Raw genomic sequence first — 57,094 nt, 5'->3', positions numbered from 1 at the left:
TGTTGCAACGACATACACGCAAGCCGTGATCGCCCACGCCGATTCCGCGAGCCCAACGAGCCGGTTAACAAGCACGACAACGAGCGCACCGCACGCCGCCTGCAAACCCATCGCCGTCGCGGGCGATATCGCGTGCCCGCCGTACGCAGGCTCCGACGCCAGCGCAGGCAACACGGCCGGATGCTCCGCAGGCCCGCTCAACACACGCGGGACGATGGCCGCGAGCATCCCGATCGGAAGCGCAATCAGAATTGCCCATGAATCGCCGGGCGTGAGATCCATTCCATAAGCGAGAAGCTGTCCGATATAAAGCTGCGAGCCAATGCCCGCCCCGGTCAGCCCGAAACGCTTCAGATAACCGGCGAAGAACGCGCCCGTCACGAGTAAGAGCTCGGCGCCGCCGCGTCCCATTTCACGAAAAACCGGCGCGAACAAAGTGAACGTGAGCGCGCCGAAGGCCGCGGCAATGCAAAGAATGGCGAGATCGCGGCTCGACTCATAACGTGTCGTACGCGCCTCCGACACGCTCGCCCACAGCGCAAATCCGCCCGCGAGCGCGCCGACGGACACCCCCACCGGTACGCGCTGCGTCACGTCCTGCAACGCACCGAGCGCCGCCGCGAGCCCGTACGCGGTGACGAGCCGCAAACCCTTGATGCGCCGATGCGTGCCCGGATCGACACGATCGATCCACGCAAGCGCCGCCTGCACGCGATCCGCGCCCGAGCGCGCGAGCGTCGCCGCCGAATCCGCGAGACGCGCTTTCGCGTCGCCGATATGCTGCTCGTCATCCATCGATATCACCGTAGGAAACGTGCCTGCACGCATTCTAGGCGATGCCGCGCCTGGCTTTCAGCGGCCGTGCACGCGGCCGCGCCGCCTCGACGATGCAGTCCGCGAGCCGCGTCGCCGCATCCGGCTCGTCCGCGCGCATGCGCCGCGCACGCTCGACGAGACCGATCTCGCGATGAAACGTATCGTCGCCGAGAGGGAGCGCCACCGCGCCGCGCGGCCACGCGCCGATGCCATCGGACACCGGCACAAGCGCCACGCCCAGACCACGCGCGACGAGTTGCGCGATGCCCGGCAGCTCGTCGACTTCGAGCGAATCGCGTACCGCGATGCGGCGCTCACGCAGGAACATGTCGACCTGCCTGCCGCCGAACGAGCGCCGGTCGTAGCGGATGAACGGCTCCGACTCGATCAGCTCGCGCCAGTGCGCGCCCTTCTTCGCGGCGAGCGCAAGCAGCACGAAAGGCTCCGCAACGAGCGTGCGCCATTGCAGCTCCGCCGGCAACGAGAACGGCGGACGGATGAGCACGGCCATGTCCATCTCGCCCGCATCGACGCTCGCGAGCAGATTGAGCGACACGCCCGGCACGAGCCGGATGCGCCAGGCGGGCAGCACTCGCCTGAACGCGCCGATGGCATCGGGCAAAAGCGCCGCATGTGCCGACGCGATCGCGCCGACCGAAAGCGAGCCGCCGCGCCCGTCCCCAACACCCGGCTCCGACAGACGCGCGTAGAGCGCGAGCAGTTCGTCGGCGAGTTCGAGCGTGCGCCTTCCGGCCTGGTTGAGTGTCGCAGAGCGGCCCGTGCGGTCGAACAGCTCGACGCCGAGATGCGCTTCGAGGCGCTGCATCTGCGCGCTGACGGCGGATTGCGTGAGGCCGATCCGCGCGCCCGCGCCCGCGAACGTGCCGTGGCGCGCCACCGCGATGAAAGTCTGAAGTTCTCGCAGCATGTCGATTCATCGAAAATAATGGGGCTGACTCCCGCAATATATCGTTTTTCAACACGAATATTTATCAATACACTGTGGTCTTCGTCTCTCCACATGCCGATCAAGGACTTCACGCCATGAGCACGACTCAGCACGCCATGCCGCCGTTTCACCTCGCGTTCCCCGTTCACAGCCTCGCCGCCGCGCGTGAGTTCTATGGCGAGCTGCTCGGCTGCCCGGAAGGCCGCAGCTCAGACGCATGGGTCGATTTCAATTTCTACGGGCATCAGATCGTCGCGCATCTCGCGCCGGAGGAAGTCGGGCATCGCTCGACGAGCGCCGTCGATGGCGACGCCGTGCCGGTGCGCCACTTCGGCGCGGTGTTGTCGATTCCGCAATGGGAAGAACTCGCCGACAAACTGCGCGCCGCCGGCACGCGCTTCATCATCGAGCCGCATGTGCGCTTCAAGGGCGAAGTCGGCGAGCAGGCGACGATGTTCTTCCTCGATCCGTCGGGCAACGCCGTCGAGATCAAGGCCTTCGCCGATATGTCGTCGCTGTTCGCGAAGTAACGCGCCCACACCAACGTCTCCTTTCGTTCGCGCCACGCACGCCTGACGGATCGTTTCCCCTATAGAATCCGTCGAGCGCGCCATGCGCAAAAACGGGGAGACGGGAATGAGACCTTCTGAGGGACGCCGCCGCTTTCTGGGCGCGGCGCTGTGCAGCACGATCGCCGCATGCGGCGGCGGTTCGGATTCCGACGATGCCAATGCATCGACTTCATCCGGCGGTTCGCAAACCGGCCCCGTGCCCGACGCGAACGTCAACGCCGCCCTCTCCCAGCTCGACGCCCTCGCCAACAATCTCCTGAGCAGCACCGGCGTGCCCGGCATGGCCGTCGCGGTCGTGCGCGGCACGCAGACCGTCTATGCGAAGGGCTTCGGCACGCGGCTCGTCGGCTCCGGCCAGAAGGTCGATGCCGATACCGTGTTTCAGCTCGCGTCGGTATCGAAGTCGGTGGGTGCGTCGGTGGTCGCGCATCAGGTCGGCGCGGGCGGCATCGCGTGGAATACGCCGGTGCGCGCGCATCTGCCGTGGTTCACCTTGTCCGATGAAGAGGTGAGCGCGGCTGTCACCATCGGCGATCTTTACTCGCATCAGTCCGGCCTGCCCGATCATGCGGGCGATACGCTCGAAGACATGGGCTACGGACAAACGGAAGTCTTGCAGCGCCTGCGCTATCTGCCGCTTCATCCGTTCCGTCATTCGTACTTCTACACGAATTTCGGACTGACGGCGGCGGCGGAATCGGTGGCGACGGCGGCCGGCATCGACTGGGCCACGCTTTCCGACAACGTGCTCTATACGCCGCTCGGCATGACGAGCACGAGCTCGCGCTATGCCGATTTCGCCGCACGGCCGAATCGCGCGCTCGGGCACGTCAAGCGCGGCGGTCAGTGGGTGCAGGGCCAGGGCACGATGCCCGATGCGCAATCGCCCGCGGGCGGCGTGAGTTCATCGGTCAACGACATGGCGAAGTGGCTCGCGATGATGCTCGGCGCGGGCGTGTCCGACGGCCGCCGCATCGTCGATGGGAGCGCCCTCGCCGCCACGACGACCGCGCAGGTGCAAAGCTCGCCGCCCGGCGACGGCAGGCCCGCGGGTTTCTACGGCTACGGCTTCAACGTGGGACAAACGGAAACGGGGCGCCCGTCGTACAGCCATTCGGGCGCGTTCGGCGTGGGCGCGGCGACGAACTTCCTGGTGGTGCCATCGACGAATCTCGCGATCGTCGCGCTGACGAACGGCTATCCGATCGGCGTGCCCGAAGCGCTCAACCAGCAGTTCTTCGATATCGTGCAATTCGGCTCCGTCCAGCACGACTGGTTTCAGCGCTACAACGAAGCGCTGTTGCCGCTGTCGAAGCCGTCGGGCTCGCTCGTCGGCGCGACGCCGCCCGCATCGCCGCTGCCCGCGCGGGCGCTGTCGACTTACATCGGCACGTATAAGAACGATTACTTCGGGCCGATTCAGGTCGTCGATCAGGGTGGCACGCTCGCCGTCGTGATCGGTCCGCGTCCGATGACGCTGCCGCTCTCGCACTGGGATGGCGATGTCTTCACGTTCACGTTCGTCAACGAGAACGCCAATCCCGGCACGATATCGAAGGCATCGTTCCTGAGCGATCGCGTGACGCTCGAGTATTACGACGAAGACGGACTCGGCACTTTCGTGCGCTGAATCAAAGCGAACGGGACGAAGTCTCCGATGAACGTCTTCAGGTCTTGAACACCGCGACCGCCTGCTTCAGCTCTTCCGCCTGCACCGCGAGCGCGGAAGCGGCGGCCGTCGCCTGTTCGACGAGCGCGGCGTTCTGCTGCGTGACGGCGTCCATCTGCGTGATCGCGACGCCGACCTGCTCGATGCCCTGCGTCTGCTGCGACGACGCCGACGAAATCTCGTTCATGATGTCGGCGACGCGCGTGACGGACGTGAGGATCTGCTGCATCGTGTCGCCGGATTGCTGCGCGAGGTCTTGCCCTGCCGTGACGTTCGTCACCGATTCGTCGATGAGCGTCTTCACGTCCTTCGCGGCGGCGGCGCAGCGCTGCGCGAGCGCGCGCACTTCCGATGCGACCACTGCGAAGCCGCGGCCATGCTCGCCCGCGCGCGCCGCTTCGACGGCTGCGTTCAACGCGAGGATGTTGGTCTGAAACGCGATGCCTTCGATCACGCCGATGATGTCGACGATCTTCTCCGAGCTGCCCGCGATCTTGTCCATCGTCGCGACGACGCCGAGCACGACGCCGCTGCCGCTTTCCACCGTCGACGATGCGCTCGCCGCGAGCTGGGTCGCCTGACCCGCGTTATCGGAATTGAGGCGCACGGTCGACGTGAGTTCTTCCATGCTCGACGCCGTTTCCGCGAGCGAAGCCGCCTGCTCTTCCGTGCGCGACGACAAATCGTGATGACCGTCCGCGATCTCGCGTGAAGCCGCCGTGATGCCGTCCGCGACGAGCTTGATCTGCGCGATCGTCTGCGTGAGACGCGACTGCATCGTGTGCATCGAATGCATGAGGCTCGAATCGTCGCCGTGCTTCACTTGCACGGGTTGCGCGAGGTCGCCCGCCGCGATGCGCTGGCAGACGATCGCCACATCCTGCGGATCGCCGCCGATGCTCTTCAGCACGCCGCGGATGATGAACGTCATCGCGAGCGTCAGCGCCGCGCCAATCGCGCCGATAAGCAAGAGCGACTTCAGCACGGTCGCGCGAAAAGCCGCGTCGATATCGTCGACATAAGCGCCCGAGTAGACATGCCAGTCCCATTCGCGCACGTAGTCGCCGTACGTGATCTTCGGCAGCGGCTCCTGTTCGCCGGGCTTCGGATAGAAGTACGTCGTGATGTGCGAGCCGTCGAGACCGTGCTTGACGATCTCGCCGGTGAAGTGCTTGCCGGTGCTGTCGACGAAATCGTTGATCTTGTTTTCCGTGTCGGGGCGCACGGGGTTCAGGATCTGGAACATCTTCGAATCGAGGATGCCGATATAACCGCTCGTGCCGTAGCGGATCGCGCGCACGCTGGCGACGGCGAGCTTCTTCGCTTCATCCTCGGGCAACGCGCCGCTTTGCGCCTGCTTCACATAGAACCTGACGACACTCGTCGCCGACTGAACCTGCTCGGCGAGTCCGTCCTGACGGTTTTGCATCAGCGATTGTTTCGTGGAGATCGCGTTGAGCGTGCACAGAAGAATCAGGCTGAGCCATACGAAGCCCACGATGCTCATGAGCTTGGTTTTGAAAGAAAGTTTTTTCACGATCGGGTCGAATTGCCAATGGAAGCGCCGGGCGGCGCTCGTCGTGCGGCTTTCGATCGTGAGGCGTTTTACGTTTGCGCGCGGGAATGCGACGCGGCCACGATTTCGAAAGCAGCGTGCAATTTAACGGCAAGGGGTGCGGGATCTTTAGGCGCGGCGCCGCCGGTCATCGCCATGCTCAGAAACGCGCCATCAACTGGAAGCCGAACGTGACGCGCGCGGTCGTCAACCCGGAAGGCTTGTAGATGGGCGTACCGGCGAAGAGGTCGTAGCTGAATCCGGCGAATTTCGACGGCACGCCGCCGCGCAAACCGATGACCGCGCCCGCGAGCTGCGTGCCCGCGAGAAACGCCGTATTCGGTCCGTACACGCGGCCATAGTCGATGCCCGCGTAGAGCGACTGCCCCGTCTGTCCGAGCGGCGCCTGCAACTCGTTGCGCCAGTAAAAGCCCTTTTCGGCCGCGAGCATCTGTTCGCCGTCGAAGCCGCGCACCGTGTAGCGGCTGCCGATGGTCAGATCGTCGACATAGAAGAGCGTGTCGTTCGTGTACTGACCGTGCATCGTGCCCACGTAGCGGAAATTCTGCTTGCCGATCGCGAACGGCACCGACAGGTTCAGATCGAGCACTGCCATGCGGAAGCGATAGGTCGGATCGTAGGGCTTGGTCGGCTCAGTCGGCGCAATGTTCGGATTCGGTTCGAACACGGGGCCCGGCTGCGCGCCGAATGCGCCGATGCCTTGCCGGTACGCCAGTGTGCCGTCGAACTGCGCGCCGCCGAAGTAGTGACGATCGGTCAGCCCCAATTCGAGGAACGTGTTGTTGCGGTGCTGGACTTCGATTTCCGTATCGTCGATGAAGCTCGCGCCGAAGCGCTTCGACAATTGCAAGTAGCTTGCGAGCACGTCGCTCTGCCCGCGCGACAGGACGCGCTGCAGCTTGAATCCCGCCGACTGCGAATTCCCGCTCGACACGAAAGTCTGATTCGCACCCGCGATCGACTGATAGTAGGTGTTCGTATAGCCGAAGAGCGAGGCGGTCCAGTAACCCCAGGGAATCGAGTAGGAACCGTTGAAGCCGTGAGAGCCGAACTGCTTGTCGCGCAGATACAGATCCTGATTCACGCCCGCGCTGAAGACGTCGTTGAGGCCGAACAGATTGTCGATGCCCACGCTCAGGTTGCCCTGCAGCTTGCCGGTCGAGCGGCTGCCCGAGTTATCGACGGATGCGACCACGCTCCAGGGTTTCGCACGCTTCACGCTGATGACGACATCGCTTTCGCCCGGCGTGTTCGTCGGCTCGATTTTCATGTCGGCGTCCTGGCTCGCGACGCGCTTCATCTGCTCGAGGCCCTGTTCGAGATCGCGCACGTTCAGCACATCGCCGGAACGGGCGGGGAACGCGGATTTCCAACTGCCGGTCGTGTCGGGATCGGCGAAACGCAACTCGTGGATCAAGCCGGGAATGAGCGCGAATGCGAGCGTGCCTTTGGACAGGTCCTGCTCCGGCAAGAGCACGCGCGTGGTCACCATGCCCCGGCTGAGGATGAGTTGTTGCAGTCCCTTCGCGAGCAGATTCACGCCGTCCTTGCCGACACATTGCCCACGGTAGTGCTCCAGCCATTCGCGCGCGAACGCGAAGCGATCGAGCGGCAGCGACGATGCGCCTTGCTGGCGAGCGGCATCGGGCAGGGTCGGCGGGACGTCGAGTGCGAAGCCGGAGATGCGGAAACACGGGCTTTCCGTCGGGAGGGACGGGAAGCCTTTGGCATCGGGGATGTCGGAGCGGACCGCAGGCGCTTCGACCGCGGATTCGCGTTGCTGCGCGTCGCGCTGCTGCTGGACTTGCTGGTCCTGGAGCGCGTTGGCCCGGGCGGCTGCGGCTGCGACTGCGTCGTTGGGCGTGAGGGATTGCTGCGCGTCGACGGAGTAAACGGAAAACGACAACAGAGCGGCAAACGACAAGGTCGCGCCGCGTCGAATCAACTTCTTCTGCACTTTTTATTCGTTTCTGGATGGGCCGCGAGGTACTGCGCGCCGGATGGATCGGCGGTGGGCCATGAGGCTGCCGAGAGAGGCAGGAATATGTCAGATTCGACTGACTATCGACATGAGTAAATTCTCAATGTCTTGAGACGTTGGGTTTTAAACCAGAGAAAAAAGCGCCCCGCATGACCGTAGTCATGCGGGGCGTTCGACCACTAGCGAACCCGTCGAATCAATGCCCGACCGGCTCCGTCGATTTCAGGTCGCTCGTCAGGGCCGTCTGCGGATGCGCGGCCTGCTTGATCAGCAACGCGACCGCCGCAATGATTCCCGCGACCGCGATCGTCGCGAAGATGGCACCGAAGCTGAAGTGCTGGCGCGTCAGTTCGGCGACGAGGAACGACCCCGCGATGCCGCCGAAGCGTCCGATGCCCAGCATCCACGCGACGCCCGTGCCGCGCCCTTGCGTCGGATAGAACGCTGCGGCGAGCGCGGGCATCGACGATTGCGCGGTATTCATCAGCACGCCCGCGAGGAACACGACGAGCACCAGCATGCCCACGTTGCCCGCCGCCTGGCCGATCAGATACACGCTCACGGCGGTGAGCGCATAGCACGCCGCGATGATGCGGTTCGCGTTGAACTTGTCCATCAGCACGCCGCACAGCACCGCGCCGACGCCGCCCAACGGGAACAGCGCGGAAATCAGCGTCGCCTTTTGCGGCGGCAGACCCGATTCCCTGAGCAGGATCGGCATCCAGTTGATCGACGCATAGAAGATCACGAGGCCCATGAAATACGTGAGCCACAGCATGACCGAGCCGACGATGTACGAGCGCGACAGCACCACGCCCATGCCGCTCTGCCCGGCCGCTGCGGGCGCGGCTTCGGTCATGAAGAACGAGCCGGCCTGCATCGCGTCGGAGGAAATGCGCGCGAGCGTCGCACGAATCTTCTCGACGGGCTTCGCCTTCGCCACCATGTAGCGCACCGATTCCGGCAGCGTCGCGATCAGCAGCACCGACAGCACCAGCGGCGCGATGCCGCCCAGCATCAGCACGCTGCGCCAGCCGAAATGCGGAATCATCCAGGCCGCGAGAAAGCCGCCGAATGCAGCGCCCAGCGGAAAGCCGCAGAACATCAGATTGATGAGCGTCGCGCGGCGGTTGTCGGGGCAGAACTCGCTCATCATCGTGACGGCGTTCGGCATCGCAGCGCCGAGGCCGATGCCCGTGACGAAGCGCAGCGCCGTCAGTTGCGTGATGTCGGCCGAAAACGCCGACGCGAGACACGCGACGCCGAAGATCAACACCGACGAAAGCAGCATCGCGCGGCGGCCGAGCCGGTCCGACAGCGGCCCGGACAGCAGCGCGCCCGCGGCGAGGCCGAAGAGCGCCGCACTCAAAACGGGCGCGAGCGCCGGACGGCTGATGCCCCATTCGGTCACGAGCGATGGCGCGATGAAGCCGATCGCGGCGGTGTCGAAACCATCCAGCAGGACGATGACGAAGCACATCCCGAAGATGAGCCACTGAAACGGCGAGAACGGATGCTCGTTGATGAACGTCTGTACGTTCACGGCAGGACTTCTACTCACTTCATTCCCTTTTCGATGATGGGCGCGCAACCGGCGAAACGCGCACCCCGGACCCAAAATGTTCGCTGGACGAACAGCGATTCACATAGCGAACTCGCGCTGAGGGTACTGAAGAAGCTTGCGCTTCGTCAACGCGGGCTTACCCGCGTATGACAAAGCGCCGGGAATGAAGCGCGAGGGTAAGGTAATGAGTCAGGCCACGCGGCGTCCGGCGCGCCAGGTTTCACGCGGCACCTGCACGTTGTCGATCGCCGCCACACGCACGAAATCCGCACGCAGGCCGGTCGCGACGGCGCCGCGGTCCGCGAGGCCCGCCGCATGCGCCGGCGCCCACGAAACCGTGGCGACCGCGCGCGGCAGCGACCAGCCCGCCTTGGCGACGAGATCGAACACCGCGATCAGCAGGCTCGAAGGCACATAGTCCGACGACAATATATCGAGCAGCCCTTCGTTCGCCAGCTCCAGCGCCGACACGTTGCCCGAATGCGAGCCGCCGCGCACGACGTTGGGCGCGCCCATGATCGTCGCGATGCCGTGATCGCGCGCGGCTCGGGCGGCTTCGAGCGTCGTCGGGAATTCGGCCAGCGCGATACCGTCGCGCGCCGCTTCTTCGACGTGCTCGACGAGCGTGTCGTCGTGACTGGCGAGCGAGATGTTCAAACCCTTGCAACGCGCGACGATATCCGCGCGATGCTTCGCCGCATAGCGCTGCTGATGCTCGGCGAGCTCGGCGAGAATCTTGTTCGCGTGCTCGTCGCTCCACTTGCCGTGTCGCTCCTGATACTTGCGCCACTTCTCGTGATCCTGCCATTGACGCTGTCCCGGCGTGTGATCCATCACCGAAGCGAGCTTGAAAAGCGGGTGAGTCGACAACGAATCGAACACTTCGACGACATCCGTCGTGCCCACTTCGCAACGCAGATGCAGGAAGTGATCCGCGCGCAGCAGATCGCGTTCGACGAACTTGCCGATCGACCTGGCGCAGGAAATCTGCAACTCGCGGCCACGCACGCCGTCTTCGGGACGCGAACCGACGCCCAGTGCATCGAACACGGTCGTGATGCCCGCGGCCGCCACTTGCGCGTCGTGAACGATGATCGCCGCTTCGTGATTCCACAGCACGCCCGGACGCGGCGCGAGATGCTTTTCGATGTTGTCCGTATGCAGTTCGACGAAGCCCGGCAACAGATAATCGCCGTCCCAGTCTTCGGCCTCGCGCACGGCGGTATGGCCCGGCGCGATCTCCGCGATGCGTCCGTCCTCGACACGCACGGTGCCCACGAAGTCCTCGTCGCGCGTCACGATGCGCGCATTCTTGATCAGCATGTCTGCAACACTCCGGAATCGGTTTGAACGGCGTCCTGTACTGCGGCGCTGGCGAGCCGCACGATGCGCGTCGCGACGCGCGCGCGCGTGTCTTCGTCGTGAAAGATGCCGACGATCGCCGCGCCCTTCTCGCGCGCTTCGACGATCAGATCGGCGACCACGTCGCGGTTCTCGGCATCGAGCGATGCGGTGGGTTCATCGAGCAATAAAAGCGGATGCGCCGCGATCAGCCCGCGCGCGATGTTCACGCGCTGCTGCTCGCCGCCCGAGAACGTCGCGGGCGCGAGCGTCCACAAGCGGCGCGGCACGTTGAGGCGTTCGAGCAAGGCGCTTGCGCGTTCATGCGCTTCGTCTTCGTTCACGCCGCGCGACACGAGCGGCTCGGCGACGAGATCGAGCGACGACACACGCGGAATCGCGCGCAGAAACTGGCTCACGTAGCCCATCGTCGTGTTGCGCAGGCGGATGATGTCGTGCGGCGCGGCTTCGGTCAGCACGGTATGACGTGACGCCTTGCTATCGTCGCGAATGGCGATACTGCCGCGCGTCGCGAGATAGTTGCCGTACATGCAGCGCAAAAACGTGCTCTTGCCCGCGCCCGATGCGCCCGCGAGCACGACGCATTCGCCGCGCTCCACATCGAGCGATACGCCCGACAGCGCCGCGATGCGCGTCCCGCCCTGCTGATGCAGCGTGAAGGTTTTTTCGATATCGCGCGCGCTCAGCATCAGCGCATCATTCGCGACGAATTGATTACCGAATGTCATCATCACCTCAAACCGGCAGCACGGACGCAACGAGCGTCTGCGTATAAGGATGTTGCGGATCGTCGAGCACCTGGTCCGTGAGTCCGCTTTCGACGACGCGCCCGTCCCTCATCACCATCAGCCGATGCGCAAGCAGCCGCGCCACGCCGATATCGTGCGTGACGATCACCGCGGCGAGATGCAGCTTGCTCGTGAGCGTGCGCAGAAGATCGAGCAGACGCGCCTGCACGGAAACATCGAGGCCGGCGGTGGGCTCGTCCATGAACACGAGGCGCGGACCCGTGACCAGATTACGCGCGATCTGCAGGCGTTGCTGCATGCCGCCCGAAAACGCCGAAGGCAGTTCGTCGATGCGCGCGGCATCGAGTTCGACGCGGTTCATCCAGTCGGCGGCGGTCTCGCGCAGACGGCCATAGTGACGTGCCCCGATCGCCATCAGCGGCTCGCCGATGTTCGCGCCAGCCGATACGTTACGCCGCAATCCATCGCGCGCGTTCTGATGCACGAAGCCCCATTCGGTACGCGACAAGAGACGTTTGCGCGGTTCCGCAAGTGTCAGAAGATCGAGCGCTTCGCCTTCGCGCGTCGTGTACGTGAGCGCGCCGCCATTGATCTCGCTGCGCAACGCGAGCGCATTCAGCAAGGTCGATTTGCCCGATCCCGATTCACCGACGATGCACAGCACTTCGCCCGGATAGACATCGAGATCGATATCGACGCAGCCGCCGCGTCCGTCATAACGCTTCGTGAGGCCTGTCGCCTTGAGCAGTGCGTTCATCGTGTCACCTCGTCGTCATCGCGGCGGCTGTGGCAGTAGTCGCTGTCGGAACAGACGAACATGCGCTTGCCCTGATCGTCGACGATCATCTCGTCGAGAAAGCTATCGCGCGAGCCGCACAGCGCGCACGCGTGCTCCCACTTCTGCACGCTGAACGGATGATCCTCGAAGTCCAGGCTCTTCACTTTCGTATAAGGCGGTATGGCATAGATGCGCCGTTCGCGTCCCGCTCCGAACAACTGCAATGCGGGGTTCATGTGCATCTTCGGATTATCGAATTTCGGTATCGGCGATGGCGATGTGAGATAGCGCTCGTTCACCATCACCGGATAATCGTAGGTCGTCGCGATGCTGCCGTGCTGCACGATATCCTCATAGTATTTCACGTTGATGAGGCCGTAATCCGCGAGCGCGTGGAGCTTCCTGCACTCCGTCACGCGCGGCTCGAGACGAAACAAAGGCTCGGGCATCGGCACCTGATAGACGATGATCTGTTTATCCGTCAATGGCGTCTCGGGAATGCGGTGACGCGTCTGCACGATGGTCGCATCGGCGGTGCGCGTAGTGGTCGCCACACCCGCGGTGCGCGCGAAGAAGCGGCGAATGTTCACCGCGTTCGTGGTTTCATCGGAGCCCTGATCGATGACCTTCAGCGTATCGCGCTCGCCGATGATCGCCGACGTCACCTGCAAGCCGCCCGTGCCCCATCCATACGGCAGCGGCATTTCGCGCGACGCGAACGGCACCTGATAGCCCGGCACCGCCACGGCCTTGAGCAGTGCGCGGCGGATCATGCGCTTCGTCTGTTCGTCGAGATACGCGAAGTTATAGCCTTCGGTGAGTGCGTTCATGCCGCGTTCTCCTCGTTGCTGTCCGCACCATGCGCCGCGCGCAAACGGCGCAGCAATTCCAGTTCCGATTGGAAGTCCACGTAATGCGGCAGCTTCAGATGCTGCACGAAACCGGACGCTTCCACGTTATCGCTGTGATACAGCACGAACTCCGGGTCCTGCGTGGGCGAGCCAACGGTTTCACCCAACTCTTCCGCACGTAATGCGCGATCGACCAGCGCCATCGCCATTGCCTTGCGTTCCGAATGACCGAAGGCGAGGCCATAACCTTGCGTGAACGTCGGCGGCACGTCACCGCTACCCGCGAACTGATTGATCATCTGACATTCGGTGATGTCGATTTCGCCGATCTCGACCGCAAAGCCCAGTTCATCGATATGCATTTCCACCGCCACTTCTCCGTGACGAATCTCGCCGGCAAACGGATGGCTATGCGCATAGCCGCGCTGCGTCGCATAACCGACCGCGAGCAGAAAGCCTTCGTCGCCGCGCGCGAGATTCTGCAAACGCGTCGATCGATCGACGGGAAACGACAGCGGCTCGCGCGACAAATCGCCCGGTTCCGGCGCGTTTTCATGCGTGCGTTCCTGTTCGATCAGGCCTTCTCTGTCGAGCATGGAGAGCACGCGCGGCATCGCGTCCGCTTCCGCCTTCTTCGCTTCTATAGCCGCATCGTCAGCGTGTCCGCCTTCTGCGAGCAGCGTGAAATCCAGCAGACGTTGCGTGTAGTCGTACGTACCCCCCAGCATCTGTCCGCCGGGAATGTCCTTGAACGCCGCCGAAATACGACGCTCGACGCACATCGCTTCGGTATCGATCGGCAGTGTGTAGCCGAAGCGCGGCAACGTCGTGCGATAGGCACGCAATAGAAAAATCGCTTCGACGAGATCGCCCGCGGCCTGCTTGATCGCGAGCGCGGCGAGGTCTTCGTCGTAGACGGAGCCTTCGGTCATCACCCGCGCGACGGCGAGGCGCATCTGCTCGCGAATCTGCGCGACGGACAACTCGGGCACCGAAACATCGCCGCGGCGCTTTTTCGCGAGCACGTCCCATGAACGTTCGATGGCGCGTTCGCCACCCTTGACCGCGACGTACATCAGTTCACCTCCACATGCGTCGTGCGCGGCAGGCCGACGAGCGCGCCGCCCGCGACGAAGTAGCAATCGATGCCGCACGGAAAGAGCGCCGTGAGCGCCGCGCGCTGCTGCCAGAATTCACGCGTCAATCCCGCGATAGCCACCGTGCGCGATCCGGCGATGCCGGGGCCGCGCCACACGAGCGGCTCGCCTTCGGTCAGCGACGGCACGCGGATGAACAGCGTCGCCGCATCTTCGGGCGACTCCGGCTCGCCATGCGAGAACGCATCGAACGCAGGCATGGTGCGCGCATCGTCGATATAGGCGAACGCGGCCTCGTGGCGATCGCTCGTCAACGGCGCGCTCGCATGAAAGCGCAGCGCATCGCCGAGCACCTTGTCTTCACGTTCGATATGCACGGGCGTCGAATAATCCGTGATCGCCAGCAGCGACGCGAACGCAGCGAGCGGCACGCGGCCCGCGAGCGCGTCGCGCATTGCGTGGTTGTCGGGCAACGCGGCATCGATCGCGACGATGCCACCGGGGCGCGACAGCGCATCGAGCAGCGCACGGAACACACGCTGCGCGTCGTGCACCGTGTCGTTGAAGCCGGGCACGAGCGTGGTCATGTCGATCTGCATCATTCGCCTCTCACCATCGTGAAGAATTCGACCTTCGTTGCGGCCGCTTCGGCTTGCTTGCGCTGCCGTTCATCGGCGATGCACGCGGCAAGCGGTTCGATCAATCGCGTCTGCAACTTGTCCGCGTAACGCGGCATCTGCAACAGCGCATCGGCGAGCGCGGCGAGCGTCGCGCGCTCCTTGTCGCGGCCCATGTGCACCGCAACGCCGACCGGCGCGCTGCCGTCGTCGGTACGCAATCGCAGCGTGGCGCGCGTGACGGTCGTTTCGCCGAGATTGAACGCATCGCCCGTGCCACCGATGCGGGCGCGCACCATCGCAAGCCCGATATCCGGCGCGCGCAGCCATTCGTAGGCGGGCAAGCGCTCGCCGTCGAGCGCGGAATCCAGCGCCTGTTGCAGCGCATCGCGCGGCGTGCGGGCGAGCACCGCCATCCATTCGCGGCGACCCTGCGCTTGCGGCTCCATCGAAGTACTCATCGCTTTCCCTATGTCTGGAAGATACCGGTCATCGCTATGCTACTCGTTGTCTCATCTAGTCGTCTAGACGTTTGGTCATGTGATGGATCTTTCACATTTCCATCACGAGTTGCGCACTACAATCCGGGAGAACGATATTCAAACCGACAGGAATGACAGCGCAATGACATCGAACGAAAATGCGGCGCCTCATGCGGTCGAGCGCGGCGCAGGGGTCGCGGTCTGGCGGCAGATCGAGCAGATTCTCGCCGCCGAGATCGCCGCGAAGAGCTTCGGCGAGGAAGGACGCCTGCCGAGCGAGGCGGAGCTCGCCAAACGTTTCGACGTGAATCGCCATACCGTGCGCCGCGCGATGCTGCGGCTCGCGGCGACCGGCCTCGTGAGCGTCGAGCAGGGGCGCGGCACCTTCGTGCAACCGGGCGCGATCGACTATCAGATCGGCCGTCGCACGCGCTTCACCGAGAACCTGCGCCGGCAAAAACATGCGTCGGCGGGTGTTGTGCTGACGTCCGAGCGCGTGAAGGCCGATCCGACCGTCGCGAAGGCGCTCGGCGTGCGCGCCGGCACGCTCGTCTATCAGATCGAAACGCGCCACGATTCCGACGGCGTTCCGATGACCTATGCACGCAACTGGTATCCGGCCGCGCGCTTCAACGAACTGCCCGCGGCCATCGAAGCGGCGGGCGGCGTGAGTGCCGCGCTCGAAACCTTCGGCGTGAAGGATTACACGCGCAAGTGGAGCCGTATCGGCAGCGTGCTGCCCTCGTCGGATGTGGCGCGGCGCTTGCAGATCAATCGCCAGCAGCCGGTGCTGTGGGTCGAGAACGTCGATGTCGATGAGACCGGCGTGCCGATCAAATACGGCATCACGCATTTCGCGGCAGACCGCGTGCAATTGATGGTCGAGCACGATCTATGAAAGCGACGCATACGAAGACCGATAACCCGCGGGTCGCGCTCTACTACGCGCCGCCCGCCGCCTCCGCATGGTGGCGCGAAGGCTGCGAATGGCTCGGCCGCGATCCCGAGAGCGGGCTCGAAACCGCGACTCCCGCATATGCACTTACCCACGCGCCGCGCCGCTACGGCTGGCATGCGACGCTCATCGCGCCGTTTCATTTGGAGGCGGGCATCGAACTCGAAGATGTGCTCGCCTGCGCGCGCATCTGGGCGAGCTCGGTGCCCCGCTTCGAGATGCCCGTGCAAGCGGCGGAACTAGGCCGTTTCGTCGCGCTGCGTCCCGAGCATTCCTACGACGAAGAGTGGATGCGCACGCTCGCGGGCAGCGCATTGCAGTCGCTTTGCTCGCTGCGTGCGGCGCCATCGTGGGAAAGCGTCGAAAAGCGCATCGCCGATGGCTTGAGCGCACGGCAGACCGCGCTCGTGCGTGAATGGGGCTATCCGTATGTCCTCGACGAATATCGCTTCCACATGACACTCTCCGATTCGCTCGACGACGCCAACGCGCGGGCATCGATCGTGTCGGAATGGACGCGCCGCATCGATACGCTCGGCCCGTTGCCGATGCATGGCGCGGCGCTCTTCATCGAGCCCGAGCCGGGCGCGCCTTTCACGCTATGGCAGCGCCTTCCGTTCAACAACGCACAGGATGTCGTGGCATGACCCGAGTCGACAGCGCCAGGCTGATCTACGTGATGGGACCCTCGGGCGCGGGCAAGGACTCGCTGCTCGGCTTTGCGCGCGAACGGGTGGGCGCGCGCGTGATGTTCGCGCACCGCTACATCACGCGTGCGGTCGCGGACGGCGAGAACCACATCGCGCTCTCGCATGACGAATTCGCATCGCGGCTGTCGTATGGCCTCTTCGCGATGCATTGGGAAAGCCTCGGACTGCGCTACGGCATCGGCATCGAGCTGGACGCGTGGCTCGCGCGCGGCATGCCCGTCGTCGTGAATGGCTCGCGACAGCATGCGGAACTGGCGCTCGAGCGTTATCCGGACGCGCGCTTCGTGCATATCGATGCGGCGCCTTCAGTGCTGGCCGCACGTCTCGCGCGACGCGGACGCGAGAACGCCCGCCAGATCGAAGCCCGTCTCGCACGCCGCCCGGCGTTCGAACTGCCCTCGCATGCGCGTGTCGTGAAGATCGACAACTCCGGCATGCTTGCCGACGCCGGCACGCAATTCCTCGACTTGCTCGCGTTCGCGAGCCGCGTCTAAGGCTCTTCTGCCTCCGCGCCGCTTCTAGTCCCTGTGGATAAACCTCGATTCCAGGCCGGGGCAGATAACCATTACCGCCGGCGAGACTTTCGGCTCCCCCGCCACGGCCCGCCCACAGGCGAGCAGCAGCGCCGTACCACATCTACTCAGACGTGTACGGGGTGAAGTCCATCAAACGGATCGACGGACTAACGTTTCGCCGGCATTGCGCATTTTAAGAGAATTCCCATTCTTAACATTGCTTGCCATCACGTAAATCGACGTTTGATTTATCGCTACCTCTCGAAATGGTTGTGTGATAGGTTTCCCGCGCCTAAATGAAGAGTCTCGACTTTGTTTGTGCGCGCGTCTGTTTGAATATCGTTGTCTGATTCACGCCAATTAGCAAACCTATCAATCTACAACCTGTTTAGGATGATTAAGTTGAAAGCAAGAGACGCCTTTCTCGCTGCGAGAGAGAAGGAATTCATTGGACAGCACCAGCTCTATTATCTGGACGTGCTCGATGCACCGAGTTCGGCAACGGCCGACGTTTTCGAGTTCGAAGGGACTGAGGCCATTGGCGATGTAACGCGCTATACAATCCGCTGGACTCACTCTTCGCATGAACTTTCGCCGCGTGAATACATCGGCAAGATGGGTTCATTCCTGATTCAACCGCCAACTCTAAAATGGGGGAAGCCGGAGTCTCCGCGGCGCAAGTACGGCGTGGTAACGGCATTCGCGAAGCTCTCCACATCAAAGGATCAGAGCACTTACGAAGCAGTTTTAGAGAGCCGCCTCTCAATTCTGAGAAATGCGAAGAAAGTTCGCTTCTTCCATCACATGAGTGAGCCGGAAGTGATCCGTCAGATTCTCAAGGAACACAATTTCAATCAGATTTGGGCGCGCTTCGAAATTTCGCTCTATCGCTCTTATTCGAAGCGCGACATTATCACGCAGTGGGAAGAAGACGATTTCGCGTTTGTTCAACGCTTGTGCCGAAGGACGGGGATTTGGTTCGTCAGCGAAGAAGGCGAGCATTGTGAGGTGGTACGCTTCGGCGACGATCTGACCCACTATCGACGCGACGCCAGCCACGAAAACCACCAGTTCCCGATCCTATTTCAGCCTGAAGCGGGCATGAACACCCGCGGCATCGAGTCCGTCAAGTCGCTGGAGATGCGCGCCCGGAGCATTCCGTCGTCCTATCACGTCCGCAGCTACAACTATCGTCAAGCGCCGTACCCCATCGAAGCGACGGAAGAGTTTCATCCGAAGTCTGGTGACTCTACGATGTACGGCGAACAATATATCTTTGGCCTACCAGTTCAGAACAAGGAAGATGCCGGACGTCAGGCGCTTTTGCGACAGGAAGAAGCGCTCGCACAGCAGATTGAGTATCAAGGCAAAAGCGATGCGCTGGACATGGCGCCGGGCCGCGTATATCAGTTCAGCAATCATCGTCTGACAGATGCCAAATATGGTCTGCTCATCACGAAAACGATATGCAGTGCGTCGCGAGCGAAGGGATACGAAGTTCGTTTTACCGCGATCCCGTGCGATCGGCTTTATCGCATGCCGCTGCAAGAATATTCTTGGCCGAAAATCGGCGGAACAATAACGGGAACAATCGCCTCGACGGAAGGTTATAGCGGCCCGTTCCTCGATCAGCACGGCGAATACGTTGTCGAATTCCACGCCAATCGAGACCCACGCCTAGCGGGTTTGAATAGTTGCTTGCTGAGGCTCGCCAAGCCTTTCGCGGGGAAGTATCAAACTGGCTTTCACTTCGGGTTGCTACCGGGGTCTGAGGTGGCGGTTGCCTTCTTCATGGGCAATCCCGACTTGCCTTATATCCTGCACGCCCTGCATAACTCTAAAGATACGGACGCCGTCAACTCAGAGCATAAATGGCGAACGCGCAATGTCATTCATACGGAGCGAAACAACACGCTCCAGTTCGAGGATCGTATCAATCAGGAGCATGTCAAGCTCTCGACGGAATACGGCAAGTCCCAACTCAATCTTGGTCATGTCGTAGACAGTAAGGGCGAGCCACGCGGATTCGGATATGAGCTCCGAAGCGACATGAAAGGCGTCGTCCGCGCCGGAGACGGGCTGCTGTTGACCGCAGAGGCGCAAGTGAAGGCAACCGGCAAGACGATCGACATGACCCGCGCTGAGCAGGTTCTGAACGTCACCGAGCAGCAAGCCCAAGGCTTGGCGCAAGCCGCTTCGCTCGCAAAAGCGGACTCCCCCGACCTGCGCGCTGAAATCGAATGGCTCAAGAGCGAGCTCGCGGGACTGAAAAAGCCTGTCGTCGCGGTCTCCGCGCCGGCCGGTGTCGCCATTGCCACACCCGACCGCGTAATGATCGCGGCCAACAAGGACATCACCAACACAGCATCCGGGCGCTTCAGCGTCAACGCGATGAAAGGCATTGCTCTGGCGGCAAGTGAGGCGGTGTCGATCTTCGCTCATAAGCTTGGCGTCAAGCTGTTTGCCGCTCGCGGACCAGTGCGGATTCAGGCGCAATCCGACGTCATGGAGTTGGTTGCAGAAAAGAACATGCAGCTATGCAGCGTCAACGGCACGCTGACTGCGAATGCGTCGAACGGCGTGGTACTGAGTGGCGGCGGATCAGCCTACATCAAGATTCAGGGCGACAACGTTGAGATAGGTGGCACGGGTCGTTTGATCCTGAAGATCATCGACATCAAGAAGGACGGTCCCGGCGCGCTGACGCTGCCTAAACCCCACTTCGATCAGATCGACATCAGCAACGATGAACGCTACGTCCTGAGCGATCAATTGACGGGCCGTCCGCTCAGTCAGAAGCCCTACAAGATCACGCTCGCCAACGGCGAAGTGGTTGAAGGCATGACCAACGCAGCCGGCGAGACGTCCGTTACGAAGGAACAAGCCGCGCAAGGCATCAGGATGGTACTTAAGAGGGCGAGGAAGCAATGACAACGCAAAACAACGAAGCCAATCAGGCGACGCAAGCGACGACCGACGCACGAACCGAGAACGCAGAACCGCAACGCTATGAGCATCCGTTCGCGACACGCGTCGTGCCGCGCCAATACGATCATCTCGGACGCCCGTTTTGGGAGTCTTATCTGTCGCCTACAAGCTATGAGGTACGCGCCGAGGCTCAAGTCATGCCGCACCTACCGGGCGTCATTATCTTTGTGCATGGAGTGAATTCGGAGGGGGAATGGTATGACAGGGCTGAAAAATCTATATGTGAAGGTCTGAATGAACGGCTAAATCTTTCCGAAGAAATGTCGCTCACAACGAACACGTACGATGACCGCGATTCAAACGACAAGCCCCGAACTCGCTATATAAAAAAGGCCGGGCGCTCACCCGTCATCCGCTTCTACTGGGGCTATCGAGCCAAAGATGGCCAGGAAAAGAAATGGCGCGTTGCGCTGCGAAATGACGCAGGCGTTGATGTCTGGAAGTCCCACCCGAAGCAAGACAAAGGACCATGGTACTGGGGCGGCGGTCCGTTCCAGAACGGCACGAATAACCTTCAGCAACTATGGAGCGGTGAAGGTTTCAAACGCTGTGTCTTCGGCGTCGATCTTCAAAAGCTGAATACCGAGGCCGATCGATACCTACAAGACGCACCGCCGCGCGACTACTACTCGCACGCCGCTAAGCGCCTCGCCGATCTGATCGATGACATCCGAATAAACTCACCGCGCGACACCATCACGCTCATGTCTCACAGTCAGGGGACGATGATCGCCTTGGCAGCGACTACGCTTTGCAAGACACGCGCGCCCGATGCGCTGTTTGTCATGAACTCGCCTTTTGCCCTTGATGACAAGCTGACCGATGCTTTGACTTGTAGCACGGAACGCCCGACGCACGAGGCGCGCTTGAATACCTTCCGCATGATTGCGGGACGCATCAAACAAGACAAGTTCACCTTCGACGATAACCTGATGGAAAAACTTCATGTCGGTGCAACGCCCGACATGAATTTCTGGCGGCCGAATGTGCGTGTGCGCGACCGTCCCGAACGCGACAACCACGGGCGGCTGTACGTGTACTTCACGCCTCACGATCGCGTAATGGGGACCGCTCCGCTTCGGAGCATCGGTTGGCAAGGCATTCCTACCGAGCTACTCGATGAACTGAACGATACCGTCAAGCAACGAATGCTCGCGCGCGTTACTCCTGTAGGCGACGAGCCGAGCACGAAATCGTTCGGCAAACTGCCGCCAATTCAGGACCCGGTTAAGGGTGTCTTGCCGTACGAGTTTTGGAACGGCAATCGAGGCTTTCCGTTGAAGCTTTGGGCTATACCGCCGCTCGATCAGACCGTCAAGATCAACGCCGAAGCCGTGCCGAATCCTCTGACTGCTGAGGACATGCGCCTCTTCGAGAAATCAAGGAACGTCGAACCTAAAATGGGCGACACAGACTCAGAAGGTCGTCTCCTCGATCCCTCCAATCCATATCTCGCGTCGACGCAAGACCCGCACCGGACTGTTGAAGTCGACAATGATCCATATACGACAGGACGGAGCTTTAGGCGCGAAACAACGGAAGAGATGAATGAGTTTCTGAATAACTACCGACCTGAGCCAACAAACCACAGTACGGTTCCGGGCGATACCGAATTCATGAAGCGCGTCGTTGCTTATGACTTGCCCGTGGGCTTCTGTGACGCCTATGAGGATGTCGAGTTCTGGACCAGACTGATGAAGCGTGCTGACTGGACACAGGGCTACGACGCCTATTTCGAAACGGGCCTGTTCGAATCGGTTGACAAGCCCTCGTTGATCGACTGGAAGACAGTCAATGAGGAAGTCAGTGCAGCGGATGCGCGAGAATGGCAAGCGAAGCAGTATTCGAGGCCGTAAAGCAACGGACGGCATAGCAGAGGAAAATACAAAACGATTAACAAGGCAAGAAAAGAATGAAGAAAACAGCAATTTATGGCGCGCTACTACTCGCTCTGCCAGGTTGTGCCGGACAGCAGGCTCAACCTGCCCCCTTTGTCTATGCAGACTTCGTTTCGGCAAAGGAGTTGCCCTATGATTCACCGCCTCAGGTTATCTATCGAATCGATGACCACCGCTTCATCTCGCTTGAACGTTATAGAGACTGCCAACACGGCGAGACCTTCTATAACGACACCTTGCAAGGCATCAGAAAGAGCTTTGGTAGAGGCTTCCGGGAGAACTATCAAGGTAGGTTGATTATCGCGGATTCAACTGGGAAGAACTTGGCATTTCCCGCGTCGCTACCCCCACATACAGCCTGCAATGATCGTGGATGCACTATGTATATTGCGGTGTCCACAGACGGCGGAAGGACGGTCCAAAGCATCCGGTATATGAGAAGCTTTGATCCATTTTCAGACTCTAAGGACTTCACCATTATCGTTAGCGAGGATGCTCTGTATGTCGGGGAGAAGATCAGTGACACCACTGGAAAGATGTCAGTGGACAAACACCCACTGATTCCGGGGTATCGCTATGGTGAAGGCGGGCCGTTGCCGGAAGGGCGCAAGATTGAGCGGGGCGTTGCTCTTCCTGTTGGCCTGCGCACCCCTTCTGGTCAAGACCGCTATTCATGTGACGCCTCGATCCGCCCGACCAACCCCGACGCACCGCTCAAGTAGAAGGCGAACATGACCAAACTTGTATGCTTGGATGATCCCACGTCGCACGGCGGAAACGTCATCACAGCCTCGTCCACGTTCGATCTTGACGGCCGAAGAGTCGCACTGCTGCGCGACATCGTTTCGTGTCCAGAGCACGGCGATAACCCGATCATCGAATCGGGGGAAGGTTACGACGAAGGCGGCCGGAAGTGGATCGTTGACGGTTGCCGCTCGCAATGTGGCAGTGTCGTAAGAGCAACCTCAACGGGGATGGACGTCGCATGAATCCCGGCTGGATCGTCCCGGACGTCCCTAAACATGAATATGGCGAGGCTCCGCCACTCTGGATTCCCATTGCTGCGTTCGTCCTTATGCTCGCGGCGGGAATCATCATTACGGTTCTCAACTGGAAACAAGGTGAGTCTATTGCCTCGGCGAAATTCTTTTTCCGGGCGCTCGGCGTACCTTCGCTGCTATGGTGCGCCGTGTGTGGATTGATTTACAACGGCCAGGAGGAGTGGATAAAGCGCGTTGACTGGTGGAACTACCTGTGTGATCGCGAACACGCGGAGTGGCGCTACTGGACTCAAGCGCACTGGGGCGTTGTCGACAGTGTGGCTGTGACGCCCGAGAGCGATCTGGCGCAGCGCCTACTCGGTCTGAAAGGGAGCGCACCGAACAACGCGAACCAGACTAAACCGTTGCCGCAAGACGAAGCCGCGCGCGGCCAGTCACGCAGCGAGCAAGTCATCGAACGGTTGGTCACGCCCTTCGCGGGCTATCTGACACGTTTTGCCGGCTCGCGGGACTTCAGCATTGTCTTGGTGTCGGAGGTCGAAGGCCAATTGACAGAGCTTCGCGCGGCGCTTAAGGCGCTCAACATTCGCAACATGGACTTGGTGAAGGTGTCGCGCATCGAGCCGTCCAAGGAGGCGGCGCTAGGCGAGGTACTGTCGAAGGCTTCGACGGTTCCTGATTTCTGCCTGATGCTCGGATGGCAGTTGCACACCGAAGACAGCGAACCGCTATGGTCCGAAGCGGGAGCGGCCTTGTTGCTCGCGTCGCCTTCTTCGCTGATCCGCAACAAGATCAAGCCACAGGCGCGCATGTTCCGCTCGATCCACGCCGCGTCCGATGCAGTCTATGACGCGTTGAAGACGCTGTTAGCGGCAGCCCCGACACCGATCGAGCGCATCAAGCACCTATGGCTAAGCGGCATGCCTGCGCACGACCGTAACGCCACGCTCGCAGCGGTGAAGGACGTCAAGTTGGATGTCGGAATCCACGACGTGGATCACGCGATAGGAAAGCCGGGGCCGATCAACTCGCTCCTGCTGCAAGCGCTGGCCGCCGAAATGGTGCAGCACGGACAAGGCGCGCAACTGATCGCCGCGCCCGCTCAGCAAGGCGTGGCGCTCAATCTGGTCGGCGCGCAGCCCGCGCCCGTAGCGTCCGCATTTCCCCCATCGATTTCGCCTCTTGCAGCGTCAACGACATTCGGAACGCTCGGCCCGATCATTCTGATGCTTGTCTTTATCGAATCGGAAAAAATCGGCAACGCCTGGTTTTGGGGCGTCGTCGTGTTCTATCTGCTGACCTTGGGGATCCAAGTTATAGGCGGCTACGGGATACGCGACGGCGTGACAGATGATTTTAGGGCGCAGCTACGGCAGTTAGGGAGAGCGTAGCGGAGGAAACAGGCGGGATTGCAGTGTCGAGCCGTGCGAGCGCGCGGGCAGCGCCACGTCGCCGTGCCCGCCCACGTCGCTCACATCGATCTCGTTGTCGCGGATCACCACCAACGTACAGACGCGTTCAACCGATCGATGCAACGCCTGGCGGCGCGGTTTCGGCTTCTTCTCCGCGTATACCCCCGGTTGCAAGTGGAATTTCATTCGTCGACACTTCGCAAATAGATTTGCGTTAAATTGAAATATGCAAATCTGTTTGCAATCACTTCGACAAGGGGTCGATCATGAAACTCGCCGCAAAATTCGCCGTGGCCGCCGTCGCCGCGCTTTCCCTCGTCAGCGGCGCGGCGCGCGCAGAGACGCTGCTCGTCGCGTGCGACACCGCGTTCGTGCCGTTCGAGTTCAAGCAGGGCAACGAATACGTCGGTTTCGACATCGATCTGTGGAAGGAGATCGCGAAGGATCTGAAGATCGACTACAAGCTGCAACCGATGGACTTCAGCGGCATCCTGCCTGCGCTGCAGACGCATAACGTCGATGTCGCGCTGGCGGGCATCACGATCAAGGAAGAGCGCAAGAAAGTGATCGATTTCTCCGACGGCTACTACGACAGCGGCTTCACGCTGATGGTGCCGGTCGACAGCACGATCAAGGGACCGGACGACCTGAAGGGCAAGTCGCTCGCGATCAAGACCGGCACGTCGTCCGCCGATTACGCGAAGGCGAACTTCAAGAACACGGATCTGCGCGCGTTCCCGAACATCGACAACGCGTATCTCGAACTCGCGACCGGCCGCGTCGATGCCGCGATGCACGACACGCCGAACGTCCTCTACTACATCCACACCGCGGGCAAGTCGCGCGTGAAGGCCGTCGGCCCGCAGATGATGGCGCAGCAATACGGCATCGCGTTTCCGAAGGGCAGCCCGCTCGTCGCGAAGGTCAACGCCGAGCTCGTGAAGATCAAGGCCGATGGCCGCTATGCGGCGATCTACAAGAAGTGGTTCGGCGTCGAACCGGCGAAGTCCTGATCGCACGATACGGAGAATAACGATGCAGTTCGATCTCTCGGTCATCGTCGACGCCGTGCCCGCGCTCATGCACGGCGCGCGTCTCACGGTGCTGATCACCATCGCAGGGCTCGCAGGCGGCATGGCCGTCGGCTTGTTGTTCGGCCTGATGCGCGCCTACGGCAACACGCTGTGCCAGAAGATCGCGTTCACGTATATCGAGTTCGTGCGCGGCACGCCGATCGTCGTGCAGGTCATGTTTATCTACTTCGCGCTGCCCTTGCTGCTGCATGTGCGCGTCGATGCGATGAGCGCGGCCATCGTGTCGATCATCATCAACTCGGGCGCGTATATCGCTGAAATCGTGCGCGGCGCGTTTCTCTCGGTGCCGCGCGGTCTCAAGGAAGCCGGCCTCGCGCTCGGCATGCCGGGCTGGCGCGTGCTCGCGTTCGTGGTCGGCCCGGTCGCGTTGCGGCGCATGACGCCCGCGCTCGGCAATCAGTTCATCGTGAGCCTGAAGGACACGTCGCTGTTCATCGTGATCGGCGTGGGCGAGCTCACACGTCAGGGTCAGGAGATCATGGCGTCGAACTTTCGCGCGGTGGAAATCTGGACGGCCGTCGCGCTCATCTATCTCTGCATGATCGGCGCGCTGACCTTCGGCCTGCGCACGATGGAACGTCGGATGCGCATCCTATGACTACGATGAACCACCAGGATCACATGAACGGCCACATGGTGCAGTTCAAGGGCGTGACCAAGCGCTTCGGCAAGACGGTCGTGCTCGATGAAGTCGATCTGAACATCGGCGCGGGCGAAGTCGTCGTGCTGATCGGACCGTCCGGCTCGGGCAAGTCGACGCTTCTGCGCTGCATCAACGCGCTGGAACAAATCGATGGCGGCGATCTCGTCGTCGATGGCATCAGCGTGCTCGGCGGCGCTAAGAAGGTACGCGAGATCCGTCAGGAAGCGGGCATGGTGTTTCAGCAGTTCAACCTGTTCCCGCAGATGACGGCGCTCGAGAACGTCGCGTTTGGGCCGCGCCAGGTGCGCGGCATGAGCAAGCCCGATGCCGAGTCGCTCGCGCGCGATCTGCTGACGAAGGTCGGGCTCGGCGAGCGCGTCGGGCACTATGCGAGCGAGTTGTCGGGCGGACAGCAGCAGCGCGTCGCGATTGCGCGGGCGCTCGCGGTGAAACCCAAGCTCATGCTCTTCGACGAGCCCACGTCCGCGCTCGATCCCGAGTTGCGTCAGGAAGTGCTGCGCGTGATGCAGGCGCTCGCGGAAGAAGGCATGACGATGGTCGTGGTCACGCACGAGATGGCGTTCGCACGCAAGGTCGGCACGCGGCTGATCTTCATGGAACACGGCCACATCACCGTCGACGGGCCGCCCGCCGAATTGATCGATAATCCGCCTAATCAGCGTTTGCGCGATTTCCTGCAACACGTCGAATAACTTTAGCGAATCACTTCGAATCTATGGCAGCACTCGGCTTTATCGAAATTTCCGGTTCACCGCGCGATGCGGGCGAAGCGCTCGGCCGCTTCGGCGCGGATGCGGTTCACGCGCATTTGCTGAACACGCGCGCATGGCAGACGGTCATGCAATGGCGCGGCAGCGAGACATCGCGCGCGATGGCCGCGCTCGTGCGCGAACGCTTTCCGCGCGTGTGGGACGAGCTTCAGGGCCTGGCGGCCGGTCTCGCCGTGCCCTTCGAAGATATCTTTCTCTGGAACTGCCGCGGCGATGTCTGGGCGATGTCGCCCGATGGCTGCACCACCGTGCAGCTTCCCGGCGCGGATACGCGGCGCATCAGCCACAACGAGGACGGCATGCCCGGCTTCGACGGACATTGCGCGATTGCGGAATGTCGCATCGAAGGCGCCGCGGGATTCGCGTCGTTCGTCTATCCCGGCTCGCTGCCGGGGCATACGTTCGCCGTGACGAACGACGGCATCGCGATGACCGTGAACAACCTGCGTCAGCGCGAAGTCGTCGCGGGCGTGCCGCGCATGGTAATAACGCGCGCGATGCTCGATGCGCGCACGCTCGATGAGGCCGTGTCCATCGTGCGTGACAATCCGCGCGCGGGCGGCTTTCATCTGACGCTCGGCGCTTCTGCGAATCCCGCGCTGCTGAGCGTCGAATTCAGCGCGCATGACTGCTCGGTCGTCGAAGTGACTGCGCCTTCGCTGCACGCGAATCACGCGATCCATCCGTCGATGCACGGCTTCTCGCAGATCATCACGGATTCGTCGCGTCATCGGCAGGCACGCGGCGATGCGCTGATCTCATCGGCACACACGATCGATCCGCTTGTGATTCTCGCCGACCGCGAAGATGCCGCGTTGCCGATTCATCGCACGCATCCCGACGATCCCGACGATGAGAACACCCTCGCCACCGCCGACATTGCCATTCGTGCGTCTCACATAGAATGGGAGGTTCACGAACATCCCGGGCAACCGGCCCGGTATCGGATGATCAATGGACACAGGCAAACAGAAGGGACGTCGCGCGAGCGAGGCTGAAGCGAGCGCGCAGACGCCGCCACGCAGCGTGGACGGGCTGCGCGAGCTCGTGATACGCATTGGCCGCGACGAGGCGAATCTCTCGCTCGGCGGCAAGGCGCATACCGTCCTCGCGAAGCTGCTGGAACGTCCCGAGGAAGTGGCGGTGCGCACGATCACCGATCTGGCGGCATCGCTCGATGTCAATGCGTCCACGCTCACGCGTCTTTCGACGAAGCTCGGCTATGCGGGTTTCGCCGATTTCCAGAGCGTGTTCCGCGACAGCCTCGCGGAGCGGCATCGGCACTTCTATAGCCAGCAGGCGGAGCGGCTCGTTGCGAGCAGCAAGACGCATGCACACGATGCCGCGCCCGAAGTCGACATGGTCGTGAAGCTCGCGCGCGAATCGATCGGCAATGTGGAAGGTTTCATCGCGCAACTCTCGCCCGCGGACTTGCGCGGCGCCGCGCGCCTTCTTGCCGATGCGAAGCGTGTGCGCGTTCACGGCCTGCGCCAGTTCAGCGCGCTCGCGAGTTTCGTGTGCTATGGCCTCGGCATGATCCGCACGGATGTCGCGCTGCTCGATGCGCAAGGGCTCGGCGTCGCGGAAGGGCTCGCGCAGTTGCAGCCCGGCGATGTCGTGATCGTCACGAGCGTGGCGCCCTATACGCGCAGCGTCGCCGATGCAGCGATCGCCGCGAAAGATGCGGGGCTCGATGTCATCGCGATCACGGATACGCTCGCTTCGCCGCTCGTGCCGCCCGCGTGTCACGCGTTCCTCATTCCGCACGAGAGCAGCTTCTTCAGCAACAGCATGGGCGCCTATCTCGTGTTCTGCGAAGGCCTGCTGAATCTCGTCGCGGCGCAACTCGGCGAGCGTGCGCTGCACGCGCTCGAGCGACGCGAAAAGCTCATCACGTCGCTCGATATCGAAATGTCATGACGTGCCTCATGAAGCCGTTCAGATCACGCGCTCGCGCACCCAGCCCGATGCGAGATCGATCAGCGACACGATCACGATGACGATGATCATCACCGCCGCCGTCTGTGCATAGTTGAACGAGCGGATCGCCTCGTACAGCACGACGCCGATGCCGCCCGCGCCCACCATGCCGACGACCATCGCCGAGCGCACGTTCGATTCGAAGCGATACAGCGCGAACGAAATCCACAGCGGCAAGACCTGCGGCAGCACGCCATAGACGATCTCATCGAGACTGCTCGCGCCGGTCGCGCGCACGCCTTCGGCGGGACGGGCATCGACGGCTTCGACCGCTTCGGCGAAGAGCTTCGCGAGCACGCCCGTGGTATGGACCCACAACGCCAGCACGCCCGCGAACGGACCGAGCCCGACTGCGACGATGAAGAGCATCGCGAAGACCATCTCGTTGATCGCACGGCACGCGTCCATCAGGCGGCGCACGGGCTGTGCGATCCACACCGGCGCGATGTTCTGCGCCGACAGCAAACCGCACGGCACCGCGCAGATCAGCGCGAGCGCCGTGCCCCACACCGCGACCGCGAACGTCACGATCATTTCGTGCACATACGTGCGCCATTCCGCGAAGTCGGGCGGAAAGAAGTCGCGCGCGAACTGGCTCATGTTGCCCGATGCGCCGAGCAGGTCGAGCGGGCGCATGTCCGCGCTCTTCCACGAAAGGCCGAGCACTGCGATCAACACGATCCAGCCGATGGTCGATGTCCAGCTTCGCTTCGGCGCACTCACTTGCGCGGGCCGCACGATGCCCGCTTCGAACGTGCTTACGTTCAGCGGCTTCATTTACTTCGCCGCCGTGTCGAGCGCGGCGATCTTTTGATCGAGCGCGGCGATCTGCGCTTTCTTGTCGGCGTCCTCGATATGCGCGTCGTTCTGGATCTGCTGCTTCTTCTGGAAGAGCGCCATCTGACGAATCGGCACGAGTTGCGCATTCGACGAATCCGCGAAGCCCGAATAGCCGGAGATTCCGTTCATCACGGACTGCTCGCGCGCATCCTTTTCGGCGTAGTGATCGAAGAAATTGCGCAGCTTGTCCTTGGTCGCCTGCGGCAGATCGCGGCGCCAGACGAGCGGGTCCGATGGAATCAGCGGCGACTTCCACAGCACCCGCACCTTCGGATACAGCTCGGGATGCTTCGCCTTGAGCGTATCGAGCATGTCGGTGTTGTTGGTGGCGATATCGACCTTGTCGTTCACCACGGCGAGCATGTTCGCTTCGTGGCTCGACGGCAGCACGGTCTTGAACGCGGTCTTCACGTTGATGCCGTTCTTCGCGAAGAGATAGTACGAAGGCACGAGCGTGCCCGAGGTCGAGTTCGGATCGCCGTAGCCGAGATTGATTTGCTTCGTGTTCTTCAGCACCTGATCGAGCGATTTCCACTCGCTGTTCGTGTTCGTGATGAGCAGCGAGTAATAGCCCGCTTCGCCGTTCTTGTACTTCACCTTCGCGAAGACTTCGCCATTCGAGCGGTCCACGGCCTCGATCGCCGATGCGTTGCCGAAGAAGCCGATCTGCACCTTGTTGAAGCGCATCGCTTCGATGATCCCCGCGTAGTCGGTCGCGAAATACGCCTTCACGTCGAGACCGGTCTGCTTGTTCAGATCGTCGATGAGCGGTTGCCAGCGCTGTTTGAGCGCGGCGGACGAATCCGTCGAGATGATGCCGAAGCTGAGCGTTTCGGCCGAAACGGTCTGCGTCAGCAGGCACGACGCGAGCGTTGCGCCAGCCAGGAAGAAACGGGCTGCTTTCATGTTGCTATCCAGGGTTGAAGGTGGGTTTTATGACGTTGCGAACGACGGCGACGCTTGAGCGCGGACCGGGATTTCACCACGCTCCTGCTCGCCGTGATGCGTGAGCAATTCATCCGCCGACGAGCCGTACAGCTCGCGCAGCACGGCGGGCGTGAGGCGCTCGGACGCGCCATCGAATACGACGCGGCCATCGCGCAATGCGACCGTGCGCGCGCAGTACTTCATCGCGACATCGATCTGATGCAGCGATACGACGACCGTCAGCCTGTGCTCGCGATTGAGCGATTGCATCAGCTCCATCACGCGCCGCGCGGACTCGGGGTCGAGCGATGCGATCGGTTCATCGGCGAGCACGATGCGCGCGCGCTGCACGAGTGCGCGAGCCAGTGCGGCGCGCTGCTGCTGACCGCCCGACAAATTGCTCGCGCGTTCGAATGCGTGTTCGCCGATGCCCATCGCGCTGAGCGAATCCATCGCGAGCGCTTTTTCGCCGCGCGGAAAACGTCCCGCGAGACGACGCCATAGCGACACCCGCGACAGTGCGCCGATCAGCACATTGGTCAGCACCGATAGCCGGCCGACGAGATTGAACTGCTGAAACACGAAGGCCACGTCGCGGCGAATCGAGCGCACTTCGCGCACGATCCTGCCGTTCTGCTGAATCGGGCGGCCGAGCAGCGTCACGTGCGACGGCGCGGGGTCGGAAGCCGTAAAGCCCGCGATATGCCGCAATAACGTCGATTTTCCCGATCCCGACGCGCCGATGAGCGCGACCATTTCGCCCTCCTCCACGCGCAGATCGACGGAGTCGAGCGCCTTGCGGCCGTTCCTGAACGTCTTGGTGAGACGCTCGATGCGAATTGCGTCCATAGCTTCCCTCGATGGGCGCGCTCAAAGCGGCGCGCTGAAACGTTCGGGAGATTCTAGGAAGCGAACATGACGAGACAGTGACGCGGATGAGACGTCTAGATGAATATATGACTTGGGTGCGCGCTCGTTTGAGACGATCGAGCAGATTTTCGATCCGCACGAGCATTCACGTTTTGGGCCTCGGGCCGCATGATGGACCGCAAATGCAACAACCATTCGGGACACCATCATGAACATCATCCATACGGACGTCGCCATCATCGGCGCGGGCAGTGCGGGACTTTCGGCGTATCGCGCGGCGAAGGCGGCAGGCGCTTCGGCAATTCTGATCGAAGGCGGCGCGCACGGAACGACCTGTGCGCGCGTCGGCTGTATGCCGTCGAAGCTTTTGATCGCGGCAGCCGAGGCCGCGCATCACGCGACGCATGCAAGTGCTTTCGGCGTGCATATCGACGGCAACGTGCGTATCGATGGACGCGAGGTCATGGCGCGCGTGAAGCGCGAGCGCGATCGCTTCGTGGGCTTCGTCGTCGCGGGTGTCGATGCGATGCCCGCGGAGGACAAGCTCACCGGTTACGCGCGTTTCATCGACGATAACCTGCTGCAAGTGGGCGAGGATACGAAGGTGCATGCGAAGAGCGTCGTGATCGCGACGGGATCGAGTCCGGTCATGCCGGCGATGTATCGCGCGCTAGGGGATCGCGCGATCATCAACGACGATGTGTTCGCGTGGGACGATCTGCCGAAGCGCGTCGCGGTGATCGGCGCGGGTGTCATCGGGCTGGAACTCGGACAGGCGCTGGCGCGGCTCGGCGTGCGCGTGTCGGTGCTGGGTGCGCGCGGTCGCGTCGGACCGTTGAGCGATCCGGAGATTCGCGGCTATGCGCAGCGTGTGTTCAGCGAAGCTCTTCACTTCGAGCCGCGCGCGCAAGTCGAATCCGCCGTGCGCGATGGCGATGCGGTGCGCTTGCGCTATCTGTCCAGCGCGGGCGAGTCCGTCGAAGACACGTTCGACTATGTGCTGGTCGCGGCCGGGCGCAAGCCCAATGTCGCGTCGCTCGGTTTGCAGAACACGTCACTCGCGCTCGATGACAATGGCTTGCCCATCTACGATGCGCTGACGTTGCAAGCGGGCGCGCATCCGTTGTTCATCGCGGGCGATGCGAATGGCGTGCTGCCCTTATTGCACGAAGCCGCCGATGAAGGACGCGCGGCGGGCACGAATGCGGCGCGCTATCCGCATGTCGTGCCGGTCGAGCGTCGTGCGCCGATCGCGATTGCGTTCACCGATCCGGGCATTGCGATGGTCGGTGCGCGTCACGCGGATCTCGCGCCCGAATCGTTCGTGACGGGCGAAGTGAGCTTCGAGGATCAGGGACGCAGCCGCGTGATGCTCAGGAATCGCGGACTCATGCATGTGTATGTCGACAAGACGAGCCGCCGCTTCGTGGGCGCGGAATGGATCGGACCGGATGCGGAGCATATCGCGCATCTGCTCGCGTGGGCCTTGCAGATGAAACTCACGGTCGATGAAATGCTGCGGATGCCGTTTTATCATCCGGTCGTCGAAGAAGGATTGCGGACTGCGTTGCGGGATGCTGCGGTCAAGCTTGCATGACCGACGTGATCGTTCATCAATCGGGAATGTCGGGCTCCACCAGTCTTGCCAGCTGGACCAGCGACTCCTGCCAGCCGAGATAGCACATCTCAACGGGGATAACTTCGGGCACGCCCTCCTGCACGATGTTGAGCTCCGTTCCACACGATACCTGACGCAAGGTAACGGTGACGTGCATCTCGCCCGGCAGGTTCGCATCGTCGAAACGGTCCGTGTAGCGGATCTTTTCGAACGGCACGAGTTCGAGATACTCGCCGCCAAACGAGTGGCTATGGCCGGTACTGAAGTTGCGGAACGACATCTTGTGCGCGCCGCCCTCACGCGCATCCATGTGGTGGACCTGACAGGTAAATCCGTAGGGCGGCAGCCACTTCGACATGGCATCGGGTTCGAGGAAGGCGCGATAGACGCGTTCGGGCGTCGCGCGCAAGACACGGTGAAGACGGACGGTTCCGGTAGTCATGGTGTGTTCACCTTTCAGAGAGATTGGACACATCTCTACGACGATGCATGGACGCCCTGATCGACATCGTCGAGATCAGGGAAATCCCCGAGCAAAGCCGCACACATAAACCAATGTAATGATGCGCGGAAAAGAAATAACATTGACGGTGCTTTTATGCCCTCGAATACTAGGGCCTCCTCGGGGCGCCGCCCGCATCTTCTTGTCCTCATCGATCGGACGATTAGCCGGTACTCCTTCTTCGGGCCACAAAGAGAACAGGGAACGCGACATGAAGAATGCCTTACTCGCACGTTTCGTCATGAAGGCCGCAGTAGCAGTCTCAGCCGTCACGTTCACGATGCACGCGCAGTCCGCCGAGCCGATCAAGATCACGCTGGCCAATTGGGCCGACACACAAGCCGTGGTGTACACCGCCAAGTACGTTCTCGAAACGAAGCTACAGCAACCCGTAACCCTCGTGAATGCGGATCTCGGCATCCAGTTTCAGGGCATTTCTCGCGGAGACGTCGATCTGATGCTGGGCGCGTGGCTTCCGGTGACGCACGCGGCCTACCTTGCCCGCTACAAGAACGACATGGTGGACATGGGCATCATCTACACAGGGGCGAAGATCGGTTGGGCGGTTCCTGACTATGTGCCGGAAAGCGAGGTCTCTTCGATTGCCGATCTCAACAAACCCGATGTCAAAACCAAGCTGAACAGCACGATTCAAGGCATCGAGCCGGGTGCTGGCGAAATGGTCGCATCCGAAAAGGCGTTGAAGGACTATGACCTTGCGGGTTACAACCTGATCCGTGCGAGCGAGGCCGGCATGCTGACCGCGGTGTCGCGTGCCTATCAGTCGAAACAGTGGATCGTCGCAACCGTATGGAGCCCGCACTGGTTGTGGCAGAAATGGAAGATGCGCTATCTGAAAGATCCCAAGGCCACGCTGGGCGGCGACGAGCAGATTCACGGATTCGCGTCGAAGCAATTTGCGGGCAAATATCCTCGCGCGGATGTCTTCATTCGCCACTTCAAGCTGACCTTGGCCGATGTCGAGGAAATCGAACTCACCGGCAATACGACGAACGACTGGAATGCCGCCGCGAAGAAGTTCGTCGACGCGCATCCCGACAAGGTTCAGGCATGGCTGCAACAGTAATCGCTGATTCGCGCTGAAAGATCGCGCCGCCTGAACTGTCGATAGTCAGGCGGCGCACGACATCCGTTCGTCAGAACGACGCCAGAGGCGCTCCGAAGACGCCTTCTTCAGGAACGATGCCAAGGCCCGGGCCCTTCGGCGGCCTGACATGACCACCCTCGACGCGAACACCATTCTTCGAGTCGAAGTGCGCTTCGATCATCGGCGCGGCGATCCAGACACCATCGAGCAATGCGGGCGGCGCCGTCGCGCCGATATGCGCGCATGCTGCCGCGATGAGGTCGCCGCCCCACGCGTCATCGCATGTATGGGGCAAATTGCGTGCGACGCAGAGATCGCGAAAGCCGCGCATCGGATGCAGGCCACCGAGCCGCGTAACCTTCATGCCGAATCCATCGACGAGCCCCGTGCCTGCTGCCGTGATAGCCGTGCTCAGGCTCGTACAACTTTCGTCCATATACAAGCCATGATTGATCCGGTTGCGGATCGCTTGCAGGTCTTCGATCGTATTGCACGGCTGTTCGAGGATGAAAGGTATATGCGCGCACTGCTGGCTGAGACGGATCGCGTCGCGCGTAGTCAGGCTACGGTTTCCATCGACGGCCAGACGTATGCCCGAACCTCGAATCGCTTCCCACACCTTGATCACCGATTCGACGTCTTCCTCGATCGCTCTGCCGCCGACTTTCAACTGAAGACGCGGATAACCTTCGGCGCGCTTTTCTGCCGCCACGCGCGCCACTTCGTCAGGCGCGCCAATGGTGACAGCGTAATAAGACGGCAAGCGGTCGGCCAATGCGCCGCCGAGAAGATCGGACACGCTCACGCCGTAGTGCTTGCCCAACAAGTCATGCATGGCGATATCGACGGCAGCCTTGGCGTACGTGTGACCGTTGAGCAAGCCGTCCATCCGATCGTGCAGGGGCACCGGCAATGCCTCGACGCCGATGATGCCGGGCGCCATCTGGGACAGTGCGGCAAGCGCGCCGGCAGGATGCGACTCGGCGTACGTCGGACCGACGGGGCAGGTTTCGCCCCAGCCATCGAGACCATTGTCCGCGACGAGCTTGACCAAGGTCGTCGTCAGTGAATAGACGTCTGCCCGAGCCATTCTGTATGGGCCACCGACTACGGGAAGCTCGCACTGATAGAGATGAACCTGTTTGATCTTCATGCCTTTACCTCTGGAATGGTCAGCACGAGCTTGCCGAGATGCCCCTTGCTCAAGAACTCCTCTTGAGCCTCGCGGATGTTCTCCAACGGGAAAATCTTGGCCACGAGCGGCTTGATCTCGCCCTTCTCGATGTACGAGATGAGGTTTGAGAAAACCTCTTCCTCCTGAAACGTGCAACCCATCAGCGTCAAATCCTTGAGATACAGCGTGCGCAAATCGATCTTCGCTATCGGCCCGGCAATCGCCCCCGCGATCGCATAGCGGCCGCCCAGACGCAGGACTTTGAGCAGATCGGGCCACTGCTCGCCACCGACGACATCGATGACGACATCGACGGAGTTTTCGCCGAGAACCGAAATGAGATCCGCGTTCCGATCGATGACCCGGTCAGCGCCGAGATCGCGAAGCGCCGACGCCTTGCTCGCAGAACTCTGCGCGATGACAGTCGCGCCGCGACGCTTCGCCAGTTGGACCGCGGCCGATCCCACGCCGCCCGACGCGCCGGTTATCAACACGACTTCGGCACCGAGCTTTACTCGATGCAGCAAGTTCTCGGCCGTGGAATAAGAGCAAGGAATCGACGCGAGTTCCGCGTCCGACCAATCGCACACCACTTTGTACGTTTCTCTGGACGGTGCCACCGCGAACTGCCCGAAGCCACCGTCGCATTCGCTCCCGAAGGTCCAGCACTCGAACGGTCGATAGTCGACATAGGTGCGAAGCATATTGCCGACCAGCACACGCTCGCCGATGCGCGAGGGCGAAACGCCGTCACCCACCGCGACGATATAGCCGCAGCAATCGGCGCCCTGAATTCGCGGAAAATCCAGCGATGCGCCTGACCACGATGCATCGGCCCCATTCACCTGTTCGAATCCTTGCGCGCCACCCGATCCGGTATCGCTGTCGATGGATTTCGAATACCAGCCGATGCGCGTGTTGATATCGGTGTTATTGACCGCGGACGCGCGTACCTGAACGAGCACCTCGCCCTCTTTCGGCTGAGGCACGGGTACATCGGTGCGGTATTCGAGCTTATCGAAGCCGCCCAATCCGGTGAGCCGAACGGCGTGCATCGTGGCAGGCAGTGCTTGTGACATCATCTTTTCTCGCTCCGATACGTAGAGAACGTTGCTGGCCAATCTGAAGCAACGCGATACTGATGAAGATGAGCACGATCGCGACGACTTCGAGAATGCCGAATCGCTCGCCGACAGCCCATCCGATCAGCAGCGCAACAGCGGGTGCAAGATAGTTGGAACTCGACGATGCAACGGCGCCGAGCTTGTCGAGCAAATAGTAGTAAATCAGGAATGCCGCGCCCGTTCCGAGAATGCCGAGCCCGATGACGACGCCGGCCGTCGCGTGCCAGTCTTCGAGCAAGCGGTTCATCCCGGAGAAATCGGTGACTGCTCCGAGCATGAGCAAGGCGAGGCCCATTTGCCACGTTGCCAGGGCAAGCGGCGGAAGATTTGCCGGTGTCAGGAATCGCCGCACGTAGATGTAGGAGAGCCCGAGCGTCATCGAGCTCGCCAGCAACCAGCAGACGCCTGTCAGATCGATGTCGCTGTCCGCGCCTTCCCACGGTCGTGCAATGAGCACGATCCCGGCAAACCCGAGCACGACACCGACGCCCATCATCCAGTTGAACTTCTCGCTGCGCAGGAACAGCAGCGAGAACACGGCGGTGAACAGCGCGATGGCGCCCGCCAGAACGCCGGCAATGCCCGATGGCAGCAGGGCCGTTCCTCTGATGATCGCGACATAGTAGAACGCAGTGGCAGCCCCCGCCATGACGACGAAGTGCGGCAGCAGCCGCAGTTGCTCTCGCGTGATGACCCGCCTGCGCCACGCGAAGAACACGAGCGGCAGGAAGCCGAACAGCACGCGAAGAAACGCGACCTGCATCGGGCTGATCAACGCCGTGGCCCACTTCATGTAGATGAAGTTGGAGCCCCAAACGATACCGAGGAAGACAAACGCGATTCGGGTAAGTGGCATGCTCGATGGTGGGTTCAAGAGTCCTGCTTCAGTCATTGATCAGTATTGGATCGCTGGAAAACGTCGTCAATGCGCTTTATTTTCCCGCACGCATAACTCCAGATTATGTGCTGCTCACGCCGGCGGCGTTGCGGAGAAGCTCCACGAGCATTTGAATCGTCGGCGTGACGGTTCGGCCATGAGGCACCACGACGTAATACGCGTCTTCCAGCGGAAGCGACGCACTCGTGAGACGGACCAGTTCGCCCGACGCGAGATGCTCGTGAAGCAGCCTGCCCCAGCCGAGCGCTATGCCTTGGCCGTAACGTGCCGCCTGAACGGCATCGTTGTACAGGCATGTTCGAAGCCCATACTTGAGCTTCGTCGGCCGCAGGCCCATCGCCCGGAACCATTCTTCCCATGTCAGCCAGCCCTCGGATGTAGGGTCGTACGAGATGAGCGTCAGGTTCGCCAGCTCTTCGAGTGAACCGGGTGCGCCGTATTCGTCCAGCCATGCGGGCGAGCAGACAGGAAACACTTCCTCGTCGAACAGCAAATGCGACGTGCCGTCGCTCCACTTGCCGTTTCCCCAACGCACGGCCGCGTGAAGCTCGTTGTGCCGCAGGTCTGCGGTGAACATCGTCGTGGTCAATCGAAGTCTCAGGTTCGGCTGAAGACGCTTGAGCTTGGCGAGACTCGGCATGAGCCGGAAGTGCGAGAACGCGGCGGTCGTCGCCAGTACGAGCTCTTCTTCCTCGATGCCTGTCGATAAACGATCGAACAGGCCCGCGATCTTTCCCATCGCCTCGGCGACGACCGTGTAGAGCGCCTGGCCTTCGTTCGTCAACGTCGTCGCGCGATGCAGCCGGTCGAGCAGGCGGACGCCCAGCAACTCCTCCAGAAGACGGATTTGCCGGCTGACGGCCGCTTGCGTCACGCCCAGTTCGGCCGCGGCATTCGTGAAACTGCGCAAGCGCGCGACTGCTTCGAATTCGACCAGCGCGGTCAGCGAAGGTATGAGCCGTCGATAACCCTTCGCGCCATCCATAGCTACTTTCATCTTGGTTCAGTGGGGAGATCGATTCATTGCTGCGGAAACGCGCCGCGCAAAAGCACGCGGCGAGTGAACGACATTTACAGCGATGCCTTGATCTTGTCCGCCGCATCGGGCGTCACCCACTTCGTCCAGATATCCGGCTTCTGTTTCAGGAAGTGCTTCGCGGCGTCGTCGCCCGTCGCCTGGTTATCGGTCATCCAGGACATCGCCTGTTGAACATCGGCGGTCGTGAAGGTGCGCGTGTTCAGATACTTCATGACGTCCGGACTCGCTTTGTCGGCGAATGGTTTCGCGACCAGCGTAAGCAGCCGGCTTCCAGGCCATCCCGTCGGTTTCGGGTCGGGACAGCTCGCCACGGTCGTGCAGCGTTTCCATTCAGCCTGATCGATGGGTACGCCCTCTTCGAGCTTCACCATCTTGTACTTGCCGAGGAGCGAAGTGGGAGACCAGTAGACGCCGAGCCAGCCTTGCTTTCTCTCATACGCCTTCGTCAACGATCCGTCGAGGCCTGCTGCCGAACCCGTATCCACGAGACGGAAGCCCGCCTGTTCGGCCTTGAATGCCTTGTATAACTGCGCGGTATTGACCGTTATCCCCCAACCCTGAGGGCCGTTATAAATGGCGCCTTTCTTCGGGTTCTCGGGATCGGGGAAGAGCTCCGGATGCTTCAGCGCATCGGAGATCGTCTTGATCTCGGGATGTGCGTCCGCCAGGTATTTCGGAATGAACCAGCCATAGACCGCGCCTTCCTTGATGACGTTGGCGGCCACCACGATCTTCTTCGAATCGATGCCCTGCTTGGCAATCGCGGGAAGCAGATCGATGGCGCCTTCGGACACGATATCGGGCTGGCTCTTTTCCACCATCGAGGTAATCGTCGGAACCGTGTCGCCGATGACCGAGTTCACCTGACAGCCATAACCTTCGCTGAGAATGTACTTATCAACGGCGGCTTCCAGCTCCGCGCTCTGCCAGTTCATGCTCGCGATCGTCACGTTCCCGCAACGCGCGGCATTGGCTTGCGGACTTCCACACAACATGCCCACAGTGACGAGCACGCCTAGAAATTTCAGGTTCATTGCAGTTCCTCTAAGGTTTGCAGTATTCGATGATGTCGTTCATCCGCGAGAGACTTCCGCCGGGACTTCGGCATGCTTGCGTTCGATGACGCCTGTGCAAACCGCGTCGTCCGCTTCGTCCGGAGTAATCAGCGCGCTTGCGAGCTGGCGCAGATTCACCGTGCCCAACGGCTGATTGCTCTCGCCCACCACGATCAGTTGTTCGATCTCCGGCTCTCGGGTCAGCGCCGAGATCGCATGCTCGATGGTCGTATCGGCCGCGACGTGCTTCCCGACCGCGGCAAGACCTGAGCGCATGGGCGTCATCACGCCGTCCACGGAGACGACGCGTCCGCGATTCACCTGCCTGACGAAGTTGGTTACGTATTCGTCGGCCGGCCGCAGAACGATGTCCTGCTTCGTACCTTGCTGAACCATGCAGCCGTCGCGCAGGATCGCAATCTGATCGCCGAGTCGAAGCGCTTCGTCGAGGTCGTGCGTGATGAATACGATGGTCTTGCGAATCTCCTTCTGAAGATCCAGCAGCACGGTCTGCATATCCATGCGGATGAGCGGGTCCAGTGCCGAATACGCTTCGTCCATCAGAAGAACGGGCGCGTCCATTGCCAGCGCGCGGGCGAGGCCGACGCGTTGCTGCATGCCGCCGGACAACTGATTGGGATAGCGCGTTTCGAAACCCTTGAGACCGACGCGCTCGATCCATCTCATCGCGGTATCGACGCAATCCTTGCGCGCCACACTGCACACTTCGAGACCGTAAATGACGTTGTCCAGCACATTGCGATGCGGCAGCAGCGCGAACTTTTGGAACACCATCGCCGTTTGCCGGCGGCGAAACTCGCGCAGGTCGCGGAACTTCATCTTGCACACATCGACGCCGCCGATCAGCACTTCACCCGCAGTCGGATCGATGAGTCGATTGATGTGCCGGATGAGCGTCGATTTTCCGGACCCCGAAAGACCCATGATGACCTGAATGGAACCTGCGGGAATATCGAGGTTGATATCTCTCAGGCCAAGAACATGACCGGTCTGTTGCAACAAGTCGGTCTTTGACATGCCGCTTTTGACAGCTGCAACGTGTGACGCGGCCTTGGGTCCGAAAATCTTGTAGAGATTCTGGATCTTGATGCCGCCTGCGTTGATGTCAGCCATGAACCACCTCCTGATGCTTTTGGAGCCGCTTGCCATAGGCCTGACTGACCCGGTCGAAAATGACCGCGATGCCCACGATAGCGAGACCGTTGAAGATACCGAGCGTGAAGTACTGGTTTGCGATAGCCTTCAGCACGGGTTGTCCGAGTCCTTGCACGCCGATCATCGCGGCGACCACGACCATCGCGAGCGCCATCATGATGGTCTGATTGACGCCGGCCATGATGGTGGGCAGCGCGAGCGGCAGTTGCACCTTGATGAGCCGTTGCCACTGCGACGAACCGAACGCATCCGCCGCTTCGAGGATGTCGCGATCGACGAGCCGGATGCCGAGGTTGGTCAGGCGAATCATCGGCGGAATCGCATAGATGACCACGGCGATCAGGCCCGGCACGCGGCCGATGCCGAGCAGCATCACCACCGGAATCAGATAGACGAAGCTCGGCATGGTCTGCATGACATCGAGCACGGGGTCCACGATCCGGCGCACGCGATCCGACTTCGCCATGACGATGCCGATGGGCAGTCCGATGAGAATCGAAAGCACGGTGCAGACGAAAATCATCGACACCGTTCGCATCGTGTCCTGCCACATGTCGAGATAGCCGATCAGGGCGAGCGTCACGAAGCAGCCCGCGACGACTTTCCAGTTGCGGCTCGCCGCCCACGCCACGGCGACGACGAGCAGCATGATGACGGGCCACGGTGTTTGCGTCATGAAACGCTCGGCCGCCATCAGGAATTGCTGAAGCGGTTGAAAGAAGCTGTCGACGGCATCGCCATATGCCGAGGTGAAAGCGCGAAAGCCGTCATCGATCGAACGCTTCATGTGCAGAAGCGACTCGTCCTGCATGTGAGGGAATTTGCTTAACCAGTCCATGTGTTCCTCCGTCATTCCTTTGCGCGCCGAAACTCGCTGTCGAATTGCGAACGTAAAGATCCATTGATCATTCCAGTCCCGCAGACCATTCCTTCATGCTGAGATTCGCCGTCGCGCCTATCGTCAGGAAGGGTTGAGGCGGAAGCCGTTTCGGCGCGGCAAAGCCCCGGAACACCTGAACCAGCCATGAATCCATTCCGAGCGCGGCCTCGGCGGCCGCGATGCCCGAAGCCGTCGCTTTCGTCGCACCGACGCCATTGCACGCGATAGCCGCGAAGATGCCGGGCTCGATCTCGCCGAACGCCGGTACGCCGTTCCATGTGAGCGCCATCGCGCCCGCCCATCGGTACTGCATGGGTAACGCTTTCAGCATCGGGAAGCGCGCTTCGAACTTGCGGTCGTGAACGCGCCCGGCGCGTGCGATCGCCGTTTTGCTCACCTGCATGCGCGGGTTATAGGTGTAGCGCGAGCGAATCAGGATGCGATCGCCGTCGTCGCCCCGCACTCTTCGCACCGTCGTTCCCATCGGAAAAGCGGGCGTGGCCGCCCAGGAACGATCACCGCCGAGGAGGGAAGGATCGAATGCTTCGGTCATCGACGCATACGTATAGACATGCAGAAGCTGACCACGGAAAAGACCGAAGCTCTGAGCCTGCCCGTTATTCGCGAGGATGATCTTCGCTGCGTTGATCTCTCCCTTCGGCGTTTTGATTCGCCATGCCACGCCTTGTCGTTCAAAAGAAAGTGCGGGCGTGTTTTCGTAGAGCTTCACCGCGCCGCTGAATGAATCGGCCAGCCCGCGAATATAGGCGGCGGGCTGAATGATGACCGTGCCCGGCGTATAGATAGCCGACGTGAACGAGCTCGTGCCGGTGACGCCCGCGATCTCTCTCCCATCGAGCAGCCGATATGGTTCGCCAACCTTCTCCAGTTGCTTCGCATAGGACACGACATGCTTGTCGCCCTGCGGACCCAATGCGACGTTGTACTTGCCGCACGGATCGAAGATATCCTTGCCCCAGCCCTTCTCTTTCGCGAGTTGCTGTGCGAGCGCGATGGCGATGCGATGCACCTTGATATCGTGCCGCCGTGCGTCGCTATCGGAGCCGCCATAGTCCTCTGATGAAACTTCGTGAGGCAGATCGATGATGAAGCCCGAGTTGCGCCCGGTCGCGCCCTCCGCAATTTCGCCCGCTTCCAAAATGACGACCTTGAGCTTCGGATCTAGTTGCGAAAGACGCCGCGCCGCCGAAAGGCCGGCGAAGCCGCCGCCGATCACGACGATATCGGCTTTCACCGCGCCATCGAGCGATGGACGCGGCGTGCGGCGAGGCAGCATCGTCACCCAGCCGGACTCGCCGAGATGCTGAGGCAGTTTGTTCGCTACGAACATGATGTTTCGCCCGATTCCTTAGACCGCGCTTTCGCGCTCGACAAGTTCGCCCAACGCGCTGCGCAGGACATCGACCTTCTTCGATGAGAGACGAGACAAGGGACGGCGCGGATTGCCTGCGCCATAACCCGTCATTTCCGCCGCCGCATAAACCGACTGAACGTAGTCGCCTTCCCAGATCAGCGACATGGCCGGTTCGAGCAATCGCCAGATCTCGCGCGCGTCATCCCATCGATGTTCCTGAGCGGCGGCGACGAACTGAAGGCATGTCTTCGGTGCAAAGTTGGCGCCGCCCCAGATCAGCCCTTTCACGCCCGCGTACATCGCGTAGGGCACGAGCGCGTCTGCGCCGTTCATCATCGGCAGACCGGTGCGAATCAAGGCCGCCTGCTTCGCGAGATCGCCGCTACTGTCCTTTACCGCGAGGAATTCGGGTATTGCGCAGAGACGGCGCAGTAGCGAAGGCGTGATCTCCACGCCGACGGCTTGCGGCACGTTGTATCCGATGATCGGCAGCCCACCGCGCGCGACGGACGCATAGAACTCGAAGACGCCATCGTCGTCTGTCGGGCCTTCGAAGAACGGTGGCAGCACCATCACGCCGTCGGCGCCGCAGTCGGCGGCATGGCGCGTGCGCTCGACGACATCGTCGACGAGCAAAGCGGACGTCTGCGCGATGATTTTGGCGCGGCCGCCGATCACTTTCGCGCCGAACGCGACGAGCGCCTTCGACTCTTCCTGCGAAAGGTAGACGTGCATGCCCGTGCCCGAGCTCAGCACGAAGCCGCGAATGCCCGCGGCAAGATAACGCTCGATCAGCGCTTCCAGTCGTGCGTGATCCGGTTTGCCGTTCTCATCAAAAGGAGTGCTAATTGCCAGATTGATGCCGGGAAAAAGGAATTCTTTCATGTCTTTACTCTTCGTCCGTGTCGCTATCGTTGAGGTCGAGCCAGATGGTCTTCAGTTGCGTGTATTGATCGTGTGCATGGAGCGAGTTATCGCGCCCGCCGAAACCGGATTGCCTGAATCCGCCGAATGGCGTCGTAATGTCGCCTTCGCCGAACGAGTTCACCGTGACGGTGCCCGCGCGGATGGCTCGCGCCGCGCGCAATGCGCGTTTGCCGTTGCCAGCAAACACGGAAGCGGCGAGGCCGTAGTCGGTGTCGTTGGCGATATCGATGGCCTGTTGGAGGCTGTCGACCGTGATGACCGCGAGCACCGGCCCGAAGATTTCCTCGCGCGCATGCTTCGCATCGTTGCTTTCGACATCGATGATGGTCGGATGAACGTACCGTCCCTCGCTGGTCTGGCCGCCATGCAGCACGTTGATGTCGCCGGACAGATACGACGCGACTTTCTCGTAGTGCTGTCGCGAAACCAGCGGTCCGATCCGGTTCGACGGATCGAGCGGATCACCCACTTTCCATTCGTCGGCGAGCTTCATGATTCTGTCGAGCAGCCGCGCCTTGATGTCGCGATGAACGATGAGCCGCGATATCGCCGAGCAGTTCTCGCCCATGTTCCACAGCGCGCCATTGACGATATGACCGGCCACCGCGTCGAGGTCCGTTGCGTCGGACATCACGATGCACGGGTTCTTGCCGCCCATTTCGAGCACGATTTCCTTGAGATTGCTCTCCGCCGAATACGAGAGAAAGCGGCGTCCGGTGTCGGTCGAGCCGGTGAACGACACCATGTCGATATCCGGATGTCGGCCGATGGGTTCACCGACCGCGGGGCCCGTGCCCGTCACGACATTGAAGACGCCGGGCGGAATGCCTGCTTCGATCGCGAGCTCCGCGACGCGCATCGTCGTCAGCGACGTTTCTTCAGCGGGCTTCACGACGAGCGAACAGCCGGCGGCGAGTGATGGGCCGATCTTCCATGCGAGCATCAGCAACGGGAAGTTCCACGGCAACACGAGGCCCACGACGCCGACCGGCTCGCGCACGATCATCGAAATATGGTTCTCGGACGCGGGCGAGACCTGATCGTAAATCTTGTCGATGGCTTCGGCATGCCAGCGCAGCACGTTGATGGTTTCAGGAACGTCCACTGTCTGACAATCGAAGATGGTCTTGCCCGCATCGAGGCTTTCCATCACTGCGAGTTCGAGCGAGTGCTGTTCGATCAGATCGGCCAGCCGGAGAATGGCCTGCTTGCGCGCGGCGGGATGCAGCTTCGACCAGCGCCCGTCGTTGAACGCGGCGCGCGCGCTCGCAACGGCCGCGTCGACATCTTGCTTCGAGCACGCGGGCACGTCGGCCAGACGTGCGCCCGTTGCGGGATTGAGCGTTGCGAACGTCTCGCCCGACACCGCGCCGCAAGCCTTGCCATCGATGACGGCAAAGCGCGGCAGCTTCAATTCGCGAGCGATGTCCTGATACTGGCTCGTGGACAACAAATCAGTCATATCAATCTCTCATCGATACGGAAGTTAAAAGTCGATCGGCACCGCGACGCCTTCGGGCGCCACATACGAAGCCATGTTGCGTCGCGCCAGATAGACATGCTCGCGCACGATATCGCCGGCTGCATCGGCATCGCGACGCTGAATTGCATCGATGATGTCTTCGTGTTGCTGCATGGCTTCCGCGAGTTCCGCGTCCATGCGCTCGTCGCGTGGCTGATAAAAGGTCTTTCCCAGCCTTGCGTGATCGATCAGCAAACGGCAAAGGCTCGGCAGCAGATAAGGGTTGTGCGCCATCTTCCCGATTGCGAAGTGAAAGTGGTCGTTTTCGAGCACACGCTCATCCACGGCATGGCCTTCGACGGCCGCGCGAAAGCGTTCCTGTATACGTTTGAGTCCATCGATTTCCGCCTGCGTCGCATGCACGGCCGCCAGCTTGGTCGTCGCGACGTAGATCAGCGGCGCGGCAAGAAAGTAATTGCGCAGTGAGTCGTAGTTCATCGACGCGACGCGCGCCGCGCGATTCGCTTCGAGTTCGATATATCCCTCGGCCGCCATCTGCCGCATCAGTTCACGCACTGGCGGGCGCGACAGACCGAACTCCTCGGCCAGCGCCACTTCATCGAGGCTCGCGCCCGGCGCGAGTTCCATGCTCAGAATCCGGTGCCGCAACGCTTGCGCCAGTGTCGCCTTGCGGTCTTGCGACGGGGCTTGTGCATCGTCCCGATCGAGTTCAACGACGTTCGGCTTCATGTCTTCTCCTGTTGACCGAATCCTGTGTCTTCAATTTGTATTCGTCAAGACTTCAATGTGTCTAATCAGGGAATTTCCCGATACGCGCGGCTATCCTGCGGCTAAAAGCGGCGAACGCGCATAACTTAATGTAATGCGGCCGGGAAAATAAAGCCCATTGACGCTGATTTCGGCGGCATCAATACTCAGCGCTCAACAGAGGCAGTCTGAACCTGAAAAGCAATACAAGAAGAGCGAGCGAATAGCTCGACACATCCACAAACGTGCCTGGAGCAAACAGGAATGGCGGACAACGAGCTTCATGCGGTCCAACCGAGTGAGAGAGACAAACTTCTGCACGATGTTCGGGCGTATCGGCTCGCTCGTGTGCAAGAGCAATTGCGCAAGAACGAATGCCCCGCGGTTTTGTTGTACGACCCGGTGAACATTCGCTATGCCACCGACACATCCAACATGCAGGTATGGGCGGGCCGCAATCCCGCGCGCTATGTGATGGTCTTCGCCGATGGCCGCATCGTCGCGTGGGAATTCCACAGCAGCGAGCATGTATGGGACGGCCTGAACCTCGATGTCGAACTGCGCGGCGCGCTCAGTTGGACGTTCTTCAATGCGGGCCACGAAGCGGAGCGCCGCGCGCAAACCTGGGGCGCCGAAATAGTCGATGTATTTCGCAAGCATGCGCCCGATGGCGGCGTGCTCGCCGTCGACCGGCTCGATCCGTTCGGCGCGGCGTATCTGGAAAAGCAAGGCATCACCCTTCTCAATGGCCAGGCGCTGATGGAAACCGCGCGCCTCATCAAGTCTTCGGGCGAACTCGTTCTTATCGGCGAATCGCTGCGCACCGCGGAGAAAGGTATCGAACGCATGCGACGCGAGCTTCGTCCGGGACTCACCGAGAACGACATCTGGGCGCATCTGCATTTCGAAAATATCCGCAATGGCGGCGAGTGGATCGAAACGCGACTGCTTGCTTCGGGCGACCGGACGAATCCGTGGATGCACGAGTGTTCATCGCGTGTGCTGCAAAACGGCGATCTGCTCGCGTTCGACACCGACATGGTCGGACCGAACGGCTATTGCTCCGATATCTCGAGAACATGGCTCGTCGGCGACGGCCGTCCATCGGACGAGCAACGCAAGCTTTATGAATATGCGTACGCACAGGTCCACTACAACATGGATCTTCTGCGCCCGGGCATGACCTTCAAGGAGTATTCGGAGAAGGCGTGGAAGATTCCGGACCAGTTCGTGAAGAACCGGTACTGCTGTCTTGCGCATGGCATCGGCATGGTCGATGAATATCCTTCCATCGCGCATCAGGTCGATTGGGAAAGCTCGGGTTATGACGGACGCTTCGAAGTGGGCATGACGGTGTGCGTCGAAAGTTATATCGGCGCTGAAGGCGGCGCGCAGGGCGTCAAGCTCGAACAGCAGGTCGTGCTCACCGAAAGCGGCTGCATCGCGCTGACCGATTGCAGTTTCGAAAACGACTGGCTGTAAGCGTTATCGCAACACCTGCTTGTCCAATATCGCATTACATCGGGAGACAGAATGTCAGGCAATCGTGGAGTCGTTTATGTAGGTCCCGGAAAGGTCGAAGTGCGCAGCATCGCGTTTCCGGAACTGGTGGACCCTGCCGGCCGCAAGGCCAATCATGGCGTGATACTGAAAGTGGTCGCCACGAATATCTGCGGCTCGGATCAGCATATGGTCCGAGGCAGAACGACCGCGCCCTCGGGACTCGTGCTCGGGCATGAAATCACCGGCGAAGTGATCGAAGTCGGCACCGACGTGACGACGCTGCAAAAGGGTGATCTCGTGTCCGTGCCGTTCAACGTGGCGTGCGGCCGTTGTCCGATGTGCAAGGCGCAGAACACCGGCGTCTGTCTGAACGTGAATCCGGCGCGCGCTGGTGGCGCGTATGGCTATGTCGACATGGGCGGCTGGATCGGAGGTCAGGCCGAATACGTCATGGTGCCGTATGCCGACTTCAATCTGCTGAAATTTCCCGACCGCGATCGTGCGATGGCGAAGATTCGCGATCTCACGTGCCTCTCCGACATTCTGCCGACTGGTTATCACGGCGCGGTGACGGCTGGCGTCGGACCGGGCTCGACCGTTTATATCGCGGGCGCGGGCCCTGTGGGTCTCGCGGCGGCCGCGTCAGCAAGACTGCTCGGCGCGGCCGTCACCATCGTCGGCGACGTGAATCCGACGCGTCTTGAGCACGCCCGCAACGTCGGCTTCGAGACCGTCGATCTTTCCAAGGATGCATCGCTTGCCGAACAGATCGCCGAACTGCTCGGCGAGCCCGAAGTCGATTGCGCGATCGATTGCGTCGGCTTCGAAGCGCGCGGTCATGGTCACTCGGGCTCGCAGGCCGAAGCGCCGGCCACCGTGCTCAACTCGCTGATGGAAGTCACGCGGGCCGCAGGCAAGATCGGCATTCCGGGCCTCTATGTGACCGATGATCCCGGCGCCACCGATGCGGCCGCGAAACACGGCAGTCTCTCGGTGCGTTTCGGCCTTGGCTGGGCGAAGTCGCATTCGTTCTTCACCGGACAAACGCCCGTGATGAAGTACAACCGGAATCTGATGCAAGCCATTCTCTGGGACCGGCTGAATATTGCTGAAGTGGTCAACGTGACGGTCATCAAACTCGATCACGCGCCCGGCGGCTACGCCGAATTCGATTCGGGCGTGCCGAAGAAATTCGTCATCGATCCGCATGGCAGCTTGCTGGCGGCTGCCTGACATACGCGCCTGGTTCGGCAATGAAAGCGCCCGCATTCGATGCGGGCGCTTTCGCTTTAGCGATGATCGCTAAAATGGCGAGATGTCGAATGCACCTCTCCCACACGCGCGGCAAGAGTCTGAATTGCCGCTTCATACACCGAGCACCGCGTCACTCGCCGTCGCTGCCGCCATCGCGATGATCGCGTGGCTCGCGTTCGCCGCGCAAACGGATATCACCGTCGCGCGCCTCGTCAATCGCGGCTACACCGTGTTCGATGGCCTCGCGCGCATGAGCAGCTATCTGACGAACGTGACGGTGCTGCTCACGGCGTTCTGTTTCACCTGCGTCGCGACGCGCGCGCAATTCCCGCTCGCGCGCTTCTTTCGCAAGCCGACCGTCATAACCGCGGTAGTCGTCTATATCGTGTTCGTCGGGATCGCCTATAACGCATTGCTGCGCTATCTGTGGACGCCGTCGGGTTATCGAGCGCTGGTCAATGAATCGCTGCATACGGTCGTGCCCGCGCTTGCCGCGTTGTACTGGTTCCTTTTCGTGCCGCGCTTTCATCTGTCATGGCGGCGATGCGCATTCTGGCTCGTCTATCCGCTCACTTATCTTTCCATCACGCTATGGCGCGGCAGGCTGTCCGACTTCTATCCCTATCCGTTCATCAACGTTACGGAACTGGGTTATGAGCGCGTGCTCGTCAATGCCGCAATGCTCGTCATTGCATTTGTCGTGTTGATGAGCGTGTTTCTCGTGATCAATCATCGACGCGAGGATTTGAGCGTCGCCGATCCGGAGGTCGAATCGCGCGATTCTTCGTCCGGACGCATCGACTAGGCCTTTACGCGCTCGCGATTCACGACGAGATCCGCGATAAAGGCGGCCGCGAGCGCGCACGCGCCGCACGCGAAGATCAACGCGTAATTGTTATGCGTGTGCGAGAACAGAAACGAATAGCCGTATCCCGCAAGCGCCTGACATAGCGCGAACGCCGACGTCGCCCGACTCCATGCGGCGCGCTGCCCGGTGTGATCGTGCGGGAGCAGCTCATGCACGCGCCCGAGCGCAAGCGGGACGATGCCCGTCGTCGAGACGCCGAGCGCGACCGTCGCGACGGCGATCGCATACGGATTCGCCGATAGCGCCAGCAGCGCCGCCGCGCATGCCTGCAACAGCAGTGCGAAGCGGTACGCCATGCCGAAGCCGATGCGATCGCCAGCGTTGCCGCAGATGAGCGGCCCGAAGATCGCCGCGACCCCATACAGCACCCAGTAGCTCGCGCCCACGGCCGCGCCACGCCCATAGCCGCGCGCGATGCAATCGACGAGCAGGATCATCACGGGCACGAGGCCGAGCGCATTCGCCGCGTATTGCGCATAGAGAAGGCGTAGCCGCATGCCGTGATGCGCGCCCGCGTGCGCCGACGCGTGTTGCGGGGCCGCAGCGGGAGGATGCGACGCGGGCCAGCCGAACCACGACATCGCCGTGAGCACGAGCGAGAACACGCCGAGACCCATCCACGTAGTGTGCAAGCCGTAATGCATGAGCTTCGGAATCAGCGTGCCCGATGCCGCAATGCCGAAGCCCAACCCGAGAAAGATCATGCCGCTCGCGAAGCCCCGCCGCGCGGGTGGGATATGCGGCAGGATCGTCGTCGCGACGAGCACCATGATCGCGCCGCCCGAAAGCCCCGACAGAAAGCGCCACGCGAAGAACCATGCTATCGACAAGGGAAACGCACAGGCGAAGAATGCAGCCGTCGCCATCGCCATGAGAAGGCGCAGTGCGTGGCGGTTCGTGAGCGCGTTGGCGATGGAGCGCCCGAAGAGCGCACCCGCGAAATAGCCTGCGAAATTCGCCGCGCCGAGCGTCACCGCTTGCGACGACGTGAACCAGTGCGCTTCGATGAGCGGCGGAATGAGCGGCGTATAAGCAAAGCGCGCGAGACCTATCGCAACGAGGCTCGCGCAAAAGCCCGCGAGCATGGCGAAGATCGTGCGGGCATCGAGTGAAGCGTGCTGATCGGCGCGTGTGGCCGATATCGTTTGATCCGACATGATGAAAGCTCCCGCGGCCGTGCGCAGCAGCACGCGGCCGGACGACGTGACGTGAAGGGTGTGAAGGACTTAGCGTTTGCCGGCGCTCAGCCCGAGAGCGGCGGAAGTTTCAGCATGGCAAGCGTGGGTGCAACCGCGCCGGTCAGCAACGCGGGCTTCGGATCGACGCGCGCGAGCACGCGCACGCCCAGAAGCACGGCGAGAAGACTGGTCGCAGCGGCCTCGGCGGGCATCACGCGCTCGATGTCGCCGCTTTTCAGGCCGGCTTTCATGCAGCGCTCGAAGAACGCGCGCATCAGCGACACTTCCTCGGCGATGAGCCCCCGGAATTCTTCGTCTTCCGGCGATGCGCCAAGCGCCGCGTTCACCAGCATGCAGCCGCGCCGATGCTCGTCGGACACCGAGCGCTCGACGATCTCGCGAAAGAACGCGGTGATTGCGCGAGACGGCATCATCGACGATTCGAGCCGCTGTATGCGCTCGCGCAATGTGTTCTCGAGATAGTGATCGAGTGCGCGCAGAAAGAGCGCACGCTTGTCGCCGAAAGCGTTATAGAGGCTCGGCTGTGTGAGGCCCGTGCATTGCACGAGATCGCGTGTGGACGTGCCGTCGTAGCCGTGCATCCAGAATGCGTCGGCAACGGCGTCCAGCACGCTGTATTCGTCGAAATTGCGCGGTCGCGCCATGATCGAACTCCATCGATAGTGTGCGCCGACGTTCTATATCGGCTGATACAAAACGTATTCTATATCGATGGATACAAAACCGCACGGCATCTCCCTTCGACGATGCGGGTTTTGTGCTTTCGGGGAGGCGCGGGCATCCCCGAAGGCGTGGAAAGCGGTCAGGCGTCTTTCGTATCGAACATCAGCAGTTCGACGCCCGCTTGCGCGAAGTTGGCGAGATCGGCGGCGGTCTTCTGTCCTTCGGGCGAACCGAGCGCCGTCTGGATCGCTTCGAGCGAATCGAATTCCAGCAGCGCGACGAGGTGATACGGCGAATCGCCCGACGCCGCAGCCACAGGCCCCGTGCTGATCTCATAGCGCCGCAGGCCCGGCAGCGTCTTCGCGAGCGGTACATGCGTCGACGCGTAGTAATCGTCGAATGCCTTCGTGTCGGGCGGATTTTTGTATAGCGCTACGATCTGGGCCATCGTGGTGTCTCCTGGTGGTTGTACGGCGTTTAGAAGGATCGTTCGTCAACACGTCACTGCTTTTCCAGTTGCAGATAGATGCGCTGCACGTTCTGCGGCTGCGCGATCGCATAAAGCTTGTAATTTCTGAATGCGGGCACCTGAACGGTGTGCATCGCTTCCGTGAGGCCGATGCCTTTCTCATAAGCGCGCTTCACCGACGCATCCAGCTCGCGCAGATAGACGCCCGTCTGCATGATGCCGTCGCCGTGCAGCGGTGCGCCGAAACCGGGCACCACCGTTTTCAGGTCGAGCGCGCGAAGATGTTCCAGCGCAGCGAGCCAGCCGGGAATCTGCTCGTTGCGCAGTTCGGGAATGCGTCCGTTCGATACGAGTCCGCCCGCAAAGAGCACGCCGGTTTGCGTATCGAGCACGGCGAGATCGCCTGGCGTGCTTGCCGGTCCGAAGTACAGCAATTGCAGCTTGCGTCCGCCGCTCTCGATCTCCGTGGTGCCGTCCACTGTTTCATCGGGCACGGTCACGCGCGAGCCGGCCATTTCATCTTCGCCGAGCGTCTTGCGCAAATTCGCGAGGCAGATCGAACAGCGCTCGCGGATCAGTTGCGCGGCGCGCGCGTGGGCGAGGATCGGCACGCCGTCGTCGCGAAACGCGGCGGCGCCGAACACGAACTCGGGCGCCTGATGCGTGATGATGACGCGCTTTACCGGCAAGGGCGTGATCTTGCGGATCGCTTCGATCATCGCGCGGCCGTAGCGATAGGACGATCCGCTGTCGATCACCGTCACGCCATCCGGCCCGACGACGAAGCCATTGTTCGCGACGATGCCGTGATTCTTCGGTGCGACCGCATCGTTATCGCCGATGAACACATACACGCCCGGCGCGATCGCGACAGGCGCGGGCATGCCGCTCATCGCCGCATGCGCGAGTCCGCCTATCGCGAGAATCAGCGCACAGAAAAGCAGTCGCAGACAGCGCCGCGTCATTTCATCGCCGACGTTTGCCCGCCGCCCGGCTGGGCACTGACCGCCACCGCGCCGCCCCACTGCTTGTTCTTCGTGTCCTCGACATGCGCCTTCAGCTCACCGTTTGCGCCCGGCACGAAATAGAAGCGGAAATTCGGGTTCTCGCTGATCGAGAAATTGACGTTCGCGGTCATCACCGGCTTGCCGTCATACGTAACCGATACCTTGCGAATGAAGTACGCCGTCGCGTAGTTACGCGTGACCTGATTCATCGCCATGCCGGTGCGATTCGGATGACGCACCATCAATTGCGCGAGTTCGGGCTTGCCCGCGACCGCCTTCCCTTCGGCCTGAAGCTTGACCTGACCCGCCGCGCGTTCGGCTGCATCCTCGTCCTTGTCGGCGGGCGCGGAACAGCCACCCGACGCCTTCACGAAGCGAGTCGCGCTATAGAGCTTGCCGTCATTGGTTTCCGCGATTACGCGCATGAACGTGTAGTCTTCGACGCGCACGCGCGTTTCGATCGTCGCGAGTCCCGACTCCGGCGTGAACTCGAACGAGCCCGCATAAGGCTCGGGATTTTCATCGATGAAGAGATAGATCTTTTTGATGTAATGCGCGGGCGTCTGCGGAAATTGCGCATTGATGGCGATCGGCACGACGGCGGCATCCGCTGCGCGCGCGGGCGCATCGAACTTGATGACCGCATCGCCTTGCGTGTCGATGGCGCGGCCCTTGAACGTGCCTTCCTTGAAGTCGAGCCAGCGCGCCACCTTGTCGGGATCGTCCTCGGGATGCGCCGCCTGCGCGACATGAGGCGCGAGCGCCGCGGCCGTGAGGCACGCGATCGTCGTCACGCGAACGCCGGACCATGCTGTCTTCATGATGCCCTCCGATGCTGCGCTACTGCTCCCACTCGAGTTCCGCATAAGCGGCCGTCACGTTGCGACGGTGATAGATGTCGTACAGGAGCCACTTGTCCTTCTCGTCGAGGCCGATGTTATCGACGGCCTGCCGGATGGTCTCGCCCTTCTTGATGGCCGCACGCACATCGCGCGCCAGATTGGCGAGATAACGTTCCTCGGCATCGAGCGATTGCGGCCAGGGCGGATCGAGCGGACCGTGCCCCGGCACGACATGACGCGGATTCATCTGCCGAATGCGTGCGATGTCGTCGAGCCAGCCGACCACGCTGCCATCGACGACAGGAATGCAGCCTGCGAATAAAAGATCGCCCGTCCATAACGTGCCGCTCTTCTCATCGTATACCGTCAAATCGTTGTTGGTATGCGCGGTTTTCCATGTGCGCAGCGTGAGCGTGCGTCCGCCCAGATGGATGCTGCCGCTGCCGTCGATCGTCATGGTCGGCGGAACGATCTCGCTGCCTGCGGCCACATCGCCCAATTCGCGCTTCAGCGCGCGCATGTAGTTATCCGCGCGCGCCGCTTCCGCCTGCGCAAGCGCCTTGCTGCCGACGAATCGAGGATGATCGTCCTTGAATGCTGCATTGCCGAAGATATGATCCGGATGCATGTGCGTGTTGATGACATAGCAAACCGGCAACGCTGTGACCGCGCGTATTGCGGCGCGCAACGCGCGGCCTTCGGCGAGCGTGCCGCCCGTATCGATCACCGCGACGCAACGCGTGCCGACGATGAAGCCCACATTCGCGATATCGCCGCCGTTCTCGCGCGTCGCGACGTCATCGTGACCGCGATGCGCGTAATTGCCCGGCGCGACTTGCGTCATCGAAAGCGCGGTCTCGCCACACGCGATGGCCGCGCATGCAAACAGTATGACGAACGCCGCAAGACGCCACGCCGGGGCGGCGGTCATCGGCCGCTGCCTGCTTCGGCGAGCCGCCTGGGTCTGCGCAGTCCGAACGGCGCGTACTCGCGTTCGAGGAATGGCTCGGCGTTTTCGAGAAGGAAACGTCGAAATGCGAGACACGTTGGCGAGAGTTGTTTCGAGCGCGAATGCACGAGTTGCCAGGTTCGCTCGACGGGCGTGCCGTTCACGTCGAGCACGGCGATTTCGCCGGTGCGCAATTCGAGCGAAAGCGTGTGCAGCGAAATGAGGCTGACGCCCATGCCTGCCATGACCGCTTGCTTGATCGTTTCGTTGCTGCCGAGCGTGACACTGCGCGCGGGCACGAAGAGGTTTTGCCGAAAGACATGTTCCGCGACGGCGCGCGTGCCGGAACCTGGCTCGCGCAGGAGGAATGTATCGCTGGCGAGTTCCTGCAGATCGAAGCCTCGCGCGTGACGCAATGGATGCGACAGCGGCGCGACGATCACATGCGGATGATAGGCAAGCGGCTCGGCCGTCGTGCCGAGTTCGGGCGGCGGCCGGCCCATGATGGCGAGATCGGTTGCGTTGTCTTGAAGTAATCGCAGGAGCGTCTCGCGATTGCCGACGGAGAAATGCACATCGACTTTCGGGAACTGTTGCGAGTAGAGCGCGAGGAGTTTTGGCGCGAAGTACGTCGCCGAGCTGACGATGCTTACGGCTATCGAGCCGCTGTCGGCTTGTGTGAGGGACATCATCGCGTCTTCGGCGTCTTTGATTTCGCCGAGTATGCGGCTTGCGTGGTGCGATAGGCGTTCGCCGGCTTCTGTCAGCGCGAGACGTCGCGCTACACGTTCGAAAAGTGGAAGGCCTATTGCGTCTTCCAACTGGCGAATTTGCATCGATACCGCTGGTTGCGTCAGGTGAAGTTCCTCGGCCGCGCGGGCAAAGCTCGGACAGCGGCTCGCTATCACGAAGATTTGTAGCTGGCGCAGGGTCAGGGAACGGATGAAATTCACGGGTGTTTGCTGTGGGGTTTGGTTGGTTCGCCTGGGCTTCTATGGAATCCTGATTTCATGTCGGTCTGTTGGCACCGCCCCTCCCCGGGGCGGGGGTAACTTTCTTTGCTGCTGCAAAGAAAGTCACCAAAGAAAGCAGCTTTCCCCAGCCTAAGCACTTCACGCCGGCCGCGGCACAGGCGATCGACCTAATGGCCCCCAGAGTAGCGAGTGCCCTCGAAGGCCTTACCGGGCTTGGATCGCGCACGGTCTGTCACCTCGCACCGCATAGCACACTGGTTCAGCACCATTCAGCTCCAGCCCGCTTCGCGGCCGACCGGTCAATCGGGTTTGCGGGTGCCCGCGTATTTGCTACGCTCACCGTTGGTTTCACATGCAGACCCCGCGGCAGCGCGTAGCGCTGTGCCGGAACTCTTTCGTGCTGAACCAGCGCCCTAGACGTTCTGGCTTGTCAGACCGTGCGCGGTCCACGCCCGGCTCAAAAACGGGATCACTCGCTACTCCGGGTTCCATTCACCCAATCGCCTGTGCCGCGGCCGGTATGAAGTGCTTAGGCTGGGAGAAGCTGCTTTCTTTGGTTACTTGTATATTGCC

General features: G+C 61.6%; 55 protein-coding genes (1 of these 55 cut by a window edge). 20 read left to right on the top strand and 35 right to left on the bottom strand.

Going from position 1 to position 57,094, the window contains the following annotated elements:
* Positions 1-795: the 5' portion of an FUSC family protein gene (locus tag AWB74_RS23560; RefSeq protein WP_061149157.1), read on the bottom strand. Its footprint begins 336 nt before the window's first position; 795 of the gene's 1,131 nt are visible here — the first part of the coding sequence; its start codon is at positions 793-795; its stop codon lies beyond the left edge, outside the window.
* 34 nt (positions 796-829) lie between these two features.
* Positions 830-1,744: a LysR family transcriptional regulator gene (locus AWB74_RS23555; RefSeq protein ID WP_061149117.1), complete on the bottom strand. Its 915-nt coding sequence runs from the start codon at positions 1,742-1,744 to the stop codon at positions 830-832.
* Between the two features lie 116 nt (positions 1,745-1,860).
* Between AWB74_RS23555 and AWB74_RS23550 the strand changes: the two genes are divergently transcribed.
* Both AWB74_RS23550 and AWB74_RS23545 read left to right on the top strand, forming a co-directional pair.
* Complete coding sequence (locus AWB74_RS23550; protein ID WP_061126684.1) at positions 1,861-2,295, top strand: VOC family protein; 435 nt, start codon at positions 1,861-1,863, stop codon at positions 2,293-2,295.
* A 106-nt stretch (positions 2,296-2,401) separates the two neighbouring features.
* The gene (locus AWB74_RS23545; protein ID WP_061149156.1) at positions 2,402-3,967 is read left to right on the top strand and encodes a serine hydrolase; all 1,566 of its coding nucleotides are present in this window, start codon (positions 2,402-2,404) and stop codon (positions 3,965-3,967) included.
* A 37-nt stretch (positions 3,968-4,004) separates the two neighbouring features.
* Here AWB74_RS23545 and AWB74_RS23540 read toward each other — a convergent pair whose 3' ends face one another.
* The 10 genes from AWB74_RS23540 to phnG form a co-directional block, all read right to left on the bottom strand.
* Positions 4,005-5,543 carry a methyl-accepting chemotaxis protein gene (locus AWB74_RS23540; RefSeq protein WP_061149116.1) on the bottom strand — a complete coding sequence of 513 codons (1,539 nt, stop codon included), beginning with the start codon at positions 5,541-5,543 and terminating at the stop codon, positions 4,005-4,007.
* 178 nt (positions 5,544-5,721) lie between these two features.
* Entirely contained in the window at positions 5,722-7,539 is a 1,818-nt protein-coding gene (locus tag AWB74_RS23535; RefSeq protein ID WP_235024664.1) for a ShlB/FhaC/HecB family hemolysin secretion/activation protein, read from the bottom strand.
* Between the two features lie 220 nt (positions 7,540-7,759).
* Entirely contained in the window at positions 7,760-9,124 is a 1,365-nt protein-coding gene (locus AWB74_RS23530) for an MFS transporter (protein WP_061149115.1), read from the bottom strand.
* A 192-nt stretch (positions 9,125-9,316) separates the two neighbouring features.
* A complete protein-coding gene (locus AWB74_RS23525) occupies positions 9,317-10,450 on the bottom strand; it encodes an alpha-D-ribose 1-methylphosphonate 5-triphosphate diphosphatase (protein ID WP_061149114.1) in 1,134 nt (377 codons plus the stop codon).
* Positions 10,444-11,217 (bottom strand): phosphonate C-P lyase system protein PhnL, encoded by a 774-nt coding sequence (gene phnL, locus AWB74_RS23520; protein ID WP_061149154.1) that lies wholly within the window; start codon positions 11,215-11,217, stop codon positions 10,444-10,446. Before phnL ends, AWB74_RS23525 begins: the two co-directional genes overlap by 7 nt.
* A 7-nt stretch (positions 11,218-11,224) precedes the next feature.
* Positions 11,225-11,995, bottom strand: coding sequence for a phosphonate C-P lyase system protein PhnK (phnK, locus tag AWB74_RS23515; protein WP_061149113.1), 771 nt, complete (start codon positions 11,993-11,995; stop codon positions 11,225-11,227).
* The gene (locus tag AWB74_RS23510; RefSeq protein ID WP_061149112.1) at positions 11,992-12,846 is read right to left on the bottom strand and encodes an alpha-D-ribose 1-methylphosphonate 5-phosphate C-P-lyase PhnJ; all 855 of its coding nucleotides are present in this window, start codon (positions 12,844-12,846) and stop codon (positions 11,992-11,994) included. Before AWB74_RS23510 ends, phnK begins: the two co-directional genes overlap by 4 nt.
* Positions 12,843-13,943: a carbon-phosphorus lyase complex subunit PhnI gene (locus tag AWB74_RS23505; RefSeq protein WP_061149111.1), complete on the bottom strand. Its 1,101-nt coding sequence runs from the start codon at positions 13,941-13,943 to the stop codon at positions 12,843-12,845. Before AWB74_RS23505 ends, AWB74_RS23510 begins: the two co-directional genes overlap by 4 nt.
* The gene (gene phnH / locus AWB74_RS23500; protein WP_061149110.1) at positions 13,943-14,566 is read right to left on the bottom strand and encodes a phosphonate C-P lyase system protein PhnH; all 624 of its coding nucleotides are present in this window, start codon (positions 14,564-14,566) and stop codon (positions 13,943-13,945) included. Before phnH ends, AWB74_RS23505 begins: the two co-directional genes overlap by 1 nt.
* Positions 14,563-15,042: a phosphonate C-P lyase system protein PhnG gene (phnG, locus tag AWB74_RS23495; protein ID WP_061149109.1), complete on the bottom strand. Its 480-nt coding sequence runs from the start codon at positions 15,040-15,042 to the stop codon at positions 14,563-14,565. The genes phnH and phnG overlap by 4 nt, the downstream gene beginning before the upstream one ends.
* 163 nt (positions 15,043-15,205) lie before the next feature.
* On the opposite strand from phnG, the gene phnF reads away from it, so the two are divergent.
* From phnF to AWB74_RS23455, 8 genes are all read left to right on the top strand, one after another.
* On the top strand, positions 15,206-15,961 hold the full coding sequence (gene phnF / locus AWB74_RS23490) for a phosphonate metabolism transcriptional regulator PhnF (RefSeq protein ID WP_061149108.1): 756 nt from the start codon (positions 15,206-15,208) through the stop codon (positions 15,959-15,961).
* Complete coding sequence (locus AWB74_RS23485) at positions 15,958-16,665, top strand: DUF1045 domain-containing protein (RefSeq protein ID WP_061149107.1); 708 nt, start codon at positions 15,958-15,960, stop codon at positions 16,663-16,665. The genes phnF and AWB74_RS23485 overlap by 4 nt, the downstream gene beginning before the upstream one ends.
* A complete protein-coding gene (gene phnN, locus AWB74_RS23480; protein ID WP_061149106.1) occupies positions 16,662-17,222 on the top strand; it encodes a phosphonate metabolism protein/1,5-bisphosphokinase (PRPP-forming) PhnN in 561 nt (186 codons plus the stop codon). Before AWB74_RS23485 ends, phnN begins: the two co-directional genes overlap by 4 nt.
* Positions 17,223-17,645: 423 nt before the next feature.
* Positions 17,646-20,174, top strand: coding sequence for a type VI secretion system Vgr family protein (locus AWB74_RS23475; protein ID WP_061149153.1), 2,529 nt, complete (start codon positions 17,646-17,648; stop codon positions 20,172-20,174).
* Positions 20,171-22,087: a T6SS effector phospholipase Tle3 domain-containing protein gene (locus tag AWB74_RS23470; protein ID WP_061149105.1), complete on the top strand. Its 1,917-nt coding sequence runs from the start codon at positions 20,171-20,173 to the stop codon at positions 22,085-22,087. Before AWB74_RS23475 ends, AWB74_RS23470 begins: the two co-directional genes overlap by 4 nt.
* 56 nt (positions 22,088-22,143) lie before the next feature.
* Positions 22,144-22,851: a T6SS immunity protein Tli3 family protein gene (locus AWB74_RS23465; protein ID WP_061149104.1), complete on the top strand. Its 708-nt coding sequence runs from the start codon at positions 22,144-22,146 to the stop codon at positions 22,849-22,851.
* 9 nt (positions 22,852-22,860) lie between these two features.
* Positions 22,861-23,118, top strand: coding sequence for a PAAR domain-containing protein (locus AWB74_RS23460; protein WP_087039160.1), 258 nt, complete (start codon positions 22,861-22,863; stop codon positions 23,116-23,118).
* Positions 23,115-24,521, top strand: coding sequence for a hypothetical protein (locus tag AWB74_RS23455; protein ID WP_087039159.1), 1,407 nt, complete (start codon positions 23,115-23,117; stop codon positions 24,519-24,521). Before AWB74_RS23460 ends, AWB74_RS23455 begins: the two co-directional genes overlap by 4 nt.
* Here the strand turns inward: AWB74_RS23455 and AWB74_RS23450 are convergent.
* Positions 24,507-24,728, bottom strand: coding sequence for a hypothetical protein (locus AWB74_RS23450; RefSeq protein WP_061149102.1), 222 nt, complete (start codon positions 24,726-24,728; stop codon positions 24,507-24,509). The genes AWB74_RS23455 and AWB74_RS23450 overlap by 15 nt on opposite strands.
* Before the next feature lie 80 nt (positions 24,729-24,808).
* Between AWB74_RS23450 and glnH the strand changes: the two genes are divergently transcribed.
* Genes glnH through AWB74_RS23425 form a run of 5 tightly spaced genes read left to right on the top strand, consistent with a single transcriptional unit; the run spans position 24,809 to position 28,990 of the window.
* Positions 24,809-25,555, top strand: coding sequence for a glutamine ABC transporter substrate-binding protein GlnH (gene glnH / locus AWB74_RS23445; protein WP_061149101.1), 747 nt, complete (start codon positions 24,809-24,811; stop codon positions 25,553-25,555).
* Positions 25,556-25,577: 22 nt separating this feature from the next.
* Positions 25,578-26,234, top strand: coding sequence for a glutamine ABC transporter permease GlnP (gene glnP, locus AWB74_RS23440; protein ID WP_061126670.1), 657 nt, complete (start codon positions 25,578-25,580; stop codon positions 26,232-26,234).
* The gene (gene glnQ / locus AWB74_RS23435; protein ID WP_327362312.1) at positions 26,231-26,992 is read left to right on the top strand and encodes a glutamine ABC transporter ATP-binding protein GlnQ; all 762 of its coding nucleotides are present in this window, start codon (positions 26,231-26,233) and stop codon (positions 26,990-26,992) included. Before glnP ends, glnQ begins: the two co-directional genes overlap by 4 nt.
* Before the next feature lie 23 nt (positions 26,993-27,015).
* On the top strand, positions 27,016-28,068 hold the full coding sequence (locus AWB74_RS23430; protein ID WP_061149100.1) for a C45 family autoproteolytic acyltransferase/hydolase: 1,053 nt from the start codon (positions 27,016-27,018) through the stop codon (positions 28,066-28,068).
* Positions 28,025-28,990, top strand: a complete 966-nt coding sequence (locus tag AWB74_RS23425; protein WP_061149099.1) for a MurR/RpiR family transcriptional regulator — start codon at positions 28,025-28,027, stop codon at positions 28,988-28,990. Before AWB74_RS23430 ends, AWB74_RS23425 begins: the two co-directional genes overlap by 44 nt.
* 18 nt (positions 28,991-29,008) lie before the next feature.
* On the opposite strand, the gene phnE is transcribed toward AWB74_RS23425, so the two are convergent.
* Genes phnE through phnC form a run of 3 tightly spaced genes read right to left on the bottom strand, consistent with a single transcriptional unit; the run spans position 29,009 to position 31,666 of the window.
* Positions 29,009-29,827, bottom strand: a complete 819-nt coding sequence (gene phnE / locus AWB74_RS23420) for a phosphonate ABC transporter, permease protein PhnE (protein ID WP_061149098.1) — start codon at positions 29,825-29,827, stop codon at positions 29,009-29,011.
* Complete coding sequence (phnD, locus tag AWB74_RS23415) at positions 29,828-30,796, bottom strand: phosphonate ABC transporter substrate-binding protein (RefSeq protein ID WP_061149097.1); 969 nt, start codon at positions 30,794-30,796, stop codon at positions 29,828-29,830.
* Positions 30,797-30,823: 27 nt separating this feature from the next.
* Entirely contained in the window at positions 30,824-31,666 is an 843-nt protein-coding gene (gene phnC / locus AWB74_RS23410; protein WP_061149096.1) for a phosphonate ABC transporter ATP-binding protein, read from the bottom strand.
* Between the two features lie 229 nt (positions 31,667-31,895).
* Between phnC and AWB74_RS23405 the strand changes: the two genes are divergently transcribed.
* Complete coding sequence (locus tag AWB74_RS23405; RefSeq protein ID WP_061149095.1) at positions 31,896-33,284, top strand: dihydrolipoyl dehydrogenase; 1,389 nt, start codon at positions 31,896-31,898, stop codon at positions 33,282-33,284.
* Positions 33,285-33,300: 16 nt separating this feature from the next.
* On the opposite strand, the gene AWB74_RS23400 is transcribed toward AWB74_RS23405, so the two are convergent.
* Positions 33,301-33,747: an SRPBCC family protein gene (locus AWB74_RS23400; RefSeq protein WP_061149094.1), complete on the bottom strand. Its 447-nt coding sequence runs from the start codon at positions 33,745-33,747 to the stop codon at positions 33,301-33,303.
* A gap of 271 nt (positions 33,748-34,018) precedes the next feature.
* Here AWB74_RS23400 and AWB74_RS23395 point away from each other — a divergent pair, with 271 nt between their 5' ends.
* The gene (locus AWB74_RS23395; protein WP_096032029.1) at positions 34,019-34,894 is read left to right on the top strand and encodes a glycine betaine ABC transporter substrate-binding protein; all 876 of its coding nucleotides are present in this window, start codon (positions 34,019-34,021) and stop codon (positions 34,892-34,894) included.
* 70 nt (positions 34,895-34,964) lie between these two features.
* Here the strand turns inward: AWB74_RS23395 and AWB74_RS23390 are convergent, their stop codons facing one another.
* The 11 genes from AWB74_RS23390 to AWB74_RS23340 form a co-directional block, all read right to left on the bottom strand.
* Entirely contained in the window at positions 34,965-36,068 is a 1,104-nt protein-coding gene (locus AWB74_RS23390) for a mandelate racemase/muconate lactonizing enzyme family protein (RefSeq protein WP_061149093.1), read from the bottom strand.
* Positions 36,065-37,171: an alcohol dehydrogenase family protein gene (locus tag AWB74_RS23385; RefSeq protein WP_235024663.1), complete on the bottom strand. Its 1,107-nt coding sequence runs from the start codon at positions 37,169-37,171 to the stop codon at positions 36,065-36,067. The genes AWB74_RS23390 and AWB74_RS23385 overlap by 4 nt, the downstream gene beginning before the upstream one ends.
* The gene (locus AWB74_RS23380) at positions 37,104-38,069 is read right to left on the bottom strand and encodes a DMT family transporter (RefSeq protein ID WP_235024662.1); all 966 of its coding nucleotides are present in this window, start codon (positions 38,067-38,069) and stop codon (positions 37,104-37,106) included. The genes AWB74_RS23385 and AWB74_RS23380 overlap by 68 nt, the downstream gene beginning before the upstream one ends.
* 103 nt (positions 38,070-38,172) lie before the next feature.
* Positions 38,173-39,108: a LysR substrate-binding domain-containing protein gene (locus AWB74_RS23375; protein ID WP_061149091.1), complete on the bottom strand. Its 936-nt coding sequence runs from the start codon at positions 39,106-39,108 to the stop codon at positions 38,173-38,175.
* A 74-nt stretch (positions 39,109-39,182) separates the two neighbouring features.
* On the bottom strand, positions 39,183-40,184 hold the full coding sequence (locus AWB74_RS23370; RefSeq protein ID WP_061149090.1) for a glycine betaine ABC transporter substrate-binding protein: 1,002 nt from the start codon (positions 40,182-40,184) through the stop codon (positions 39,183-39,185).
* 39 nt (positions 40,185-40,223) lie between these two features.
* Positions 40,224-41,339, bottom strand: a complete 1,116-nt coding sequence (locus tag AWB74_RS23365) for a quaternary amine ABC transporter ATP-binding protein (protein WP_061149089.1) — start codon at positions 41,337-41,339, stop codon at positions 40,224-40,226.
* Positions 41,332-42,219, bottom strand: coding sequence for an ABC transporter permease (locus AWB74_RS23360; RefSeq protein WP_061149150.1), 888 nt, complete (start codon positions 42,217-42,219; stop codon positions 41,332-41,334). The genes AWB74_RS23365 and AWB74_RS23360 overlap by 8 nt, the downstream gene beginning before the upstream one ends.
* 67 nt (positions 42,220-42,286) lie before the next feature.
* Positions 42,287-43,612: an NAD(P)/FAD-dependent oxidoreductase gene (locus tag AWB74_RS23355; protein ID WP_061149088.1), complete on the bottom strand. Its 1,326-nt coding sequence runs from the start codon at positions 43,610-43,612 to the stop codon at positions 42,287-42,289.
* Between the two features lie 18 nt (positions 43,613-43,630).
* Positions 43,631-44,521: a dihydrodipicolinate synthase family protein gene (locus AWB74_RS23350; protein ID WP_061149087.1), complete on the bottom strand. Its 891-nt coding sequence runs from the start codon at positions 44,519-44,521 to the stop codon at positions 43,631-43,633.
* Between the two features lie 4 nt (positions 44,522-44,525).
* Positions 44,526-46,025 carry an aldehyde dehydrogenase gene (locus tag AWB74_RS23345; RefSeq protein ID WP_061149086.1) on the bottom strand — a complete coding sequence of 500 codons (1,500 nt, stop codon included), beginning with the start codon at positions 46,023-46,025 and terminating at the stop codon, positions 44,526-44,528.
* 24 nt (positions 46,026-46,049) lie between these two features.
* Entirely contained in the window at positions 46,050-46,775 is a 726-nt protein-coding gene (locus AWB74_RS23340) for a GntR family transcriptional regulator (protein ID WP_061149085.1), read from the bottom strand.
* Positions 46,776-47,057: 282 nt separating this feature from the next.
* Between AWB74_RS23340 and AWB74_RS23335 the strand changes: the two genes are divergently transcribed.
* The 3 genes from AWB74_RS23335 (at position 47,058) to AWB74_RS23325 (ending at position 50,355) form a co-directional block, all read left to right on the top strand.
* On the top strand, positions 47,058-48,275 hold the full coding sequence (locus AWB74_RS23335) for a M24 family metallopeptidase (RefSeq protein ID WP_061149084.1): 1,218 nt from the start codon (positions 47,058-47,060) through the stop codon (positions 48,273-48,275).
* Positions 48,276-48,326: 51 nt separating this feature from the next.
* Complete coding sequence (gene fdhA, locus AWB74_RS23330) at positions 48,327-49,529, top strand: formaldehyde dehydrogenase, glutathione-independent (RefSeq protein WP_061149083.1); 1,203 nt, start codon at positions 48,327-48,329, stop codon at positions 49,527-49,529.
* Between the two features lie 82 nt (positions 49,530-49,611).
* The gene (locus tag AWB74_RS23325) at positions 49,612-50,355 is read left to right on the top strand and encodes a Pr6Pr family membrane protein (protein ID WP_061149082.1); all 744 of its coding nucleotides are present in this window, start codon (positions 49,612-49,614) and stop codon (positions 50,353-50,355) included.
* On the opposite strand, the gene AWB74_RS23320 is transcribed toward AWB74_RS23325, so the two are convergent.
* The 7 genes from AWB74_RS23320 to AWB74_RS23290 all read right to left on the bottom strand — a co-directional run bounded on the left by AWB74_RS23320 (position 50,352) and on the right by AWB74_RS23290 (position 56,500).
* Complete coding sequence (locus tag AWB74_RS23320; protein WP_061149149.1) at positions 50,352-51,575, bottom strand: YbfB/YjiJ family MFS transporter; 1,224 nt, start codon at positions 51,573-51,575, stop codon at positions 50,352-50,354. The genes AWB74_RS23325 and AWB74_RS23320 overlap by 4 nt on opposite strands.
* A gap of 86 nt (positions 51,576-51,661) precedes the next feature.
* Positions 51,662-52,261 (bottom strand): TetR/AcrR family transcriptional regulator, encoded by a 600-nt coding sequence (locus tag AWB74_RS23315; protein WP_143749301.1) that lies wholly within the window; start codon positions 52,259-52,261, stop codon positions 51,662-51,664.
* A gap of 158 nt (positions 52,262-52,419) precedes the next feature.
* Entirely contained in the window at positions 52,420-52,728 is a 309-nt protein-coding gene (locus AWB74_RS23310; RefSeq protein ID WP_061149081.1) for an EthD family reductase, read from the bottom strand.
* Between the two features lie 53 nt (positions 52,729-52,781).
* A complete protein-coding gene (locus AWB74_RS23305) occupies positions 52,782-53,714 on the bottom strand; it encodes an MBL fold metallo-hydrolase (RefSeq protein ID WP_061149080.1) in 933 nt (310 codons plus the stop codon).
* Positions 53,711-54,577: a quinoprotein dehydrogenase-associated SoxYZ-like carrier gene (locus AWB74_RS23300; protein WP_061149079.1), complete on the bottom strand. Its 867-nt coding sequence runs from the start codon at positions 54,575-54,577 to the stop codon at positions 53,711-53,713. The genes AWB74_RS23305 and AWB74_RS23300 overlap by 4 nt, the downstream gene beginning before the upstream one ends.
* Before the next feature lie 19 nt (positions 54,578-54,596).
* Entirely contained in the window at positions 54,597-55,529 is a 933-nt protein-coding gene (locus tag AWB74_RS23295; RefSeq protein ID WP_061149078.1) for a quinoprotein relay system zinc metallohydrolase 2, read from the bottom strand.
* A complete protein-coding gene (locus AWB74_RS23290; protein WP_061149077.1) occupies positions 55,526-56,500 on the bottom strand; it encodes a LysR family transcriptional regulator in 975 nt (324 codons plus the stop codon). The genes AWB74_RS23295 and AWB74_RS23290 overlap by 4 nt, the downstream gene beginning before the upstream one ends.
* Between the last annotated feature and the right edge of the window lie 594 nt (positions 56,501-57,094).

The sequence above is a fragment of the Caballeronia arvi genome, assembly GCF_001544695.2.
Taxonomy (GTDB): Bacteria; Pseudomonadota; Gammaproteobacteria; order Burkholderiales; family Burkholderiaceae; genus Caballeronia; species Caballeronia arvi.
The sequence above is the reverse complement of the archived record's forward strand: the minus strand, read 5'-3'. Positions and strand labels throughout refer to the sequence as shown.

Coding starts and splice junctions, on each gene's coding strand:
- AWB74_RS23555 (WP_061149117.1), bottom strand. CDS start 1,744: ATGCTGCGAGAACTTCAGACTTTCATCGCGGTGGCGCGCCACGGCACG.
- AWB74_RS23550 (WP_061126684.1), top strand. CDS start 1,861: ATGAGCACGACTCAGCACGCCATGCCGCCGTTTCACCTCGCGTTCCCC.
- AWB74_RS23545 (WP_061149156.1), top strand. CDS start 2,402: ATGAGACCTTCTGAGGGACGCCGCCGCTTTCTGGGCGCGGCGCTGTGC.
- AWB74_RS23525 (WP_061149114.1), bottom strand. CDS start 10,450: ATGCTGATCAAGAATGCGCGCATCGTGACGCGCGACGAGGACTTCGTG.
- phnL (WP_061149154.1), bottom strand. CDS start 11,217: ATGACATTCGGTAATCAATTCGTCGCGAATGATGCGCTGATGCTGAGC.
- phnK (WP_061149113.1), bottom strand. CDS start 11,995: ATGAACGCACTGCTCAAGGCGACAGGCCTCACGAAGCGTTATGACGGA.
- AWB74_RS23510 (WP_061149112.1), bottom strand. CDS start 12,846: ATGAACGCACTCACCGAAGGCTATAACTTCGCGTATCTCGACGAACAG.
- AWB74_RS23505 (WP_061149111.1), bottom strand. CDS start 13,943: ATGTACGTCGCGGTCAAGGGTGGCGAACGCGCCATCGAACGTTCATGG.
- phnH (WP_061149110.1), bottom strand. CDS start 14,566: ATGATGCAGATCGACATGACCACGCTCGTGCCCGGCTTCAACGACACG.
- phnG (WP_061149109.1), bottom strand. CDS start 15,042: ATGAGTACTTCGATGGAGCCGCAAGCGCAGGGTCGCCGCGAATGGATG.
- phnF (WP_061149108.1), top strand. CDS start 15,206: ATGACATCGAACGAAAATGCGGCGCCTCATGCGGTCGAGCGCGGCGCA.
- AWB74_RS23485 (WP_061149107.1), top strand. CDS start 15,958: ATGAAAGCGACGCATACGAAGACCGATAACCCGCGGGTCGCGCTCTAC.
- phnN (WP_061149106.1), top strand. CDS start 16,662: ATGACCCGAGTCGACAGCGCCAGGCTGATCTACGTGATGGGACCCTCG.
- AWB74_RS23470 (WP_061149105.1), top strand. CDS start 20,171: ATGACAACGCAAAACAACGAAGCCAATCAGGCGACGCAAGCGACGACC.
- AWB74_RS23465 (WP_061149104.1), top strand. CDS start 22,144: ATGAAGAAAACAGCAATTTATGGCGCGCTACTACTCGCTCTGCCAGGT.
- AWB74_RS23460 (WP_087039160.1), top strand. CDS start 22,861: ATGACCAAACTTGTATGCTTGGATGATCCCACGTCGCACGGCGGAAAC.
- AWB74_RS23455 (WP_087039159.1), top strand. CDS start 23,115: ATGAATCCCGGCTGGATCGTCCCGGACGTCCCTAAACATGAATATGGC.
- AWB74_RS23450 (WP_061149102.1), bottom strand. CDS start 24,728: ATGAAATTCCACTTGCAACCGGGGGTATACGCGGAGAAGAAGCCGAAA.
- glnH (WP_061149101.1), top strand. CDS start 24,809: ATGAAACTCGCCGCAAAATTCGCCGTGGCCGCCGTCGCCGCGCTTTCC.
- glnP (WP_061126670.1), top strand. CDS start 25,578: ATGCAGTTCGATCTCTCGGTCATCGTCGACGCCGTGCCCGCGCTCATG.
- glnQ (WP_327362312.1), top strand. CDS start 26,231: ATGACTACGATGAACCACCAGGATCACATGAACGGCCACATGGTGCAG.
- AWB74_RS23430 (WP_061149100.1), top strand. CDS start 27,016: ATGGCAGCACTCGGCTTTATCGAAATTTCCGGTTCACCGCGCGATGCG.
- AWB74_RS23425 (WP_061149099.1), top strand. CDS start 28,025: ATGGACACAGGCAAACAGAAGGGACGTCGCGCGAGCGAGGCTGAAGCG.
- phnE (WP_061149098.1), bottom strand. CDS start 29,827: ATGAAGCCGCTGAACGTAAGCACGTTCGAAGCGGGCATCGTGCGGCCC.
- phnD (WP_061149097.1), bottom strand. CDS start 30,796: ATGAAAGCAGCCCGTTTCTTCCTGGCTGGCGCAACGCTCGCGTCGTGC.
- phnC (WP_061149096.1), bottom strand. CDS start 31,666: ATGGACGCAATTCGCATCGAGCGTCTCACCAAGACGTTCAGGAACGGC.
- AWB74_RS23405 (WP_061149095.1), top strand. CDS start 31,896: ATGAACATCATCCATACGGACGTCGCCATCATCGGCGCGGGCAGTGCG.
- AWB74_RS23400 (WP_061149094.1), bottom strand. CDS start 33,747: ATGACTACCGGAACCGTCCGTCTTCACCGTGTCTTGCGCGCGACGCCC.
- AWB74_RS23395 (WP_096032029.1), top strand. CDS start 34,019: ATGAAGAATGCCTTACTCGCACGTTTCGTCATGAAGGCCGCAGTAGCA.
- AWB74_RS23390 (WP_061149093.1), bottom strand. CDS start 36,068: ATGAAGATCAAACAGGTTCATCTCTATCAGTGCGAGCTTCCCGTAGTC.
- AWB74_RS23385 (WP_235024663.1), bottom strand. CDS start 37,171: ATGATGTCACAAGCACTGCCTGCCACGATGCACGCCGTTCGGCTCACC.
- AWB74_RS23380 (WP_235024662.1), bottom strand. CDS start 38,069: ATGCCACTTACCCGAATCGCGTTTGTCTTCCTCGGTATCGTTTGGGGC.
- AWB74_RS23375 (WP_061149091.1), bottom strand. CDS start 39,108: ATGAAAGTAGCTATGGATGGCGCGAAGGGTTATCGACGGCTCATACCT.
- AWB74_RS23370 (WP_061149090.1), bottom strand. CDS start 40,184: ATGAACCTGAAATTTCTAGGCGTGCTCGTCACTGTGGGCATGTTGTGT.
- AWB74_RS23365 (WP_061149089.1), bottom strand. CDS start 41,339: ATGGCTGACATCAACGCAGGCGGCATCAAGATCCAGAATCTCTACAAG.
- AWB74_RS23360 (WP_061149150.1), bottom strand. CDS start 42,219: ATGGACTGGTTAAGCAAATTCCCTCACATGCAGGACGAGTCGCTTCTG.
- AWB74_RS23355 (WP_061149088.1), bottom strand. CDS start 43,612: ATGTTCGTAGCGAACAAACTGCCTCAGCATCTCGGCGAGTCCGGCTGG.
- AWB74_RS23350 (WP_061149087.1), bottom strand. CDS start 44,521: ATGAAAGAATTCCTTTTTCCCGGCATCAATCTGGCAATTAGCACTCCT.
- AWB74_RS23345 (WP_061149086.1), bottom strand. CDS start 46,025: ATGACTGATTTGTTGTCCACGAGCCAGTATCAGGACATCGCTCGCGAA.
- AWB74_RS23340 (WP_061149085.1), bottom strand. CDS start 46,775: ATGAAGCCGAACGTCGTTGAACTCGATCGGGACGATGCACAAGCCCCG.
- AWB74_RS23335 (WP_061149084.1), top strand. CDS start 47,058: ATGGCGGACAACGAGCTTCATGCGGTCCAACCGAGTGAGAGAGACAAA.
- fdhA (WP_061149083.1), top strand. CDS start 48,327: ATGTCAGGCAATCGTGGAGTCGTTTATGTAGGTCCCGGAAAGGTCGAA.
- AWB74_RS23325 (WP_061149082.1), top strand. CDS start 49,612: ATGTCGAATGCACCTCTCCCACACGCGCGGCAAGAGTCTGAATTGCCG.
- AWB74_RS23320 (WP_061149149.1), bottom strand. CDS start 51,575: ATGTCGGATCAAACGATATCGGCCACACGCGCCGATCAGCACGCTTCA.
- AWB74_RS23315 (WP_143749301.1), bottom strand. CDS start 52,261: ATGGCGCGACCGCGCAATTTCGACGAATACAGCGTGCTGGACGCCGTT.
- AWB74_RS23310 (WP_061149081.1), bottom strand. CDS start 52,728: ATGGCCCAGATCGTAGCGCTATACAAAAATCCGCCCGACACGAAGGCA.
- AWB74_RS23305 (WP_061149080.1), bottom strand. CDS start 53,714: ATGACGCGGCGCTGTCTGCGACTGCTTTTCTGTGCGCTGATTCTCGCG.
- AWB74_RS23300 (WP_061149079.1), bottom strand. CDS start 54,577: ATGAAGACAGCATGGTCCGGCGTTCGCGTGACGACGATCGCGTGCCTC.
- AWB74_RS23295 (WP_061149078.1), bottom strand. CDS start 55,529: ATGACCGCCGCCCCGGCGTGGCGTCTTGCGGCGTTCGTCATACTGTTT.